This window comes from Mesorhizobium sp. M0808, from assembly GCF_040320025.1.
Classification (GTDB): Bacteria; Pseudomonadota; Alphaproteobacteria; order Rhizobiales; family Rhizobiaceae; genus Mesorhizobium.
In genome coordinates this window covers 1-56954 of record NZ_JAMYOX010000013.1, presented here as the reverse complement: position 1 = coordinate 56954, position 56954 = coordinate 1, and the positions used below count along the sequence as shown (strand labels likewise).

Below are 56954 nucleotides of genomic sequence, written 5' to 3'. Positions count from 1 at the left end.
AACAGGAAGACTTCGAAATCTGTCTCGCGCAGCTCCGAACCCGACACGTTGACCGCGATCCGGCCGAAGGCGATGCCTGCGCGGTTCCATTCGGCTGCTTCGTCGATCGCCGTGGCAATGACGATGCGGCCGATCTCGGGCATGAGACCGCATTTTTCCGCGATCGGAATGAACTCGCCCGGCGCGATCATGCCGCGCTCGGCATGTCTCCAGCGAACCAGAGCCTCGATGCCGCTGATGCCGCCGTCCGACAGCGAGACCTGCGGCTGGAAATAGACTTCGAACGCCTTCTCCGAGATGGCGGTCCTGATGTCGAGCTCGAGCTGCTTGCGATAATCGAGTTCGTGCCTCAGCTCCTCGGAGAAGAACGACAAGCTGCCGCCGCCCTGCTTCTTGGCGGAATACAGCGCCAGATCGGCATGGACGAGCAGATCCTGCGCATTGTCGGCGTCGACAGGGTAGACCGCAATCCCGGCACTTACGCCCGGATGAATTGTCGTGCCTCGAAAGACGATCGGCTTGTTGAGCTTGGTCAGGATGCGCCGGGCGACGGTATCGATGTTCTCGGTGCTGCCGGCGCCGTTGAGAATCATGACGAATTCATCGCCGCCGAGCCGCACGTTGAGATCCGACGTACGGCACGAATCACGCATGCGCTGCGCAGCCGCCACCAGCACATAATCGCCGGCGGCGTGGCCGAACGTGTCGTTGATCTGCTTGAACCGGTCGAGATCGAACTGCACCACGGCAACCCGTTCACGCCGTCGCTGCGCGGCATTGATCAGCGTATCGAAATGCTCGGTCAGGAAGGTGCGGTTGTGCAGGCCGGTCAGCCCGTCATGCACGGCGATAAAGGCCATGGAATTGCGCGCATCGACCAGCTCGCGCGTCCGGCGCAGGATGGCATTCGACATTGGCCTGAAAATGAAAAGCGCCACCAGCACGATGACGCCGATGGTCGAGTAGAACAATGTGCGGTTAAGATCGAGAAGTGTTTCGGATCGCTGGTCTGCAAAGGCGCTGATGCGCTGGCCAAGTGCGGCATAGCCCGACAAAGTTGCGTTGGCAACGGAAGCGTTCAGGTTGACGCGCTCCTCTCCGCCTTTGTAGCCACCATTGCCGGCCATGTTGAGCCGCGATTCGAATGACGAGATCAGGCGTTCGCCGTTGGCGATAAGCCCGACCGAGAAATAGTCGAGATGGTACGGCTTGGCGAAAAGCACGCTCTCGATCGATTTCGGATCGAACCTTGCCGGCGACGCCGGATCGGCGGCGGTCCGTTCGAGCAGCAGATCGTAGTTCTTCTCGAACTCCACCGTCGCTTGCTTGAGCGCGGTAACCAGGGCGCGCTGTTGATCGCGCTGGGCGCTGCCTGTCGCGCCGGCAAGGAAGACGATGCGTTGCGACAGGGCTTTCTGTGTGCTGACGATATCGAGCAGCGCCTGATTGTGCCGTTGGGTAGACATCACTTGTTGCAGCAGGATGAAGGAGGCCACGACCATGGCGGCTATGATCAGCAGAGCCAGCCAGTAGCCGGATTTGATCAGGAGTATGAGCCTGCCTGAAACGGCGTGCACCGGCTGCTGCGACATTTTCTGAGGCGGCCCTCTCGCCAACGAATTCTTGTGCGACAACCTTTGGCTTCAAAGTGTTAACAGGTTTGGGACGGCAGCAGGCCGGCGGCGGCGACCGTGGCGGGAAACCCGCGAAGTGGTTATTGCAATCTTTCGCGGCACCTCCGCATTTGAACATCGTTGCCTTGCCGTGCCATTGCCGCCACCGAAGCGGTCGTTTTTGCGATGGATTTTTCGCCCTCGCGGCGCGACAGTCCTCGTCGATCTCAACAGGGCCTGATCATGACCGAAGCATTCCTTTCCCACATCGACAGCGAGCTTGAAGGACTGAAATCGGCCGGCCTTTACAAATCCGAACGGGTGATAACCTCGACCCAATCGGCCGAGATCGAGGTCGGCGGCGAGAAGGTGCTGAATTTCTGCGCCAATAATTATCTCGGTCTCGCCGACAGCGCCGAACTGCGGGAAGCGGCCAAGCAGGCGCTTGACCGTTACGGCTATGGCATGGCGTCGGTGCGCTTCATCTGCGGCACGCAGGAAGAACACAAGCAGCTCGAGGCGACGATTTCTGGCTTCCTCGGCATGGAGGATACGATCCTCTACGGCTCCTGCTTCGACGCCAATGGCGGCCTGTTCGAGACGCTGCTCGGCGAGGAGGATGCGGTCATCTCCGATGCGTTGAACCACGCTTCGATCATCGACGGCGTGCGGTTGTCGAAGGCAAAGCGCTTCCGCTACGCCAACAACGACATCGCCGATCTGGAGGCGCGGTTGAAAGAGGCGAGCGACTGCCGGTTCCGGCTGATCGCCACCGACGGCGTGTTCTCGATGGATGGCATCATCGCCAATCTGAAGGGCGTCTGCGACCTCGCCGACAAATACGATGCGATGGTGATGGTCGACGACAGCCATGCAGTTGGTTTCGTCGGCAGGAATGGCCGCGGCTCGGCCGAACATTGCGGCGTCGAGGGCAGGGTGGACATCATCACCGGCACGCTTGGCAAGGCGTTGGGCGGCGCGTCGGGCGGCTACACTTCGGGCAGGAAGCAGGTGGTCGACTGGCTGCGCCAGCGCTCGCGGCCCTATCTGTTTTCCAACACGCTGATGCCGGCGATCGCCGGCGCCTCGATTCGGGTGTTCGAACTGGTCCGCAATGGCGATGCGTTGCGTCAGCGCCTATATGCCAACGCAGCGCGGTTTCGCTCCGAGATGGGCAGGCTCGGCTTTACACTGGCCGGCGCCGACCATCCTATCGTCCCGGTGATGCTGGGCGACGCGACGCTGGCGCAGGAGATGGCGGCGCGGATGCTGAAGCGCGGCATCTATGTCATCGGCTTCTCCTTCCCCGTGGTGCCGAAGGGCCAGGCGCGCATTCGCACGCAGATGTCAGCCGCCCATTCCAGCGCGGACATTGACCGTGCGGTTGAGGCGTTTTCGGATGTGGGAAGGGAATTGGGCGTGCTGAAATGACTGAAGGTTACCCTAAGTCGTGCTGGTTTTGCGGCGAGGTCATTGAAACGACCGATAGACAGGCCATCGAAGTTTCAGTTCGCAATCTTTGGACCACCGAAGACGATCCGCCAATGCAGTATTTCTTCCTGCATTCGGTCTGTGCCCTCGAAAAATTGCAAGGCAAAGAAGGGCCAAAATTTGAAGTGGATGTGTTCACGGACTTCCGCAGTTAGCTCAGAAATCGCTGGCTAGATCGAGGATTCAAGAATGTCAAACATGATGAAGGCCCTGGTCAAGGCCAAGGCCGAGCCGGGCATCTGGATGGAAGAAGTGCCGGTGCCCGAGATCGGCCCCAACGACGTGCTGATCAAGATCAGGAAGACCGCGATCTGCGGCACCGACGTCCACATCTACAATTGGGACCAGTGGGCGCAAAAGACCGTGCCGGTGCCGATGGTTACCGGCCACGAATTTGTCGGAACCGTCGCCGATTTCGGCACGGCGGTGACCGAATACAAGGTTGGCCAGCGTGTCTCCGGCGAAGGCCATATCGTCTGCGGCCATTGCCGCAACTGCCGGGCGGGCAGGGGGCATCTGTGCCGCAACACGCTCGGCGTCGGCGTCAACCGGCCGGGCGCCTTTGGCGAATACCTGGCGATTCCACAGCACAATGTCGTGCCGATCCCCGACGACGTGCCGGACGAGATCGCGGCGATCTTCGATCCCTTAGGCAATGCGGTTCACACCGCATTGTCCTTCGATCTCGTCGGCGAGGACGTGCTGGTCACCGGCGCCGGGCCGATCGGCATCATGGGCGCGCTGGTGGCGCAGTGCGTCGGCGCGCGAAAAGTGGTCATCACCGACATCAACCCGGTGCGCCTGGCACTGGCGAAAAAGCTCGGCGTCCAGCATGTCGTCGATGCGTCGAAGGAAAAGCTGCGCGACGTGATGCCGGCGCTCGGCATGACCGAGGGCTTTGACGTCGGCCTCGAAATGTCGGGTGCCGCGCCTGCCTTCCGCGACATGATCGACACTATGAACAATGGCGGCAAGATCGCCATTCTCGGCATCGCGCCGACCGGCTTCGAGATCGACTGGAACAAGGTCATCTTCAAGATGCTGCATCTGAAAGGCATCTACGGCCGCGAGATGTTCGAGACCTGGTACAAGATGATCGCGCTGGTGCAAGGCCCGCTCGATGTCAGCGGCCTGATCACGCATCGCATCGGCATTGACGACTATATTTCCGGCTTCGAGGCGATGAAGAGCGGCAATTCCGGCAAGGTGGTGATGGATTGGTAGCGCCACGCCCATTGCTGTCATGTAGGGACCGAGATGGCGGATAACGAGCACGGACGTATCATTGCTTTGGAAGCAAAGACCGTACTGCAGCCGGCCGGATTTCGGCGAAAGGGGCAGTCACGTGTCTGGATCGCTGATCGTGGCTTCTGGCTGAGTGTAGTCGAATTTCAGCCCAGCTCTTGGTCCAAAGGCACTTACCTGAACGTGGCTGTCCACTGGCTTTGGGGTTCGCTTCCGCAAACACTGACCTTCGATCGTTCTGAACGCGTCGGCGGGTTCGTTGAGTTCCAGAACTCCGCACAGTTTGTGCCCCTGGTCGGTCAAATGGCGAGGAAGGTACTCGAAATTGATCAGATTCATCGATCGATGTTCCCTTCCGTGCAGGCGACAGCCGCGATCCTCGTGAATGAATTGCAGCTTGGTGCGTACGGCGAATGGGCAGCTTTCCACGCCGGGGTGGCGGCCGGCTTGGCTGGTGACTTTGAAACGGCAAGGCGGCTGTTTGAAAGCGTTCGAAGACACGCAGCTTCGCAGGCACAGGCGCTCCTGGCCTACATCGATGATCCGGTAGAATTTCGAAGCCATGTCAAAGGCATCATTGAAGCCGAACGCGCCTATTACGGTTTAGGAGCGTTGCCTGCCGCGGTAGCCATCTGATTTCTGCGACGGTCGAACCTATGGAGGATTTCAACCCAGGGTGAGTTTTGCCTCCAGCGCCGCTACCCCACTGACAATCGCCGCCCGCTCTTCCGCACCAAGCCTCTCCAGCAGCTCCCGCTCGAACTCCTTCGCCAGCGGCACCATTTCGCGATAGGCGGCAAGCCCCGCTTTGGTCAGCGTCAGATGCTCGACGCGACGGTCTTTCTCGTCTGGCGTGCGGGTCAGCCAGCGCCGCCGCTCAAGCTCGGCCACCGCTCGCGACACCTTGGTCTTGTGCATGGCCGATTGCTCGCCGAGCGCCGTCGCCGTCATCGTGCCGTGCTGTCCAAGCCCGGCCAGTGTGCGCCATTCGGGCCGGGTCAGTCCGTGACGGTCCTTGTATATCCTTGAAAACTCGCGGCTGACGGCATCGGCAAGCCGATAGAGCCGGTAAGGCAGGAAGGATTCCAGTTCGAGGATTTCGATGGTTGGTCTTGATTGAGCAGGCTGGCGGCTCATGCCGAAAATCACCGTTGATGGTTACATTTTCAATGGTTACAAATGAAACCAGTCTGGTCAACTCAGAGCTTCCCTTCGGACGCTCCGGGACTATGAATTCGGGAGGATTCCATGACCTTTTCCTACATGCCGGGCTTCGGCAACGACTTTGAAACCGAAACCCTGCCCGGCTCGCTGCCGCAAGGGCGGAACTCGCCGCAACGGCCGGCCTATGGCCTCTATGCCGAGCAGCTTTCCGGCTCTCCTTTCACCGCGCCGCGCGGCACCAATGAGCGCTCCTGGCTTTATCGGATAAGGCCGAGCGTCAGGCACACCGGCCGCTTCAAAGCGGCGAATTATCCGCTTTGGAAAAGCGCGCCGAACGTCGGCGACCACCGGCTCGCGCTCGGCCAATATCGCTGGAGCCCAGTTCCGATGCCGACCGAGCCGACCGATTTCATTGCCGGCATGCGCTCGATCACCACCGCCGGCGACGTGCTCGGCCAGACCGGCATGGCGGCACATGTCTATGTCGCCAACCGTTCGATGGCCGACGATCATTTCTTCAACGCCGACGGCGAGTTGCTGGTCGTGCCGCAGGTTGGAGCCTTGCGCTTCGTCACCGAGATGGGTGTCATCGAACTCAGGCCGGGCGAGATCGCCGTGCTGCCGCGCGGCCTGGTGTTCAAGGTCGAACTGGTGGATCCGCAAGTGCGCGGCTATGTCTGCGAGAATTACGGCGCCAAGCTGACGCTGCCGGATCGCGGCCCGATCGGCGCCAATTGCCTGGCCAATCCGCGCGATTTCAAGACGCCCTGCGCCTGGTTCGAGGACAAGGACACGCCCTGTCGGCTGATCGCGAAATGGTGTGGCCAGTTCCATGTCACCGAGATCGACCATTCGCCGCTGGATGTGGTGGCGTGGCACGGCAATTATTCGCCCTATAAATATGATCTTGCGACCTTTTCGCCGGTCGGCGCGCTCCTGTTCGACCATCCCGATCCGTCGATCTTCACCGTGCTGACCGCGCCGAGCGGCGAGGAAGGCACCGCCAATATCGATTTCGTCATCTTCCCGCCGCGTTGGCTGGTCGCCGAAGATACGTTCCGCCCGCCCTGGTATCACCGCAACATCATGAGCGAGTTCATGGGCCTCATACATGGTCAGTACGATGCCAAGGAAGAGGGCTTCGTGCCCGGCGGCATCAGCCTGCACAACATGATGCTGGCTCACGGACCCGATGCACCCGGCTTCGAAAAAGCCTCGCGCGCGGAGCTGAAGCCGGTCAAGCTCGACCACACCATGGCCTTCATGTTCGAAACACGCTTTCCGCAGATGGTGACCCGCTATGGCGCCGAGCTCGAAACCCGGCAGGACAACTACATCGACTGCTGGGCCGACCTGAAGAAACGCTTCAACGGGACGCCAGAGGGCGACTGGTCTTGAGCGCCGTCGCATGACGGATCGTCTGGTGCTTCTGGGTTCGAAGGGTGGCCCGGCGCTGCGGCCGGGCGGGCCGTGGCCGAGTTCGTCACTGCTGGAGATTGGCGGCCGCACCATCGTCGTCGATTGCGGGCTGGGCGTAACGCGCGGGCTGACCGATGCCGGCATCAGCCTGAAGGCGCTCGACCTGATCTTCATCACGCATTTGCACTCCGACCATGTTCTGGAACTCGGACCTCTCATCCACACCGCCTGGACCGCCGGCCTGCCGGCGCCCGTCACTTTATTCGGCCCGCCCGGCATCGGCCATTATTGGCAGCGCTTTTGCCAGGCAATGGAATTCGACATCGAGATCCGCATCGCCGATGAAGGCAGGCCGGATATCCGCGACCTGGTCTCGATCGTCGAGTTTGGTGAAGGCCACGTGGTCGGGGAGCGCGGTCTCAAAATATCGGCGCTGCGTGTCGACCACCCGCCGGTGACGGATTGCTTTGCGCTGCGCTTCGATCATGCGGGGCAAGGCATCGTCTTTTCGTCGGATACGGCGTTCTTTCCGCCATTGGCGGATTTCGCCGAGGGCGCCGACGTCCTGGTCCACGAGGCCATGCTGGAAGAGGGTATCGAGCGGCTGGTCGCGAAGACCGGCAACGGCGCAAGGCTGAGGGAACACCTGCTTGCCAGCCACAGCTTTGCCGAGGAAGCGGGTCGCATCGCCACCGATGCAGGCGTCAACAGACTGGTCCTCAACCATCTCATTCCCGCCGACGATCCCGAGATCGGCGAGGCCGACTGGATTGCCGCCGTGAGGAAAACATGGGCCGGCGACTTGACGATCGCCCGCGACGGCCTTGTTGTGGGGCTGGAGCATGATCCCGAAAAGTGGAACCGGTTTTCGGAAGAGATCATGCGTAGAACAAAAAGCAGCGCCAAAGCTGCGCCAGGAGAGGAAACCGCATGAAGCTTGCCACATTGAAGGACGGGACGCGCGACGGAAAGCTCGTCGTCGTCTCGCGCGACCTGACGCGGTTTACCGATGCTTCGTTCCTGGTGCGGACGCTGCAGGCCGCGCTCGACGACTGGCATCGGATCGCGCCGCATCTCGCTGCGATGGCCGAATCGCTCGAGAATAATGCGGTGCCGTCTGCCCGCTTTCACGAGCATGACGCCCATTCGCCGCTGCCGCGCGCCTATCAATGGGCCGACGGCTCGGCCTATGTGAACCACGTCGAGCTGGTGCGGAAGGCGCGCGGCGCCGAGATGCCGGCAAGCTTCTGGACCGATCCGCTGATCTACCAGGGCGGCTCGGACGCTTTCCTCGCACCGCGCGACCCAATCCGCATGACCGACGAGACCCTTGGCATCGACATGGAAGGAGAGGTCGCCGTCATCGTCGACGACGTGCCGATGGGTGCAGGCCTCGACCAGGCGCGGGCGGCGATCCGGCTGGTCATGCTGGTCAACGATGTAACGCTGCGCGGCCTGACCGGACCCGAGCTCGCCAAGGGGTTCGGCTTCTACCAGTCGAAACCGTCATCGGCCTTTTCGCCGGTTGCGGTGACGCCGGACGAGCTGGGCGATGCCTGGGACGGCGGCAAGGTCAGCCTGCCGCTGCTGGTCGATCTCAACGGCAAACCGTTCGGCCGGGCGAACGCCGGCATCGACATGACCTTCGATTTTCCGGCGCTGATTGTCCATGCCGCAAAAACGCGGCCGCTGGCCGCCGGCACCATTATCGGTTCGGGCACCGTCTCCAACAAGCTCGACGGCGGGCCGGGCAAGCCTGTCTCGGCGGGCGGCGCCGGCTATTCCTGCATCGCCGAGCTGCGTATGATCGAGACCATCGAAACCGGCGAACCGAAAACGCCGTTCCTGCGCTTTGGCGATAGCGTGCGTATCGAGATGAAGGACCGGGGTGGGCATTCGATCTTCGGCGCCATCGAGCAGAAGGTCGAGAAGTACGAGGGGTAAGAGAATGACAGGCGAGACGTTCTATCTGCTGTGCGGTGCCTGGGCTCTTGCCATGCTGGCGATCTTCATCCAGGCAATCAGGCTGAGCTACCGCATCGAGGCGCGCTCGCCCGGCCTGACCAACCGCAGCGGCTTTCCGCGCAAGGCGATGATGTTTCACACCGTCACCAACACGAATGTCGCGCTGGACGAGGAAACGCAAGGCATGCGGCGGCGCATGATCGGGCTGCTGCTGATTGTTTTGGCTGGGTTTGCGCTTCTATGGGCGGGTGTGTCGCTATTCCGGGTCGCGCCGTGAAGTCATGGACCTGCTGAACCATTTCCGCCGCATGGCGCGCAACAATCTGTGGTCCAACGACCGGCTCTATCGTGCCGTGCTGCAGCTTGAGCCCGGCGAATTCGAGGCTGAAAGGATAAGCTTCTTCCCATCGATCAAGGCAACGCTCAACCACATCCTGGCGGTCGATCATCTCTATCTCGGTTTTCTCGAAGAGGGCCGTGTCGGCGCTGCCGCCTATGATGGCTTCGTGCCCTTCAATGATCCCGAGGCACTGTTTGTTGCCCAGGTCGCGGCCGACCGGCGGCTGATCGCCTTTTGCGACCGCCTGTCGGCCGACGATCTCGAGCGCCGCGTTCTCACCGACCGGCGCGAGGACGGCATGATACCGGAACGGATCGGCGATCTGCTCGCCCATCTCTTCATCCACGACATCCATCATCGCGGCCAGGTGCACGCGATGCTGTCCGGCACCTCGGTGAAGCCGCCGCAACTCGACGAGTTCTTCCTCGATTATGATCTGAAACTCAGGAAAGCCGAGGTCGAGAGGTTGGTGCTCCAAGGTCGCAATTAGTTGTAGTTACGAAAATTGTTGACTTAATTATTGTAGGTACATAAATTCTGATGAAGATCGTTTGGGACGAACCAAAACGGTTGGCCAACATTGACAAGCACGGCTTGGATTTTGCGGCGCTTGATGACGAGTTTTTTCTTGCCTCGACAGTCCGCACTGCCAAGGCCGGTCGTCTCATGGCAATTGGCCGGATCATCGATGGCATCGTTGCGGTGGTGTTTGCCCGGCTCGGTTCCGAGGGCATCTCGATAATTTCGATGCGCCCGGCAAGTCCCGCGGAAAGGAGATTGTTCAATGGCAAAGCGTAAGGTGCGCACCGAGTTCGAAGCTGGTCGCGGCTACAGCAAAGAAGACTGGGAAGCCGTTTCGGAGAATCCGGAATGGACAGAGGAGGATTTTCGAAACGCTCGTCCTTTCGCCGAAGCGTTCCCTGAACTTGCCGAAAGCATTCGCCGTTCGCGCGGCCGGCCGGCTCTCGATAATCCGAAGAAGCAGGTAACACTCCGTCTCGACAGTGACGTAGTCGCCCGCTTTCGTGCCGGCGGCCCCGGCTGGCAGAGCCGCATCAACGAGATTCTGCGCAAAGCCGCCGGCCTCGCCAAATAGACGTTTGCCTGTGACAGCGTCATTTGGCATACCTGTCCCATTCGGGACCGAGTTCGTCAAAATCGTCGGCAATCCTGATTTTGCCCTTCATGGCGCCGATACGAGGCAGGGACTCGGGCACGGCTAGCGGCACGAGGCGCGCCGCAACCTTGCCGCGACGGGTAATCACAATCTCTTCGCCAGCTTCCGCGCGGCTGACGAGTTCCGACAGTCTTGCCTTGGCCTCTGCGATAGCAATGTTCATGGCCAAAGTCTGAGCTACTACTGACCGAATCGCAAGAAGTCCGGTGCAGCCTTACTCCGCCGCCTGCACCTTCAGCACGCCGCGCTTGATCTGGTCCTGCTCGATCGATTCGAACAAAGCGCGGAAATTGCCCTCGCCAAAGCCTTCGTCGCCCTTCCTCTGGATGAACTCGAAGAAGATCGGGCCGATCACGGTTTTCGAAAAGATCTGCAGCAGGATCTTGGTCGTGCCGCCGTCGACCACGCCTTCGCCGTCGATCAGGATACCGTGCTTCTTCATGCGCTCGATCGGCTCTTCATGGCCGTTCACGCGGGCATAAGACATGTCGTAATAGGTCTCGGGCGGGCCCGGCATGAACTTCAGGCCGTTGGCGGCCAGCCTGTCGGTGGCACCGTAGATGTCGTCGGTGCCGACGGCGATGTGCTGGATGCCCTCGCCATTATACTTCTTCAGATATTCGGCGATCTGGCTGGTCTCGTCCTTGGACTCGTTGAGCGGGATGCGGATCTTGCCGCAGGGCGAGGTGATGGCGCGGCTGACCAGGCCGGTGATCTTGCCGTCGATGTCGAAGAAATGGATCTGCTTGAAGCCGAACAGGTCTCGGTAGAAATCCCACCATTTGTCCATCTGGCCGCGATAGACATTGTGGGTCAGGTGGTCGAGATAATAGAAGCCGACGCCTTCCGGCCTGGGGTCGCGCTCGCCCAGCCAGTCGAACTCGGCGTCGTAAGCCGAGCCCTTCTCGCCGTAGGTTTCGATGAAATAGAGCAGCGACCCGCCGATACCGACGATCGCCGGCACATCGAGCGTCTTGTCGTTGCCTTCATAGGGCGTCGCGCCCTTGGCCACCGCGTGATCGAAGGCATGCGTTGCATCGACCACCCGCCACGCCATCGAGGCGGCGCAAGGGCCGTGCTTGTCGACGAATTTCATGGCATGCGAGCCGGGTTCGGCATTGACGACATAGTTGATGTCGCCCTGCCGCCAGACGGTGATGTCCTTGCTGCGGTGCTTGGCCACCGGCACATAGCCCATGCGGGTGAAAAGCTCGGCGAGCTTTTCCGGCTCGGCATGCGCGAATTCGACGAACTCGAAGCCGTCGGTACCGGCGGGATTGGTTTTGCTGATCTTGGCGGGCGGTGCGTCGTGCGGGAAGGGACCCATGGCATTGCTCCGAAATCTGGAACTGGCCGCGTCGGCCATCTGAACGCAATTATAGCGCGGAGCGAGTGCAAATTGCTTGCATTCAAACGCTTGAAATGGTCTGATCATGCGCGAGTTGTGCACTGCGGACCCGAAATTCATGGATGAGGCGCGCATCGACCAGTTTGACCGCAAGATAATGGCTCTGTTGCAGGGCGATGCACGGCTGACCAACAACGATCTGTCGGAACGGGTGAACCTGTCCGCGTCGCAGTGCTCGCGTCGTCGCCAGCGGCTGGAGGAGGACGGCTATATCAAGGGCTACCGGGCGGTGCTCGACCGCGACAAGCTCGGTTTTTCCCTGGTCAATGTCATCTCGGTGACGCTCGCCACCCACAACCGCGACAATGCGCGGCGCTTCGGCGAATTGGTGGCGCGGCTGCCGCAAGTGCAGGAAGCGCACGCGCTGACCGGCGAGATGGACTATATATTGAAAGTGGTGACGCCCGACCTGAAGTCGCTGTCGGAATTCGTCAACGGCGTGTTGCTGCCGCACGAATCGGTGCAGCATGTGAAGACCGCGATTGTGCTCGAAACGCTGAAGGAAACCGGCGCGCTGCCGATTTAGCCCGGACGGCTTTTCGTTAGATTAGATATGGCGGAGGGACAGCACCCCCCTCTGGCCTGCCGGCCATCTCCCCCTCAAGTGGGGAGATTGGCAGCTTTGACCTGCTGCCCAACTCCGCAACGCTGAAAATTGGCGAAAGCCAACGCGACATCCAATCTCCCCACTTGAGGGGGAGATGTCCGGCAGGACAGAGGGGGGTGTGAAGGATCGCCACAGTGCGGAACTTGACTTCCTCCGCTCGGAATGTGAGGCCTCTCACCCCTTCGACTGCTGGATCAGCCCATAAAGATTAGTGCAGCGGGCGCCGGACCGGCAGTAAGCGAAGACCGGGCCTTCGAGTTCGTCAAGCGCCTCGGCCTGGTCCTCGACATTCTCGGCCGTGATCTGGCCGCTGATGACCGGGATGTAGCGGAAGGCGAGCCCGGCGCCCTCGACCGCCGCCTTGACGGTGTCGGCCGATGGCTGGCCGGGCTGCTCGTCGTCCGGCCGGTTGCAGATCACGCTCTTGAAGCCGGCGGCCTTGATGGTCGCGACATCTTCGGGCTGGATCTGGCCCGAGACTGAATAGTCCTCGCTTATCTGACGGTATTCCATGGCTGGGGTCCTCGCAATCTGGTTAGCGGCAGTCTTGCCACTCCCTGACCCGGTCGGCAATCCGCGCGAAAAGAAATCCATCCGCAGATAGAGATTTCGATGCCAGAAATCCAGCCGGGCTAACGCCGCATGTCGCCAGGACGCATCATGCGCCAACCCGGCTGGATGAACCGGATCGGTCGGCTCAGCTTCCTAGGATCGCGCCTTTGATCTGGGCGATGTTGTTGTGCATCAGATCGATATAGGTCGCGGCCGGGCCGTCGGGCTGCGACAACGCATCGGAATAGAGTGTGCCGCCCACCTTGATGCCGGTCTCGCTGGCGATCTGCTCGATCAGCCGCGGGTTGGTGATGTTCTCGACGAAGATCGCCGCCGCCTTGTCCTGTTTCACCTGGCTGACCAGCTTGGCGACGTCGGCAGCGGAGGGCTCCGACTCGGTCGACACGCCTTCCGGGGCAAGGAACGTCAAGCCGTAGGCCTGCTCGAAATAGCCGAAGGCGTCATGCGAGGTGATGACGACGCGCTTCTCCTGCGGGATCGACTGGATCGCCGCCTGCACTTCGCCCTCAAGCGCCTCGAGCTTCTGCGTATAGGCGGCTGCATTGGCCTTGTAGCTGTCGCAACCCGCAGCGTCGGCCGTGCAAAAGGCGTCGGCGATGTTCTTCACATAGATCTTGGCATTGGCGATCGACTGGAAGGCATGCGGATCGGTGACCGTCTTGCCGCCATCGGTTTCCGCGCCTTCGGCGACATCGGCCTCGGCGAATTCGGGTTTGAAATTGATCGGCGTGACCCCCTTGGTCAGCACGGCGACAGTCGCCTTGGTGGCGCTGGCGTCGACCAGGCGCTGCAGAAAACCTTCGAAATGCAGGCCGTTGACCAGCACGATGTCGGCCTTGGCCATCGCCACCGCATCGGCGGGGCTCGGCTCGTAGACGTGGGCGTCGCCGTCCGGCCCGACGATGGTGGTCAGATCGATGCGGTCGCCGCCGACATTCTTGGCGAAATCGGCGATGATCGTGAAGCTGGCGACCACTTTCAACGGCTCTGCGAAGGCCGAAGATGCGCCAAAGGCGGTTAATGTTATAACGCTCACGGCCAAAGCGGCGCGGATCGATTTCAGCATGGACAGGTTCTCCTTGTTGGGATCAGGCAGTTCTGTGGCGGTGATGAACGATGCGGGCACGCAGGATGCCGCGCGTGCCGAACAGGATCGAGGCGAAATAGACGACGCCGGCGGACAGGATGATGGCCGGGCCGGAGGGCAGCGACGCATGGTAGGACAACAGCAGCCCGGCAATGCAGGAGGCAAAGCCGATCACTGTGGCCAACACGCACATCGGCTCGACGCGCGAGGTCCAGAAGCGGGCCGCCGCCGCCGGCAGCATCATCAGCCCGACCGACAGCAAGGTGCCGAGCGCCTGGAAGCCGCCGACGAGATTGAGCACGACGAGGCCGAGAAAGATGAAATGCACCGGGCTGCCCATCCGGCTGACCGAGCGCAGGAACAAAGGGTCGAGGCATTCGGCGACCAGCGCCCGCCAGAAGATGGCGAGGCTGACCAGCGTCACCACGACGATGCCGCCGATCAGCGTCAGCGCCTCGTTGTTGAGCGCCAGCACGGTGCCGAAGAGCACATGCATGAGATCGACGCTGGAACCGCGGATCGATACCATGAGCACGCCGATGGCCAGCGAAATCAGATAGAAGGCCGCCATCGAGGCGTCCTCGCGCTGAATGGTGAAGCGCGAGACGGCGCCGGCGCCGAGCGCCACGATGATGCCGGCGATCAGTCCGCCGATAGTCATCGGCAGGATCTCCAGGCCATAGAACAGGAAGCCGGCGGCAGCACCGGGCAGGATGGCATGCGCCATGGCGTCGCCGGACAGGCTCATGCGCCGCAGCATCAGGAACACGCCGACCGGGCAGGCGCCGAGCGACAGCATCATCGAACCGGCGAGCGCCCGCTGCATGAAGGCGTAGTCGGCGAAAGGAGCGACGAAAAGACCGTAAAGCACGTCCATCATGCCGTCCTCGGCCCGGAGCCGTGATAATGGTCGTGGTCATGGCCGTGCTCGTGGCCACCGTGCTGGTGATCATGCTCGCCGGGCTCACACCATGGCGCGTTGTCCTCCCAGGCTTCGTGGAAGCGGCGCGCGCGCAACAGATTCTCCGGCTGCAGCGTCTCCCTGGTCTCGCCCCAGGCGATCGGCTGGCGCGCCAGCAGCAGTGTTTCGGGGAAATTCTGCCGCACCAGATCGAGATCGTGGACCACAACCATGATCGTGCGTTCCTCGCCGTGCCAGCGCTTGATCAGCGCGATCAGGTCACCGACCGTCTTGGCATCGACGGCGTTGAACGGCTCGTCGAGCAGGATGAGCTCGGCATCCTGCAACAGCACGCGGGCAAACAGCGTGCGCTGCAGCTGGCCGCCCGACAGTGTGTCGATCGGCCGCTTCTCGAAGCCGCCGAGGCCGACGGCCATCAGCGCCTTGCTGACAGAGTCGCGATCTTCCCTCGTATAACGGCCGAGCATGCCGCGCCGCGGCCACAGACCAAGCGAAACCAGGTCGACGACCCGGGCCGGAAAGGAGCGGTCGAGTTCCGATTGCTGCGGCAGATAGGCGGCGCGTACGCCGGGCGCCCGGATCACCGCGCCGGCCATCGGCTTCAGGACGCCGACAATGCCCTTCATCAGCGTTGATTTGCCGGAGCCGTTGGCGCCGACGACCGCCGTCAGCGATCCCTTGCGGATCGTACCATTGAGGTGGTGGACCGCAGGATGGCTGTTGTAGCCCAGCGTCAGGTCGCGGAAGGTCAGGCAGGTTTGGCTCATGTGACGATCCATGGGGGCGATGATCGGCGCTGCAGGGGCGGATTCGATATGTGATGTTATTACATTAGTCAACAAGCCAATCGGGCGGAATTGCGGCCGGGCCGTCTTGTTGTGTGCTTTGGCTTGGCTCAAGAAGTTCCGCTCGAGCGGCCTTGCCCCCGGCGAACCCGGCCCCTAAACAGGCACCGACAAGAGGAGAAGGAATATCCAATGAGCATTCGTCGTATCGATGTAGGCCCGCGCATGAGCCAGATCGTCATCCACGGCAACACCGTCTATCTGGCCGGTCAGGTCGGCAAGCCGGGCGGAAACGTCGGTGCCCAGACCAGGGACATTCTGGCGGCGATCGACGAATTGCTGGCCAAGGCCGGCACCGACAAAACCAAGATCCTGCAGGCGATCATCTGGCTGGCCGACATGAGCACCTTTGCCGAGATGAACGCGGAGTGGGACAAATGGGTACCGCAAGGCAACACGCCGGCCCGCGCCACCGGCGAAGCGAAGCTTGCCGGACCGGAATATCTGGTCGAGATTATTGTTACCGCGGCGATTTGAGGCGTAGCGCTTTCCCTTCTCCCCTTGCGGGAGAAGGTGGCCGAGCGAAGCTCGGTCGGATGAGGGGTGTTGGACGGATCGCTACGCCGATATTTTAAACACCAAAAATCATTCGATATTTTTAACGTCTCATTCCTTCCAGCACCCCTCATCCGTCTCGGCGCTGCGCGCCGATCCACCTTCTCCCACAAGGGGAGAAGGGGGCGTGTCACTACCCCTGCGACGGCGTGAACCGCGCCACTAGCGTGTGGCTCTCGGCCGCATAGGTGAAGCGGACATGGGTGACAGGGTGCTCGGCGCTCCATGTCCGCCGCTCGATCACCAGGCACGGTGCGCCCGTCGCGATGTCGAGTGCCGCCGCTACGTGCTTTTCGGCGGCAACCGCGCGGATGCGATGCTCGGCCGCACTCCACGGCACACGGCCGATCAGCCACGGACCGGGCGCGGTGTCGAAAAACGCCTCTTCGGCGGCCTCCGGCACGGCAGCCAGGTTGATCAGCCGCTGCTCGTGGGCGAACGGCCGCTTGCCGGCGAAATGCCGGCATTCCAGCACCAGCACCGGCCCGGCGACGTCGAGTTCCAGCAGGGCGCGGTCGTCGGCGCTGCTGCGCCTTCTGTTTCGCGCCATGCGCTCATAGCGGTAGGGCAGGCCAAGTGCCTCGACCTCGATCCGGATGTCGTGGATTTCGAGAACGGCTGCCTGCGACTGCGGCCGGCGGACATAACTGCCGGAGCGACGCCGGCGCTCGATCAGCCCGGCCTTGGCCAGTTGCGACAGCGCCTTGTTCACTGTCATGCGCGAACAATTGTATTCGGCCGTCAGTTCATGCTCGAACGGAATGCGGTGGCCGGGCGCCCAGGCACCCGACAGGATCCGTTCGCTGATGTCCGACAGGATGCGCTGGTGCAGCGAAAGAACCTCGCCGCCGTCCGCGCTTCCAGAATTCGCGCTTATTGTCCCGATCATGCTCATGCCGAAAGCGCTGTCATCACCTTGCGGAACCGCTCGGCGATGGCATCGCGCCTGGCATGCATGCCGCCGCTGACCAGTTTCTTGCCATGCACCCAGACGCAATCGACCTTGGTGCCGTTGGCAAAAATCCAGGCATCAAGGATTGCATCGCCCGTCTTGCCGGCCAGCGATGGATGCTTGCCGTCGAGCGAGACGAAATCGGCCGAGGCACCTGCTGCGATCTGCGAGAGGCCGGCGCCCAACGCGGCACTGCCACCATCGAGCGCTGCATCGAACAAAGCACGGCCGGTCGAGCCACCGGCCACCGCCAGCACGTTGCGGGCGCGGTGGGCCAGGCGCTGCGAATATTCGAGCTGCCGCAACTCGTCCGGCAGGCCGATCAGTACGTTTGAATCCGAGCCGATGCCGAAGCGGCCGCCATGCTGCATGAACAAGGACGCGGCAAAGGTGCCGTCGCCGAGATTGGCCTCGGTGATCGGGCAAAGACCGGCAACGGCGCCGCTTTTCGTCATTTGCACCGTCTCGGTCTCGGTCATGTGGGTGGCGTGGATGAGGCACCAGCGCCGGTCGACCTTGGCGTTGGCAAGCAGCCATTCGACCGGCCGCGCGCCGGACCAGGCAAGACAATCCTCGACCTCCTTCATCTGCTCGGCGATGTGGATGTGGATAGTCCCCTCCGGCGCCATCACCGTGATGTTTTCCAGTTCCTCCGGTGTCACGGCACGCAGGCTGTGCGGGGCGACGCCCACGACGCCTTGATTCAGCGCGCGAATGGATTCGCGGCATTTCTCAACAAGCCGCGAGAACTGGTTCACATCGTTGATGAACCGGCGCTGGCCTTCATTTGGCGCAGCGCCGCCGAAAGAGGAATGCGCGTAGAACACCGGCAGCAAAGTCAGCCCGATGCCTGTCTCGGACGCTGCGGCAACGATGCGCTGCGCCATCTCGGCGATGTCAGTATAGGGCCGGCCGTCGCGGTCGTGGTGTAAATAATGAAACTCGCCGACGCGCGAGAACCCGGCCTCCAGCATCTCGACATAGAGCTGGGCCGCGACCGCCTCGACCTGGTCCGGCGTCATCGACAGCGCGAAACGGTACATCACCTCGCGCCAGCTCCAGAAACTGTCGGCGGAAGGGCCGCGCAATTCGGCAAGGCCGGCCATGCCGCGCTGGAAGGCATGGCTATGCAGGTTCGGCATGCCGGACAAAAGGATGGCACGGCGCTCGTCGCCAGGCAGGGGCGAGGTATTCGCCTCGACCGTGGCGATCCTGCCGTCGGAGATGACGATCCGCACATTGCTGTGCCAGCCGTCGGGCAGAAGCGCCTGTTCCGCAAAGATTGCTGTCACGTTTTTCTCCAAATCCCGGTCTGCCGTGCGATGATAGCGCTTGCAGTGCCTTTTCATATGTATATACATAATCGTCACCTATTGAAACGGAAAAGATGATGGCTGCAGAGAGCAAAAGCCGGGCAGGAGAGCTTCGCCTCTGGCGCAATGCGCGCCTCGCGACCATGGCCGAAAGCAGCCCCGGGTCAGGCGTCGTCGAGCACGGTGCGGTCGCCGTGCGCAACGGCCGGATCGTCTATGCCGGGGCGCAAGGCGACATGCCGGCAGCACTTAGCAAAGGCGCCGAGGCGACCGACTGCGAAGGCCGCTGGATTACGCCCGGCCTGATCGACTGCCATACCCATCTGGTCCATGCCGGCAACCGTGCCAATGAATTCGAGATGCGGCTGGCGGGCGCCAGCTATGAGGAGGTTGCCAAGGCCGGCGGCGGCATCGTTTCCTCGGTCAAGGCACTGCGCGCCGCCAGCGAGGACGAACTGGTCGGCCAGTCGCTGCCGCGCCTCGACGCGCTGATCGCCGAAGGCGTCACCACCGTCGAGATTAAATCCGGCTACGGTCTCGACCTCCAAAACGAGAAGAAGTCGCTGCGCGCCGCACGACGGCTGGGCGGTGAACGGCCGGTGACGGTCAGGACCACTTTCCTCGGCGCTCATGCACTGCCGCCCGAAGCAAAAGGCGACAAGGACGCCTTTATCGATCTTGTCGCCAACGAGATTTTGCCGGCCGTCGCTGCCGAGGGCCTGGCCGATGCCGTCGACGGTTTTTGCGAAGGCATTGCCTTTTGGCCGGAGCAGATCGCCCGCGTGTTCGATGCCGCGAAGGCGGCGTGCCTGCCGGTCAAGCTCCATGCGGACCAACTGTCCAATCTGCACGGCGCCGAACTTGCGGCGCGCTATGGTGCGCTATCGGCCGACCACCTCGAATACACCGACGAGGCCGGTGCGGCGGCGATGGCGAAGGCCGGAACCTTGGCGACCATCCTGCCCGGCGCCTACTACTTCATTCGCGAGACCAAGAAGCCGCCGATCGCCTTGTTTCGCCAGCATGGCGTCAGGATGGCCGTTGCCACCGATAACAATCCCGGCACGTCGCCGCTGACCTCGCTGCTGCTGACCATGAACATGGCCGCGACATTGTTTGGCCTGACCGTCGATGAATGCCTTGCCGGCGTTACCCGCGAGGCTGCCCGCGCGCTCGGGCTGCTTGGACAGACCGGCACGCTGGAGGCCGGAAAATCGGCCGATCTGGCGATCTGGAACGTCGAGCGCCCGGCCGAACTCGTCTACCGCATGGGCTTCAACCCGCTGCATGCCCGCATCTGGAGGGGACAATGACCGAACTCAAGCTAAGGCCGGGCAATGCCACGCTGGCCGATTGGCGCGCCATCTATCGCGGCGCCGCACTGAGGCTCGACGATGCCTGCCGGCCGAAGATCAAGGCCAGCGCCGAGGCCGTCGCCAGGATCGTTGCCAAGGGCGAGCCGGTCTATGGCATCAATACCGGCTTCGGCAAGCTGGCCAGCGTCCGCATCCCCGCCGCCGATCTGGAAACGTTGCAGCGAAACATCGTGCTGTCTCATGCCGCCGGCGTCGGCGAGCCGATGCCCGTCGCAATCTGCAGGCTGATGATGGCGCTGAAGCTGGCCAGCCTGGCACAGGGCGCCTCCGGCGTGCGGCCGCGGACGATCGAACTGATCGAGGCGATGCTGGCCAACGACGTTATCCCCGTGGTGCCGGCGCAAGGCTCGGTCGGCGCTTCCGGCGACCTTGCGCCGCTGTCGCACATGACCGCCGTGATGATCGGCGTCGGCGAGTGCTTTACCCCGCATGGCCGCTTTCCCGCCAAGGTCGCCTTCGTTTCGCATGGGTTGGAGCCGGTGACACTGGGCGCCAAGGAAGGCCTGGCGCTGCTCAACGGTACCCAGTTTTCGACCGCCTATGCGCTTGCCGCTTTGTTCGAGGCGGAAGTGCTCTACCAGTCGGCACTGGTCGCCGGCGCGCTGTCGACCGATGCCGCCAAGGGCTCCGACGCTCCGTTCGATCCACGCATCCATCTGCTCAGGAAACATCGCGGCCAGATCGAGACGGCCGAGGCGTTGCGCAATTTGATGGCCGGCAGCGCCATCCGTGAATCGCACCGCGTCGGCGACGAGCGCGTGCAGGATCCGTATTGCCTGCGCTGCCAGCCGCAGGTGATGGGCGCAGCACTCGACGTGCTCCGCAAGGCCGCCGAGACGCTCGGCACCGAGGCCAACGGCGTCACCGACAATCCGCTGATCTTTGCCGAGGACGACTCCGCACTTTCGGGCGGCAATTTCCATGCCGAGCCGGTCGCCTTCGCCGCCGACATGATCGCACTCGCCGTCTGCGAGATCGGCTCGCTGTCGGAGCGGCGCATCGCCATGCTGGTCGATCCGGCGCTGTCGGGCATGCCGGCCTTTCTCACGCCCAAGCCGGGTCTGAATTCCGGTTTCATGATCCCTCAGGTCACGGCGGCAGCACTGGTTTCTGAAAACAAGCAAAAGGCCTATCCGGCCAGCGTCGATTCGATCCCGACCTCGGCCAACCAGGAAGACCACGTCTCGATGGCGGCGCATGGCGCGCGCCGCCTCATCGGCATGGTCGAGAATGCGACGGCCGTCATCGGCATCGAATTGCTGGCCGCCGCGCAAGGCTGCGATTTCCACGCACCGCTGGCCTCGAGCGCGGCCCTGGAGGCGGTGCGCCGGCTGGTCAGGGCAGAGGTGCCGCATCTCGACAACGACCGGCACTTCCACCCCGACATGGAGAAGGCCATCGCCATGATACGCAGCGGCGCGGCGGTGAAGACCGCGGGTGCGGTGAAACTGCCGGGCGTTGCGTCATGAGGCGGTGTGCCGTGACAGGTCGCGTTCTGTCGCGCCCCCCTCTGTCCTGCCGACGTCCAGCCAGAAACAAAAAACCCGCCTCAAAGGCGGGTCGTCGGGCCGAATCAGCACCATACCGAAATTAGTAGCATAGCTGCCGGCACAAAGCAAGAACAAAATGCGTCGCAGCGGGAAGAAAAATGCGAATTCCCTGCGCTGCCGCGCCTTATCGGCAAACCCGACGTCGGTACGCTAGGTCGAGTTCCTTCGCGCCCCCCTCTGCCCTGCCGGGCATCTCCCCCTCTAGTGGGGAGATTGGCAGCTGCGGCGCCTCGCTCAATCCTGCAACGTTGGAGACTGGCGGAAGCCAGTGTGACGGCCAATCTCCCCACTAGAGGGGGAGATGTCCGGCAGGACAGAGGGGGGCGCCGTAGAGCTCCAACGCGGGAAAATCTTCTATGACCTCACCCTCCTGGCTCACCGTCACCCAAGGCACAGCACCCCTGCTGGTTTCGATCCCGCATACCGGCATCGATCTCGCCGGCCTCGACAGCCGGCTGGTCTCGCCCTGGCTCGGCCGCCGTGACGCCGACTGGTGGATCGACAAGCTTTATGACTTCGCCGAGAGCCTCGGCGCGACGGTCGTGCATACGGCGATTTCGCGCACCGTTATCGACGTCAACCGCGATCCGTCCGGCGTTTCGCTCTATCCCGGCCAGACGACGACTGGGCTCTGCCCGACAGAGACCTTTGACGGCGATCAGCTCTACCGCAAGGGTGAAGAGCCGGGACCGTCGGAGATCGACGAACGCCGCGAGAAGTTCTTCGTACCCTATCATGCCGCTCTGCAGGCCGAGATCGACAGGCTGCGCGCTTTGCATGGGAAGGTCGTCGTCTATGACTGCCATTCGATCCGCTCGGTGCTGCCGCGCCTTTTCGAAGGCAAATTGCCGGTCTTCAATCTCGGCACCAATGACGGCAAGAGCGCCGATCCGACGCTGCAAGCGACGGTTGGCCGGATCCTCGCCGAAACCGGCGAGAGCTACGTCGTCAACGGCCGCTTCAAGGGCGGCTGGATCACGCGCCATTTCGGCCAGCCGCTAGCCGGCGTCCACGCGCTGCAGATGGAACTCTCCAACCGCGGCTATATGCGCGAGCCCGAAGGCAAGGGCGAACCGGCTAACTGGCCGGTGCCTTACGAGGCCGAATTCGCGGCGCCGATCCGCGTCACGCTGAAGAAGATCCTGGAAACCGCGATCGCCTGGGCCGAACGCTGACGCGCGGTGCACCTCACTCGAAAGGGACAATCATGACCGATCCTCGCCACAACATCCGTGAAGTGCGCAGCCCGCGCGGCAGCGAGCTCAACGCCCGCACCTGGCTGACGGAAGCGCCGTTGCGCATGCTGATGAACAATCTCGACCCAGACGTCGCCGAAAACCCCAACGAGTTGGTCGTCTATGGCGGCATCGGCCGGGCGGCGCGCACCTGGAACGATTTCGACCGCATCGTTGCCTCGCTGAAGACGCTTGGCGACGACGAGACGTTGTTGGTGCAATCGGGCAAGCCGGTCGGCGTGTTCCGCACTCATCCTGACGCCCCGCGCGTGCTGATCGCCAATTCCAACCTGGTGCCGCACTGGGCGACATGGGAGAAATTCAACGAGCTCGATAAAAAGGGCCTGATGATGTACGGCCAGATGACGGCCGGCTCGTGGATCTACATCGGCACGCAAGGCATCGTGCAGGGCACCTACGAGACCTTCGTCGAGGCCGGCCGCCAGCATTATGGCGGCAATCTCAGGGGCAAGTGGATCCTGACCGGCGGTCTCGGCGGCATGGGCGGTGCCCAGCCGCTCGCCGCGGTCATGGCCGGCGCCTGCTGCCTGGCCGTCGAATGCGATCCCGACCGCATCGATTTCCGGCTGCGCACCCGCTATGTCGATGAGCGCGCCGACACGCTCGACGAGGCCTTGGAAAAGATCGAGCGCTGGACCAAAGCCGGTGAGGCGAAATCGGTTGGCCTGGTCGGCAACGCCGCCGACATCCTGCCGGAACTGGTGCGGCGCGGCGTGCGCCCCGACATCGTCACCGACCAGACCTCGGCGCATGACCCGCTCAACGGCTATCTGCCCAAGGGCTGGTCGCTGGCCGAGTGGCGCGAGAAACGCACCAGCGACCCGAAGGCCGTTGAAAGAGCTGCCCGCGCGTCGATGCGCGAGCATGTCGAGGCGATGGTGGCGTTCTGGAATGCCGGCGTGCCGACGCTCGACTACGGCAACAACATCCGCCAGGTGGCGAAGGAGGAGGGGTTCGAGAATGCTTTTGCCTTCCCGGGTTTCGTGCCGGCTTATATCCGTCCGCTGTTTTGCCGCGGCATCGGCCCGTTCCGCTGGGCAGCGCTTTCCGGCGATCCCGAGGATATCTACAAGACCGACGCCAAGGTGCGCGAGCTGACCCCCGGCAACACCCATCTGCACAACTGGCTCGACATGGCGCGTGAGCGCATCGCCTTCCAGGGACTGCCGGCGCGCATCTGCTGGGTTGGGCTTGGCGATCGCCACCGGCTCGGCCTCGCCTTCAACGAGATGGTCGCCAGGGGCGAACTGAAGGCGCCGGTGGTCATCGGCCGCGATCACCTCGATTCCGGCTCGGTCGCCTCGCCGAACCGCGAGACGGAGGCGATGAAGGACGGCTCCGATGCCGTCTCCGACTGGCCGTTGCTCAATGCCTTGCTCAACACGGCGTCCGGCGCCACCTGGGTGTCGCTGCACCATGGCGGCGGCGTCGGCATGGGCTTTTCGCAGCATGCCGGCATGGTCATCGTCGCCGACGGCACGCCCGAGGCGGCCAAGCGCCTGGAAAGGGTTCTGTGGAACGATCCGGCGACCGGCGTCATGCGCCACGCCGATGCCGGCTATGACATCGCGATCGAGTGCGCCCGGGAGAACCAGCTCAACCTGCCCGGCATTTTGGGCTGAGCCGCGCCTTGCGCATCCTTCGGGCAGCCGAATACCGGCCGATGCCGTGGAAGAACGGCGGCGGGGTGACGACGGAGATTGCCGTCTCGCCGCCAGGTGCCGGGCTCGACGATTTCGACTGGCGCGTCTCGATGGCGCTGGTCGAGGGCGGCGGCCCATTTTCCGGATTTGCCGGCGTCGACCGGACCTTGGCGTTGCTGGAAGGCGAGGGCATGATCCTCGACATCGCCGGCCGGCTACCGGTCGAAATCACCAAGGCTTCCGCACCGCTTGCCTTTCCGGCCGACGTGCCGACGCAAGCCACGCTGATCGCCGGTCCGATCACCGACCTCAACGTCATGACCCGCCGCGCCCGGGCGATCCACACGGTCGAGCGCCTGCTGATTTCGGCTCCGACGGAGATCCAGGCCGAAGCCGATGAAACACTCATCCTGTGCGTCGACGGCGAACTCAGCGTGGCCGGCGCGGCGCCCATGCAACTTGGGCCGCTCGACGCGCTGTTGCTCGGGGCGCAAGCGCCGGAACTGCGCCTGGATCCGGTCCGGCCGGCCATGCTGTTCGTGATCCGCATCGACCGCATTGCCGGCAACGATTAACGTCTGTTGCCAAACATGATCGTGACGCCGGCCAAATATCGCGTAAGCTGGTCGCTGCATCACGAAAAAGCCTGAATCTTCCGCCGATCAGAAGCCGAAACGATGCTCATAGTGCCCGCCTGGAAGTTGTCGAAAGACGGCATCTTGTCGTGGTGCGGAAACAAAACTTTCGGCCAAGTGTTGCGATGCAACCAATTGCATTTGGACCGGTTTTAGGGACATTGCCGTGGCGGTGACGCCGCACTGCGTCCCCAACACGGAACCTTAGATGAATATCCAGACCAATCTCGCACAGATCGAAAAGACGAGCGCCAGCTTCCCGGCTGTCACCGACGTGCCGATACGCTCCAATTTCCTGCCGGAAGATCGGCTGCGCGCTTTGGGCGCAGCCCTTGCCAATGGCGACGCCAAGGACTTGTTCGGTCTGACGCCTTTCGATTTTCAGGCGCGCATCCGCGACAGCGCCAGGAAAATTCTCGATGTCTACCGTTCCACCAACGCTGCCCAGGCGAGGGGCGAAACGATCACGCCCGCGGCGCAGTGGCTGCTCGACAACAACTACCTGGTCGAGGAGACCATTTTTCAGGTCAAGCGCGACCTGCCGCGCCGCTTCTACCGCCAGTTGCCGACGCTGAAACTGTCGGATGGATCCAGCGTGCCGCGCGCACTGGCGGTCGCGTGGACCTATGTCGCGCATTCCGACAGTTCCGTCTCGTCGGCCATGTTCAAGGCGATCGTCGAAGGCTTCCAGTCCATCGAGCCGCTGAAGATTGGCGAATTATGGGCGCTGCCGTCGCTGCTGCGCTTCGTCCTAATCGAGAACCTTCGCCGGATCGCGGTCCGCGTCAATCGCACGCGGGAACTGCGCCAGATCGCCAACGAGGTCGCCGACCGTGTGCTGGCGACGGACGACAGCGCCGACCGGCAGGCGATACTTTCCCACTACAGCGCCCATGCGCAGGACACCACCTTCGCCACCCAGTTGCTCTACCGGCTGCGTGACGGCTCGCAAAATGCCGGCAGGGCGCTGGAATGGCTGGAGGGCGAGCTGGAAAGGACCGGCTCCGACGCCGAGGAGATCATCCTCAGCGAGCACCACACGCTGTCCAGCGGCAACGTGACCACCGGCAACATCATCCGCGGCCTGCGCCTGATCAACGACATCGACTGGACGGTGTGGTTCGAGGGCGTCAGCCGCATCGACACCTTGCTGCGCGAACGCACCGATTTCGCCGCGCTCGATTTCTTTTCGCGCGACCAATACCGGACTGCGATCGAGGAGCTGGCGCGCCGTTCCGATCTCTCCGAATTTCGCGTTGCCGAAAGGGCGATCGAGCTCGCCGGCCATGCTGCCGATGCACCGGGCTCCGAAAGCGGTCCGATCGCTCACACCGACGTCGGCTTCTTTCTGGTCGGCCCGCGCCGGCAGGAGCTCGAGCGGTCGATCGGCTACCGGCCGACCATCGGCAAGACGCTCAACCGGACCTTCCGCAAGACCGGATGGCTGGGCATCGTCGTGCCGGTGTTTGCGCTGACGGTCCTGCTTCTGGTCGTTTCCGGCAATGCGCTTGCCAATCTCGGCCTGTCGGTGCCGTCGATCGTCCTGATGCTGGCCCTGTTCGCGGTGCCGGCCAGCGAAGGCGCGCTTGCATTCTTCAACACCGTCGTCTCGCTGTTTTTGAAGCCGACGCGTCTCATCGGCTATGATTTCAGGCACGGTGTGCCGCCCGAGGCGCGCACGCTGGTGGTGGTGCCGTCGCTGATCGGCTCGCGCGACGATGTCGAGGAGAACATCCGCAACATCGAGGTGCATCACCTCGCCAACACGGCGGGCGAAGTCTATTTCGCGCTGCTTTCCGACTGGCCGGACTCGAAGACCGAGATCGATACGGCGGATGTCGAAATCCTCGAATTCGCCCGCGCCGAAATCGCCAGGCTGAACGCCCGCTATCCCTCGGAAGGGGCGCCGCGCTTTTATCTGCTGCATCGGCGCCGGCTCTACAACGCATCGCAAGGCGTCTGGATGGGCTGGGAGCGCAAGCGCGGCAAGCTGCACGAATTGAACCTTCTGCTGCGCGGCGACAGCGACACCACCTTCCTGCCGTTGGAAGTGCCATTGCCGGAGAGCGTCGTCCACGTGATGACGCTGGACGCCGACACCCGCACCACCCGCGACGCCGTCGCTGCGCTGGCCGGCAAGCTTTGCCACCCGCTCAACCGTCCGCATTTCGATGTCGCACGGCGCGAGGTTACGGCAGGTTATTCCATCCTGCAGCCGCGTATCACCGCGTCGCTGACCAGTGGCGACGAGGCATCGTTCTTTCAGCGTGTCTTTTCCGCCAATCGCGGGCTCGATCCGTACGTCTTTGCCGTGTCGGACCTCTACCAGGACATCTTCGGCGACGGTTCCTTCACCGGCAAGGGTCTTTACCATGTCGACGCCTTCGAGGCGGCGTTGAAGGGCCGCATCGAGGAAAACACCATCCTCAGCCATGATCTGCTCGAAGGCGCCCTGGCGCGCTCGGCCTTGGTCACCGACGTCGAACTGGTCGAGGACTATCCGACCCGCTATTCGGTCGACGCGTCGCGCCACCATCGCTGGGCACGCGGCGACTGGCAGCTTCTGGGCTTCATTCTTGGCCCGCGCTCAAACGTGCCGGCGCTGTCGCGCTGGAAGATGGTGGACAATCTGCGCCGCTCGGTGACGCCGATCTTCTGGGTGATGGCCGCGATCGCCGGCTGGACGCTGCTGCCCTTCACGCAGGCCGCCCAATGGCAGGCGCTGCTGATCCTCACGCTGTTCATGGCGCCCACTTTCGACATTGTCGACGCCATCCTGCCGAAGAGCGGCGACCAGACGCCGCGCGGCCATTTCTCGGCACTGGCACGCGACGTTGCCTTCGGCACCGCCCTGGTGGCGCTGAAGATCGTGCTGATGGCGCATCTTGCCTGGATGATGGGCGACGCGATCATCCGCACGCTCTACCGCCTGTTCGTCAGCCGCCAGAACCTGCTCGAATGGCGCACCGCCTCGCAGGCACACAAGGGCGGCGACAACGATCTCGGCTCCTATTACAGCATCATGTACGGCGCGGTGATCATCGGCGTCGTCGGCCTCGCTGTCCCGGTGCTGGCCGATTCCACCGGCGCCTTCGTCGCCTTCTTCTTTGCCTTGTTCTGGATCGGCTCGCCCGCCATCGCCTGCTGGATCAGCCGTTCGGCCGAAACCGAGGACCGCCTGCGCATATCGGCCGCCGACATCCACGCGCTGCGCACCGTGGCGCGACGTACATGGCACTATTTCGAGACCTTCGTGACGGCCGAGCATCACCATCTGCCGCCGGATAATTTCCAGGAAAGCCCGGCCCCCGTGGTGGCGCCCCGCACCTCGCCGACCAATATCGGCGTCTACCTGCTGTCGGTGATTTCGGCACGCGATTTCGGCTGGATCAGCCTCTCCGACGCCGTCAACCGCATCGACGCGACCATGTCGACCATCGAGAGCATGCCGCGCGACCGCGGCCATCTCTTCAACTGGTATGACACGACGACCCTGAAGCCGCTCTACCCGCTGTACATTTCGGCGGTCGACAGCGGCAATCTCGCCGGCCATCTGGTGGCCGTGGCCGCTGCCTGCGCCGAATGGGCCGAAGCGCCGTCGGTGCATGTGCAGGGCGACTTCGAAGGCATCCTCGACACCGTCACCATCCTCGACGAAAGCCTTGAGGAACTGCCCGACGACCGGCGTCAATTGCGGCCCTTGCGCCAGCGGCTCGCCGACCGTCTCGACGGCATGCGGCGGGCGGTGGAATTGATCAAGGCGCAGCCGGAGATGGCGTCGATCCGCACCATCAACCTGGCCGTCCTGGCCGGCGAGATACGCAAGCTCGCGACAGCCATCCATACCGAGGCAGCGTCGACCCAGAGCGACACCATCGCCGATTGGGCGGCCAGGCTCGAAGCCACCTGCGAGGCGCATGTGCACGACGCGCACAGCGACGAAAACGCCGTCGCGGCATTGCGGGCCAAGCTTCTGACGTTGCGCGAGCGCACGCGCCGTTTCGCCTTCGAGATGGATTTCTCGTTCCTGATGCGGCCCGAACGCAAGCTCTTGTCGATCGGTTACCGGGTCGAGGAGCATCAGCTCGACGAAAGCTGCTACGATCTTTTGGCCTCCGAGGCGCGGCTGACCAGCCTGTTCGCCATCGCCAAGGGCGATTTGCCGACCGAGCACTGGTTCCGGCTCGGCCGGCCGATCGTCGAGATCGGCTTCCAGGGCGCACTGATGTCCTGGTCCGGCTCGATGTTCGAATATCTGATGCCGCCACTGGTGATGAAGGAGCCGCAAGGCAGCATTCTCAACCAGACCAGCAAGCTCATCATCAAGCGCCAGATCCAGTATGGCCGTTCGAAGAACGTTCCCTGGGGGATTTCGGAAGCGGCCTACAACGCCCGCGACCGCGAGCTGACCTATCAGTACACCAATTTCGGCGTGCCCGGGCTCGGCCTGAAGCGCGGCCTTGGCCAAAACACGGTGATCGCGCCTTACGCGACCGTGCTGGCAGCGCAGTTCACGCCGCATGAATCCGTCCAGAACCTGGCCAAGCTCAGGCGGCTGGGCGCACTGGGCCGGCACGGTTTTTACGACGCGGTGGATTTCACGCCGCAACGCGTTCCCGAGGGCACCGACCACGCCGTCGTGCTCAACTACATGGCCCACCACTCCGGCATGTCGATTGCCGCAGTTGCCGATGCGATCTTCGAAGGGCGCCTGCGCGACCGCTTCCACAGCGATCCGGTGATCGAGTCGGCCGAATTGCTGCTGCAGGAAAGGGCGCCGCGCGACATCCCGACTGCGACCGTCAGGACCGAGGCCGACGAGCGCTCGAAGGACGAGACCGAGCTGGAAAGCCCGGATACCCGCATCGTGCTCGATCCGCTCAGGGCGCTCCGCTCGACCAGTGTCATGTCCAATGGCCGCTATTCGGTCATGGTGACCGCCACCGGCTCCGGGTACAGCCGCTGGGGCGAACTTGCCGTCACGCGCTGGCAGCCGGATCCGACCGAGGACCGCCTTGGTTCCTATATTTTCCTGCGCGACGCCAGCAACGGCGACTGGTGGTCGGCCACCGCCGAGCCGAAGCGCGCCGCCGGCGAGCGTGCGCAGACGCTGTTCTCCGACGACAAGGCGAGCTTCGTCAAATCGATTGGATCGCTGCGTTCGGAAGTCGAGTGCATCGTCATCTCGGAAGGCAATGGTGAGGGCCGACGGGTGACGCTCCACAATGATGGCCCCGCCGACCGGCATATCGAAGTAACCTCGTTTGCCGAACTGGTGCTGGGCTCCGAGCCCTCGGATAATGCCCATCCGGCTTTTTCGAAGATGTTCGTGGAAACCGAGATCGCGCCGAACAACGGCGCGATCTTCGCCACCAGGGGCAAGCGCGAAAAGGACGAACCCGACGTCACCATGGTGCATTTCGTCACCGACCCGTCTGGATCGGCGCGAGACGCCGAGGCGGAAACCGACAGGCGCGCCTTCATCGGCCGCGGCCGCACCATCACCGAAGCGGCTGCCTTTGATCCCGGCGCCAAGCTTGGCGGCCATTCCGGCTTCACCCTGGATCCGATCGCATCGCTTCGCCGGCAGGTGCGTGTGCCGGCCAACAAGAAGATTTCGCTGACGTTCTGGACCGTCGTCGGTACCCATCGCGCCGAATTGGATGCCGCCATCGCACGGCTTGACCATCCCGAAAGCTTCGCCCGCCAGGCGATGCTCGCCTGGACGCGCTCGCAGGTGCAGACCCGGCACCTTGGCCTCAGCCTGTCCGACGCCGCCAATGTGCAGAAGCTGGCGCGCTATCTGATCTATCCCGATCCGTTCCTGCGCCTTCCGGGCGAATCCATCGTCTCCGGGCTCGGCAGGCAGTCCAGCCTGTGGCCGACCAGCATATCCGGCGATTTTCCGATTTTCCTGGTCAGGATCGCCGATGTCGCCGATCTGGAGATCGTCGCCCAGGCGCTTCGCTTCCAGGAATACATGCGCGCTCGCGGCATGATGATCGATTTTGTCGTCGTCAACGAGCAGGCGTCATCCTACGTGCAGGACCTGCAGCGCGCGGTGGAGACGCTGTGCGAAAACAGCCGGTTGCGCGGCAAGGAACTCGGACCCCGCCAGCACATCTTCGCAGTGCGCCGCGATCTGATGGAGGAAATGACCTACAGGACCTTGCTCGCCGTCGCTCGGGTGGTGCTGCATACGCGCAACGGCACCATCTTCGACCAGATCGAGCGCGCCGAGGCCGCGGCACTGCAGGCGCGGGACGCCGCCCTCCAGCCGGCAGACCTTGCAGCGCTTCGCGAGCCGTCCTTGCCGGTGCCGACGTCGCAAGCATCTGCCGCCCAGGCACTAATCGAGGGCCGCGTCGACGGCAGCGGGCTCGACCAATGGAACGGTTTCGGCGGCTTCGACGGCGGCGGACGCCACTACGTCGTGCGTCTTGCCGGCCGGCGCACGACGCCGCAGCCGTGGATCAACGTCATCTCCAACCCATCGTTCGGGTTCCACATTTCGGCTGAAGGCGCTGCCTTCACCTGGAGCCGCAACAGCCGCGACTATCAGTTGACGCCATGGTCGAACGATCCGGTCACCAACCGGCCGGGCGAGGGCATCTATATCTACGATCATGCCAATGGCAGGGCGTTCTCGCCAATGGCTGCCGTGGTGCGTGATCCGACAATGACCTACGAAACCTGGCACGGGCAGGGTTTTTCGACGTTCCGCTCAAAACGCGGGCCGCTGTCGATGGACCTGACCCATGTTGTCGATCCCGTCGATCCGGTGAAGATATCGCGGCTGCGCATCCAGAATTCGGGTTCGGTGCCGATGCGGCTGCGCGTCTACGCCTATGCGGAATGGGTTCTTGGCGGCCATCGCTCGCGCACCGCTGCAAGCATCGTTCCGTCGAGGGATGCCGCAACCGGCGCATTGCTGGCGCAAAATCCCTATGGGCTCGATTTCGGCGAGCGGATCGCCTTTCTGGCCGCCGACGGTGCTGTGCATTCGGTCACCGCCGATCGCGGCGAGTTCATCGGCAGGCAAGGCACGAGCGAGTTTCCGCATGCCGTGCTGAGCGGCGCCGGCCTGTCCGGCCGTGTCGAGGCCGGCGACGATCCCTGCGCGGCCATCGCACGCGACATCGACATCGCTGCCGGCGGCGACGTCACGCTGCTCTGGCTGCTCGGCGACGCGGCCTCGCCCGAGGCGGCCAGCGCGCTGGTGCAGACCCATCGCTCAAGGGATTTCGATCAGCGGCTGGCCGACAACGAGCGCACATGGCGCGGCTTTCTCGACACAATCCAGGTCGAGACGCCGGACAAGGCACTCGACGCTATGGTCAATCACTGGCTGCCCTATCAGAGCCTGGCCTGCCGCATCCGTGCCCGCTCTGCGTTCTATCAGGCGAGCGGTGCCTTCGGCTTCCGCGATCAGTTGCAGGATACCTTGGCTTTGCTGGCGCATGACCCCAAGCTGGCGCGTGATCAGATACTCAATGCGGCGCGGCGGCAATTCCCCGAAGGCGACGTGCAGCATTGGTGGCTGCCGCGCACCGAGGCCGGCGTCCGCACCATGATCTCGGACGACGTCGTCTGGCTGGCCCACGCCACGGCCCGTTACCTGCTGGTGACCGGCGACACCGCGATCCTGAAGGAGCAACTGCCCTTCATCGAAGGGCAGGCGCTGGGCGAAGGCGAGCACGATGCTTTCTTCATCCCGGAAATCTCGAAGAAGACAGCCTCGCTCTACGACCATTGCGCGCGGGCGCTCGATCTTGCCGTCAAGCGCAGCAGCCCGGCCGGGCTGCCGCTGATCCTCGGCGGCGACTGGAACGACGGCATGAACCGCGTCGGCGAGCACGGCAAGGGCGAGAGCGTGTGGCTGGGCTGGTTCCTGCTGAAGACGCTGGGCGACTTTGCCGCTGTCGCCAAGGCGGAGCGCGATGCCAAGCGCGTGCAGGCCTGGACGAAGCACGCCGAGGTGCTGAAGCGGGCGCTGGAAAGCACCGCCTGGGATGGCGAGTGGTATCGGCGCGGCAGCTTCGACGACGGCACGCCGCTCGGCTCGCGCAAGTCGGACGAGTGCAAGATCGACTCGATCGCCCAGTCCTGGAGCGTGCTTTCGGGCGATGGCGACCCGGCGCGGTCGACCACGGCAATGGCGCAGGCGATGAAAGCGCTCGTCGACGACGACCTCAAGATCGCCAAACTGTTCACCCCGCCCTTCTCGAAGACGGAAAAGGACCCGGGCTACATCAAGAGCTATCCGCCGGGGGTCCGTGAAAACGGCGGCCAATACACGCACGCGGCAACATGGTTCGTCATTGCGCTCGCCGAGATGGGTCGCACCGACGATGCCTACCGTTGCCTTTCAATGCTCAATCCGGTCAACCATGCGCTCGACGAAGCCGCGGCAGAGCGCTACCGGGTGGAACCTTATGTCGTCGCGGCCGACGTTTATTCCGGGCAAGACAAGGGCGGCCGCGGCGGCTGGACCTGGTATACCGGGTCGGCGGGCTGGCTTTATCGCGCCGCGGTCGAGAGCATTCTCGGCATAGAGCGCCGCGGACAGCGCCTCCAGTTCACGCCGAGACTTCCTAGCCATTGGGACGGCTATTCGGCAACTCTGAAGATGCTGGGCGCCGAGATCAAGGTACGCGTCGTCCGCGACAAAAAGGCCCGGGCCATCTCACTTGAAGTGAATGGCACGAAGACCAAATCTTCGTCCTTCGAGCCAAAAGCCGGAGATAGTGCCGAGGTGGTCGTCAGAATACCGGCCTAGATTCAAGGGCTTGGAGCGTCGCTTAGCGTTCCCAGGGCACGCACGGGCGCTCCAAGTGCCGCTACCGGTTATATTTGCGGTTGACCTTGCTGAATGCCTGCACACGACTTTAGACGTCGTGCCCAGGGTCTTGCTGATTAAAATTGTGGCAGTGCTTTCCAGCTGCCATGATTTTGCCGCAACGCTGACATTTCACCTTTTATCTCAAACTGTTAGACGATCACGGCAAATTTCGAAGCGTCGTCATCTTTTGTTCGCGGAATGGGAACGGAAGAGCTAGACGAGCATTGTTTTGCGACGCGTCAACCGGTACGAGTCAAAAAATGACGCACTGCACCATAAATAATTGGCGGAGTAGCTGAAGTGTCACTTCTGCAAATCTACTGGCGAGCGCTCGGTTATCTCGCTGCCGACAGGAAACGCGTTGCGTTTATCTGCGGGGCGAATGTCACGCTTGCCATTATCGCCATCCTCGAGCCGATCATGTTCGGCCGGGTGATCGATGCCATTTCGGACCGCGGCTCGGTGTTCTCGACGCTCGCAATGTGGGCCGGCATCGGCGCTTTCAATATCGTCGCCTTCGTTCTGGTGGCGCGCGGCGCCGACCGCTTTGCCCACCAGCGGCGCAGCGAGGTTCTTTGCCAGTCGTTCGAGCGCGTCATCACCATGCCGCTTGCCTGGCATCATCAGCGCGGCACCTCCAATTCCCTGCACACGCTTCTGCGGGCGGTCGAGACCCTGTTCAGCCTCTGGCTCGAATTCATGAGGCAGCACCTGTCGACAGCGGTCGCGTTGGTTCTGCTGGTGCCCACGGCGCTCAGCATGGATATCCGCATGTCGATGGTACTGCTGGCGCTTGGCGCGCTCTATGTCGGCATCGGACGGCTGGTGATGCGGCGCACCAAGGAAGGCCAGGCGGCCGTGGAGCGTCACTACCACAAGGTGTTTGCGCATGTGACCGACTCGGTCAGCAACGTCGCCGTCCTGCAGAGCTACAACCGCATCGGCCACGAGACCGAGGCGCTGAAGCACTACGTCAAGAATCTGCTCGATGTGCAGAACCCCGTGCTCGACTGGTGGGCAATGGCCAACGCGCTGCACCGCCTGTCGTCGACGATTTCGATGATGGTGGTGCTCTTGATTGGCGCCTATCTGGTGACGCACGGCCAGTTGCGCATCGGCGACGTCATCGCCTTTACCGGCTTTGCCACGCTGCTGATTGCCCGGCTCGACCAGATGTCCGCCTTCGCCAACCAGATTTCCGAGGCGCGCGCCAAGCTCGAGGAATTCTATCATCTCGAGGACTCTGCATCCGACGCCGCCGAGCCCGATGGGCTGCGCGATCTCGTCAACGTCACGGGTCATGTGCGTTTCGAGAATGTCTGCTTCGAGTTCGGCAATTCCGGGCAGGGCGTCGACGACGCGTCGTTCGAGGTCCAGGCCGGCCAGACCGTCGCCATCGTCGGCCCGACGGGCGCCGGCAAGACCACGCTCATCAACCTTCTGCAGCGCGTCTTCACGCCGTCCGGCGGACGCATCCTGATCGACGGCATCGATACCCGCACGGTGACCCGCAAGTCGCTGCGCCATTCGATCGCCACCGTGTTCCAGGACGCTGGCCTGCTCAACCGCTCGATCGAGGACAACATCCGCGTCGGCCGTGCGGAGGCGACCTATGACGAGGTCCATGCCGCGGCCAATGCCGCCGCCGCGCAGGATTTCATCCTGTCAAAGTGCGAGGGCTACGACACGGTCGTCGGCGAACGCGGCGGACAGCTGTCCGGTGGCGAGCGCCAGCGCATCGCGATCGCCCGCGCCGTGCTGAAGGACGCGCCCATCCTGGTTCTCGACGAGGCGACCAGCGCGCTCGACGTCGAGACGGAAGACCGCGTCAAGGACGCCATCGACGAATTGCGGCGCGGCCGCACCACCTTCATCATCGCCCACCGCCTGACCACCGTTCGCGACGCCGATCTGGTCGTGTTCATGGACAAGGGCCGGGTGGTCGAGATGGGCGGGTTCACCGAACTGTCGCTGCGCAACGGTCGCTTCGCCAGCCTGCTGCGCGCCGGCGGCCTGCTCAACGACGAGGAGGTCCGCCGCCTCAGCCGGCCGGTGAACGAAGCCGCTTGAGCAGCGCGGCTTGCCTTCTCCCCTTGCGGGAGAAGGTGGCCTCGCGAAGCGAGGTCGGATGAGGGTGCTCCAGCTTGGCGCAAATCTTCATCCAAAATCCAGACTTCGGCGCACGGCGATCATTGGCGCCTCACTCCGTCCAGACCCCTCATCCGGCTCGACGCTACGCGCCGATCCACCTTCTCCCGCAAGGGGAGAAGGGAAGACGTACCGCCGCTGCGGTTGCCGCAACTCCGCCGGCGGTCTATGTAAGGCGGCATGAGCGATACGACTTCACGCCTCTCCGGCTGGATGGACCTTGCCAACCCGACGCGGTTCGTCGGGCTGGCCGACAAGGTCGTGCCGTGGCTGGCGAGCGTTGCCGCCATCATCCTCGCTGTCGGCCTCTACATGAGCTTCACGGCGCCCGAGGACTTCCAGCAGGGCATCACCGTTCGCATCATGTATATCCACGTGCCTTTCGCCTGGCTTGCCATGATGTGCTACACGCTGATGGCGGTCTCGGCACTGGGCACGCTGGTCTGGCGCCATCCGCTGGCCGACGTGGCGCTGAAATCGGCGGCACCTATCGGCGCCGTCTTCACCGCCCTTGCACTGATCACCGGTTCGATCTGGGGCAAGCCGATGTGGGGCACCTGGTGGGTGTGGGACGCGCGGCTGACCTCGGTCTTCATCCTGTTCCTGATGTATCTCGGCATCATCGCGCTGACCCGCGCGCTCGACGATGCCGGGCGCGCCGCCTGGGCCGCCGCCATCATCACCCTGGTCGGCTTCATCAACATTCCGATCATCAAATTTTCGGTCGACTGGTGGAACACGCTGCATCAGCCGGCGTCGGTGTTCCGGCTCGGCGGCCCGACCATCGATCCAAGCCTGTTGTGGCCATTGCTGGTGATGGCACTCGGCTTCACAGTGCTGTTCTTTGCGCTGCATCTGATGGCGATGCGCACCGAAATCCGCCGCCGCCGCGTCATTTCGATGCGCCGGGTTGCCGCGAGACAGGCTAGCTGATCTTCGTCGAGTTCCTTCGCGCCCCCCTCTGTCCTGCCGGACATCTCCCCCTCAAGGGGGGAGATTGAATGTCACCTATCGTTTCGCCAATCGCGAATGTTGAAAGAGAGGCGCTACCGGCGAAGGTACCGATCTCCCCCCTTGAGGGGGAGATGGCCGGCAGGCCAGAGGGGGGCGCTGTCCCTCCAGCGTTTGAAGGATTTTGTACCTGAAGCGCACGCGCTCCAGCTGGACTCATCCCATCCGTCCTCGCGCCTTGACCGGGAGCGTCTCGATCACCTTGTCGCCTTCGATCAGATGCACCTCGTCGAACAGGTTGGTGACGACGCAGCAATGGTCGGGCACGACGCGCACGCGCTCGCCGATGCGAAGCTCGGCGCCGCCTGACAGCGTGACGTTGCCGTGCTCTTCGCTGAGGCTGGTCACCCTTGCGCCTGAAATGCCCAGCAGCTCGCCGAAATCGGCGAGCCCCAGCGTATCGCTGGACAGGGCCTTGCTGCCGGCGTCGAGGATGGCGCGTGTCGGCGTTGGGTGGCTGACCACCGTCGACAGCACCGTCAGTGCGCAATCGTCGAGGCTGCCGACGCCTTTGGTGACCTGGTAGCGGTCGAGATAGATGTAGGTGCCGGGCCGGTATTCGGTAACGACGCTATGCTCGCCGGAACGCCACATATCGGGTGTGCCGCCGCTGGAGATGCGCTCGCAAGCAAGGCCGGCTGCGGCAAGTGCTTGCTGCGCATCGGCGAGCCACGCCTCGGTCTCGGCGGCGCGGCCAGCCCCCGGGTAGGTCATCAAGCCGCCGAAGACGAGCCCCCGGACCTTGTCGATCTCGCTCGCCAGCGCGACTGCCTCGCCGGCCGACTGCACACCGCAGCGGCCCATGCCGGTGTCGCATTCGACCAGCACCGGCAGGCGGTGGCCGGGATCGGTAAAGGTGGCGGCAAGTCCCATGAGCGTGTCCATGCTGTCCGTTGTCACCGACAGGGTTACGCGGCCGTGCAGCGCCTTGAGGCGCTCCAGCTTGGCCCGCCCGAGGATATTGTAGGGCAGAAAGATGTCGGTCAGTCCGGCGTCGGCCATGACCTCGGCCTCGCCGATCTTCTGGCAGGTGATGCCGACGGCGCCGGCCGCGATCTGCTTCTTTGCCCAGTAGGGCAGTTTGTGGGTCTTGATGTGCGGCCTGAGCTTCAGCCCGTGCCGGTCGGCATGGGCCTGCGCCCGCGCGATATTGGCTTCGGCGCGGCCGGCATCGATCAGGATCGCCGGCGTATCGAGGTCGTCTATGCTGCGCATGGTCTCACCATCGGAAAATTGGTTGACCTTATGGCCCTGATCGGACCGCATGTCATGGGGCCAGCGACAGCAGTTTGCATCGACACCGAATTGACGTTCGGCTATTGCGGTTAGAGCAATTCCAGGAAAAGTGTGAAACGGTTTTCCGTCCGGAATTGCGTCCAAAAAAAGATAGAGCGGTTCGGCGTTTCCGTGAAACGATGAACCGTTCTAGCGCTCGCAAAGCGACGGGAAGGAACCACGATCATGAAACGCTCCGCCATCAACGACATCATCCGCGACGCCGACGCCTTCATCCGCTCGTTCGGCTACATCATGCCGCCCTTCGCCTACTGGTCGCCGGAAGAGATGAAGGCGCGCCGGCAGGATTCCTCGGCGATCTTTTCCTCCCGGCTCGGCTGGGACATCACCGACTACGGCCAGGCGAAATTCGACGAGCTCGGCCTGTTCCTGTTCACCGTTCGCAACGGCCGCTACGAGGACATGAAGAAGGGCATGGGCATGCTCTATGCCGAAAAGATCATGATCTCGCGCAAGGACCAGCTGTCGCCGATGCACCGCCACAACATCAAGGCCGAGGACATCATCAACCGCGGCGGCGGCAAACTGGTGCTGGAGCTGTTCATGCATAATCGCGATGGCGGCATCGATCCGAAGGCCGAAGTGACCGTGCCTGTCGACGGAACCATTCACAGGCTGCCTGCGGGTGGACTGCTGAAGCTCGACCCAGGCCAGAGCGTCACTTTGCTGCCGGGCGTCTGGCACGCCTTCTGGGCTGAGGGCAAGGACGTGCTGATCGGCGAGGTCTCGACCGTCAACGACGATCTCACCGACAATGTCTTCCGCGAGCCGATCGGCCGCTTCGCGGACATCGACGAGGACACAGCACCGCTGCATCTGCTGGTGTCCGACTACGAGAAGTGGGTGGGATAGGGCAGGAGGTGGCGCTGGTTGGAAATGCCGGAACTGATAGCTAAGGAGTCCCAATTCAGCTGCTGCAAAAATGTCCGAATACCGATTGTGCTGTCACTGAATTCGCTCGTGCTGTGCAGTGAAAAAACGATATCCACCGTGGGCGGCGCTTCTATTCTCGCTATTATTAGGCGCACTCCGTCATCTAGGATCTCAACGCCCGTTTCTCGTTTCCAATTTCCTCCCACTTGCTGAAGTCGGGGGGAGGAATCGTCGAATTGCTCTCGCATCGATTCGTCGTTTGGAAAGGGAGTGTCGGTGAGGCTGCTGAATTCTTCCCAGGACCCAGAGACCGCCGCCTGAATTGCGCGATCTATCCTGGATTCCTCAGTCGCGCTAATTTTGACCTGCATCCCGTCCCCCCTTCCGGTCTACCGCGCATGCTTGTCGGCCCTGCGGTTGCCGAGCAGCAGCTTGCGTTCGAGATGCGCCCGTAGCTCGCCGTAGTAAGCCGTCAGGAACGCGCGTGCGTCATGGGCTTGGGGTGCCGCGCCGATCTTGCGTCCGATCGTTTCGGCCACCGTCCGCAGGGCGAAATAGTCGTCGCGGCGCAGCACCTCCTCCAGCTTGTGGAGTTCGGCAATCCCGTAGGCATCGAGTTGGGCGTGGCTGAACCGGAAGGCGCCGGCCGCCGGATCCTGCCGTGCCGACAGGTCTTCAAGCAAGGCGCGCTTCGGCGCCTCGACCACCCAGGTTCCCGCCAACAGGTCGCCGATCCGCATGCGGTCTCGATTGAACAGCGGGAACAAGGCAAACAGCAGCGTCCACACCAGTCCGAACACCGTCGTCAGCGTGTCGGCAAGGTCGGTCCCGCTGCGTCCAACGATGATCGACAGCGGCAGGAACACCTCGATCTCGCGCATCAGGTTGCGGGCGATCACCTGGTCGATCGACAGGCCGTCTCCGCTGCGCGACGCGACCCGGATGCCGACGATCCGCTTGCCGGGCGTAGCCGCGCGCCGGCCCGCTTCGAAGACGATGAAGTAGGCGTTGCGCAGAAAGAAGATCAGGATGATCCAGACGACGAAGAGCGGCTGAAATCCCTCGCTGCCAAGGCCTCCCACCCCGAACAGCGCGACGATCGTGATCACGATTGCCGCCACGGCGATGAACACGATGTCGAGCAGGAAGGCGGAGGCCCGCGTGCCGGCGTCGGCCAATTTTATCCGGAGATCGACGCCTTCGGGCGTGATCAGCGGCCGTATAGCCGCGAAGGCGGCGCGTTTAACGATCGCCATGCCGCACCGCCCGGAACAGGTAGAAATAACCGATCCACAGCACCAGCATGCCACCGCCAATGCCGTAGCGTGTGACGTCGCTGGTGATGGTCTGCCTGCCAATGCCCTCGAGCAGCCCGGCAAACAGCAGCATGACCGAGACCCCGACCATGGCGTTCGCGGCGATGCGTCCGGCGCGAGCCGCTGCCGCCATGCGTGTCAATTCGCCGGGAAAGGCGATGCTGGTGCCGATGCGCATGCCCGCCGCGCCGGCCAGAGAGATTGCGAACAATTCGGTGGTGCCGTGGATGGCCAGCCAGCCGCCGAGCTCCATGCCAAGCCCCTTGGACCAATAGACTTGGAACAACGCCCCGATCATGCAGCCGTTGTACAGCATCAGCAGCACCGTCGGCACCGCGAAGGCGAAGCCAAGGGCGAAGGCCAGGATTGCGACCTGGACGTTGTGCGTGAACAGATAGGCGGCAAAGCCTGAGAGAAAGCCATTGTCGCCATCATAAAGCATGTTGCGCAGCAGTTCGGCCGAGGTGTCGGGGCCGCGGCCTCCTGCCAGGCCGGGCGGGATGATCGCGTCGAACCAGCTCTTGTCGGATGCCACCAGCCAGGCGCCTGCACCAATGCCGATCACCATCAGCGCGACCGACGCCAATGTCTCGCGCCACAGGTCGCGAATGGCTTCGGGCCAGTCATGCAGGAAGAAATCGGCGAGGCGCTGCCGCAGCCCGCGGCGCGCGCCGTAGAGATAGAAATAACCGCGCAGCGACAGCGCTTCGAGATAGCCGACCAGCGCATTATCGAGCGATGTCGCGCGCGCCACCGACAGGGAAGACAGCGCCGATCGATAGAGCAGCGGCAGCGACAGCAGCTCCTCTTCGGAAAGCGTCCGCGGCGCGCGCTTCTCGACACGCGCCAGCAGCGCCTCGAATGCCTTCCAGTCGGCCTCGCGCTCGCGGCGGAAGCTGGCCAGCGACTGGCGTACCGCGTCGCCGCGCACCGCATTGCCGCGTACCGGCGCCGTCACAGCAAATCCTCCTGCTTGAACTGCAGATAGCGCTCGACCAGCGCCGGACCGAGCCGGCTGTGGTCGGCTTCGATCACATGCGCCCCGAGCAGGCGCAGCCGGCCGATGACGACCTGCCTTTCGCGCAAGAGCCCTCCGGCAACGACCGCGCGGGCAACATCCTCGCCGGAGCGTGGCGGCAGGTCGGCCAGGCCCTCCAGTTCGGTGTCCTTCATCATCATGAACAGCACGAGATGCCGCTCGGTGAGCCGGCCCACGGTGCGCAGCATCAATTCCGCACTGATCGGATCGACGAAATCGGTGAAGATGATGACCAGTGAGCGGCGGTCGAGCCGCGCCGCCAGCGTCGTCAATGCCAGCGTGAAATTGGTCTCCTCGCTGGAGTAGTCGATCTCGGCGGCCCGTTTCTGGATCATCGCAAAGCTGGCGGGGCCGCGCACCGCGCCGCTCGAAACGCGCGGCCTTGCATCGAAGCCGAACAAGCTGACCATGTCACCGCCCTTCAGCGCGATGAATGCCGACAGCAGGGCGGCCGTCACCGCCCGGTCCACCTTCGGCACCCCGTCGACCGGCTCGCACATCAGGCGTCCGCTGTCGATGGCCAGCACGATGTTGTTGTTCTCCTCGATGCGGAACTCGCGCGCCAACAGCTTGCCGTGGCGGGCGCTGCGCTTCCAGTCGATCATCCGCCGGCCCATGCCGGGCTGGTAATCCTTGAGCGCGTCGAACTCGCGGCCTTGACCGGCGCGGCGCTGCGCATGGCCTTCGGCAAGCGCCGCATGTTGCAGCAGCGTGATCGCCTCGCCGCGGGCGCTGCTGACGTCGGGCAGCACGGCAACCTTGCTTTCCACCGGCAGGACGACCTGGTTCCAGACCAGCCCGAACGGCCCGCGCCAGCGCACCCAGAGACGGTCGAAGCTGGCGACGCCGCGCCGCAGCGCCTGGAGGCGGAGGTTGAGCGACCCGCCTCCGGCGGTTGGCAGCAAGGCGCCGCCGCTGCCGTCCACCGGCGCCAGACGCGCATCGTGGCCGACCCGAGCCTCCGCGGCGCGCGGCCCCGAGTGACGGGCGGTGATTTGCACGCCGAATTCCCCACCGACACCGACCTGCTGCGGCGCATCGATGCTGGCATTCAGCGATGCCCGTCCGCGTCCGGCCGCGGCGTCCACCGCCAGGAAGGCAAGCAGCAGGCAACTCCACAGCAATCCCAGATACCAGAACGACGGCAATGCCAGCGCGACCAGGAAGGCCGGCACCGCGCCGGCCGCAGCTGCCCATACCGCTCGGCCGCTGGGATAGATCAACGTGGTGCTTCCGTCTGGTCGACCAGGTCGGAGACGATCTGCTCGACCAGCCGGCCATCGATCTGGGCGGCAGGCGAAAGGATGACGCGATGACGCAGCGCCGGCACCGCCAGCGCCTTGACGTCGTCGGGGATCACATAGGCGCGTCCGTCCAGCGCCGCCCGCGCCCGCGCCGCCCGCGCCAGCATGGCGCCGGCGCGCGGACTGGCCCCGACTTCCAGATCGGCATTTTCACGCGTAGCCCGTACCAGCGCCGCTATATAGCCGACGACATCGTCGACAAGGGTGACGGAGCCGACCGTAGCGAGTGCCTCCTGCAGCGTCTCGCGGTCCGTCTGCGCCTCGATGCCATATTGCGCGATGTCGTGCGAGGCGGAGCCGCCGCCGTGATGGACGATGATGGCTCGTTCTTCCTCGGGGCCCGGATAGCTGACGCGGTGCTTGAACAGGAAGCGGTCGAGCTGCGCCTCCGGCAGCGGATAGACGCCCTGGTGCTCGATCGGATTCTGGGTCGCGACGACCATGAAATTGCGGCCGAGCGAATGCGTGGTGCCGTCGAAGGTGACCGCATGTTCCTGCATCGCCTCGAGCAGTGCGGCCTGCGTCTTGGGCGGCGTGCGGTTGATTTCGTCGGCAAGCAGGAGATCGCAGAAGATCGGGCCGCGCGTCAGCGTGAACTGCCCGGTCTGGAAGTTGTAGATGTTCGACCCGACGATATCGCCGGGCATCAGGTCCGGCGTGAACTGGATCCGCCCGTAGGCGATCCCAAGCGCCTGGGCGAAGCAGCGCGCCGTCATTGTCTTGGCCGTGCCCGGAGGACCTTCCAGCAGGATATGCCCGCCCGCAAACAAGGCGGTCAGCATCAGGTCGACCGTATCGTGCTGCCCGGTGATCGCCTTGGCCACTTCTTCCCTGATCCGTGTCGCCAGGGCCTTCACATCATCGACGTTCACCGAGCCTCCTTGCCGTCCAGTCATGCAGCCGTTCTGCTGCCTGTTGCATCTGCGTCAGATTCTTCGCCTCGCCGGCCGCTTGCGAGCGCGTCGTGAAGCCGCCGGCTTGCTCCTTATCGCGAGAGTCGAGCCAGTGGTCGAGCGCTTTGCCTTGCAACCCTTGCGGTGCGCCGAGCAGCGCGCCGGCGCGCACCCGCATCAAGGCCGCATAGCGGCCTCCCAGGTCGTCCAGCCGGCCGGCACGCCGCATGAGCATCGCCGTCGTATCGACCAGCGCACGCTTGCCGAAGGCGATCGCGCGCTGGTCGATACGCGGCGGGCCGAACCGGCCAAGGCCATGCAGGAACGCCAGCGCCGCAGCGATCAGGATCGTCAGTGTCAGCGCCAGGAACGGCGGCTCGACCAGAAGCTTGGCCAGATCATACTTCCGCCCCGCGCCGTGCAGCGTCAGATCGAACATCACCAGGCCGTCGTCGGGCTGGAGCAAGGCAATCAGCCCGAGCGCGGCTGCCGCCTTTTCGGGATCCTTGAGGGCGGCGTTGTTGATCAGGTCGGGGTCAGTCAGGATATAGAACGGCTTGTCGTTCAGTTCGGTAAGCACAGCCTTGTCATTGCCGGCTGCGATGAGAGGGTACTTGTCGGCCACCCACTGCAATTCTTCGGGTGCGGCAACCATGTTGCCTTCGATGTCGAGTTGCTTTGCCGTGCTCTGGCCGGCACCGATCTTCGCATCGGCGATGCGGCCAAGCCATTCGTTGACCACCGAACCGGGCAATCGCCCGAATTTCATGTTCCAGCCTTCATGCCCCTGCAGCGGCAGGATCTGCCATTTGGGCAGCACGAAAAGCGTGTTCTGATCCTGGCGAAGATTGAGGATGTGGTCGAGCGCCTCCGGATCGCTATCGGGCGAGATGGTGACGATCAGCAGTATATCTCTGGCAAGATCGTCTTCGGTCCGCGCCATCAAGGGCGCTTCGCCGGTGAGCCGCAGCCATTCCGCCAGGCCGGCGTAGCCGACGCCGCTTTTCGATAGCGGCGTGGCGCCGCCATTGCCGGGTTGCCGGAAATCGGGAGCATAGGTGGACAGCAGGAAAAAACCGGCCGCCGCAAGGAGGCTGGCGAAAATCCCCCAAAACAGTGTCTTTCGATTGAACGGCTCCTGTGCCTCGACCGTCGGTGCACTCACGTCCAGGCATCCCGGAAGGCGAAACGTTCATAGGCGCCGCGCGCCTGCCGCCAGCCTTCCGCGCCGACCGGCCGGCGCGCGAACAGCGCCGCCTCGACAATGCGGGCGATCTCGGTAAACGCATGGCGTGCCCTTCCCGGCAGGGAAGGGGCATTGGCGATGTCGCGCGCGGTGAGCGACGGGCGCAGGAAGTCCGGCAGCCGGCCGGCGATATCGGCGACGCTGCGCCGAAGCAAAAGGTGAACCGCCTCGTCATAGTCGCCGCGTGCGGCCAGCGCATCCGCTTGCGACAACAGGATCTGCGCGGCGCCGGCGTCTGGGCGCCAGGTTTCTTCGTCTTCGACTTCCGGCCGCGCGCGCTGCCACGGCAGCCGCCAGGCGATGCCTTTCACCTCAAGGAAGACCAGAAGCAGGATGATTGCGACGCCCGATATCACCGCCCCCCAGAACAGATAGATCATGTAGGGACCGAGCCACGACAAAAAATCCTGCAGCGGTTTCAGCCACTCGGGCGGCTTCGGCGGCACATAGGCCGGCAGGTCGAACTGGATCGATTCGTCGGCGATCAGCTGCTTGTGCAGATTGGTCAGCCGTTCGGCTTCCGCTGTGCCTGGCTGTGCCACCGCCACCCGCTCCCCTGCAACCTGTGGTTCCCAGCCGACACTGACAATGCAGCGGAACAATTGCAAGTGGGCTGGACGGCGACCACCAATCTTGGCAGATTTACCACCGGGGCCGCCAGCCATGCGGCGGTGAGGCAGGGGGAAGCATCATGACATCAGTGACATTGGAACGGCCGAACAAATTTCGCATCGGCAGGGTTTTCAACGACAGCTTCGCTGTCATCAGCCGCAATCCAGTGCTTTGCCTTGGATTGGCCATGCTGTTCTCAGGCTTGCCTACGCTTCTTTACCAGCTTTGGATTTGGAAATGGGCGACCAACGTCGAGGCTGGCGTTCCGGAGTTCTCAGTCCAACGAATCACTGCCACGATCGTTGGCGTGTTGGTTTCCATGACACTGTCGGCAATCCTGCAGGCGGCGCTGGTGCGTGCCGCGATCGAGGATCTGAACGGCAAGCGACCATTGATTGGCGATTGCCTCAAGACGGCAATCTCTCTCCTGCTGCCGGTGATAGGCATCGCGGTGCTGGTGAGCCTCGGCGCCGCCGCCGGCGCGATGCTTCTGCTCGTTCCCGGCATCATATTGTGGCTTCGTTGGTCTGTCGCTGTGCCTGTTTTGGTTCAGGAAAGACTGGGGGTCTTCGGCAGCATGAAGCGCAGCCGGGAACTTACCAAAGGAAGCCGCTGGGCTCTGTTCGGATTCTGGATTGTCCTGTTCATAGCTGTGGTGCTGATCCAGGCCGTGCTCAGCCGTGCGATCATGGTCTTTGGCCTAACCACCGGCATATTTCTTGGCGCCCTGGTGACAGCGATCGTATCCATTGTGACGTCGATCGCCCCGGCAGTCAGCTATGTCGAGCTGCGGCAAGTCAAGGAAGGCACCAGCGTCGAAGACTTGGCGGAAATCTTCTCGTAGCGGCAAGGGATTTGCTGCCTTCATCGCGTCAGGATCGGTCTGGACTGGATAGGTAATATCGTGGCGTCAATAACGCTGGACCAGCCCAACACATTTCGTATCGGCAGGGTTTTCGGCGCCAGCTTTGCGGTCATCGGCCGCAATCTCGCGCTCTGCCTCGGGCTTGCCCTGATTTTCTACACCTTGCCCAGATTCGTGTTTGCGCTCTGGTTCTGGAAATCCGTTACGAATATCGAGCATGGCGTTGCGGAATTCTCGGTTCAACGGCTCGTGCTCACGGTCGTTGGCGCGATCGGCTATGTGGTCCTTATGGCTTTCCTGGAGGCGGTGCTGACGCGCGCTGCGATCGAGGATTTGAGCGGCAAGCGGCCGTCGATGCGAGATTGTATGGGGACAGCCTTGGCGCTCCTGCTGCCGGCAATCGGCATTTCGCTGATTGTCAACATCGGCTTCACAGTCGGCCTCGTGCTGCTCATCGTTCCGGGATTGTTGTGGTTGGTTCTCTGGGTTGTAGCGATACCGGTTCTGATACAGGAACGTTTGGGAGTATTCGCGAGTTTGGGCCGCAGCCGCGACCTTTCCAAGGGGAGCCGCTGGCGTCTGCTCGGTCTCTGGTTTCCCCTATTCGTGGCTTCGGTCGCAATCAATTTTGCGTCGGACCGCGTCCTATCTTCCTTAGGCATTACGCTCGGGTTCTTCCTGGACGCCTTGCGGGGCGCAGCCGAGCAAGTCGTATTGTCGATCGCCGCAGCGGTCAGCTATGTCGAATTGCGGCAAGTCAAGGAAGGCACCAGCGTCGAAGACTTGGCGGAAATCTTCTCCTGAGGACGCGTGGAGGCTTTTCACCGACGGCTCGGGGCTCTCGCGTTGCGCTACTGAGCCGAGCTTGTTCACAAAGCCTGTGTCTGCGCCGGCAACGCCGCCGCCAGCCGCTTCGCCCATTGCTCGATGCCGGAGCGGCTCGCCAGCAGGTCCTGCCTGATCTCGATAAGGACCGCGGGAATGCCGCGATCGTCGCCATGGACCGGTATGGCGTAGTCGCCGTCGCGGCTGATCACGTAGGGCTCGTTTGCCGCGGCGTTGAGTGCACTGTCGGCGCGCAGGCCGGCAAGCACTGCCTGGCCGAAATCGACTGCCCGATCGTAAAGCACGCCGGCGTGCCAGGGCCGTGCAATGCCGAGGAAGACCGGCGTGAAGGAGTGGATCGTCGCGATCCGCGTCGGTCTGCCCTGCTTCGCCCGGCCATCGAGGTGGGCGGCCACGCGGTCATGGAACGGCGCGAACATGACTTCGGCACGCCGGCTTCGTTCCTCCGGATCGAGGCCGACATTGCCGGGGATGTCAGTGCCTTCCGATAGCACCGGAATGCTGCCGCTGGAACCAAGCGGCCGGTTGAGATCGATCAAAAGCCGCGAATAGGAGCTGAGGAAAGCCGGAGCGTCGAGCAGTCTTGACAGAACACGAGTCACTTCGGCGGCGCCGATGTCCCAGGCGATATGGCGCTGCAAATGGCTGCTGTCGAGACCGAGCCGGGCATACTCTGCCGGAATATGATTGGAAGCGTGCTCGCATATCAAAACGATATCGGAACGCCCCGTTTCGTTGATTGCTTCGACCGCTGGAAGCCAACCTTCCGGTAGGATGGCGTTAGCAAGCGGCTCAGCCATCAATACAGCGTCCGGTAGAGATCGCAGACCGCCACTGGGTCGAGACCAGCGAGGCGCTCGGTCTCATGCCGCTTGAGGCCGACAAAGGTCTCGACGAACACCGGCGCGAACCATCCGGTGACGGTCTTGTCGGCAACGAGCGCGTCGAGTGCCGCAGGCAGCGTTTCCGGCAGCCGCACGAGGCCAAGCTTCTTGCGCTCGGAACCGCTCATCTGCGTCGGGTCGCCCGAGACAAGCGGCGGCGCCGGCAGCTTGGCCTTCAGCCCCTCCAGCCCGGCGCGCACGATCGCCGCCAGCGATAGATATGGATTGCCCGTGGCGTCGGCTGCCCGGTATTCGATGTTGTACTGCCGCGCCGGATCGCGCCCGCCGATCGTCACCGTCGGGCAGATGCGCAGGCTCGCCTCGCGGTCGCGATCGGCAAGCCAGGTGTAGGACGAGCTCCAGCTATGCGGCTTCAGCCGGTAGTAGGACGACACACTCGCCGCCGTCATGGCGGTGATCGCGGGCAGGTGGCGCAGCACGCCGGCACAGAACGAAGCGGCACGGCTGGAAAGGCCGCCAGGCTGGGCCGGATCGTAGGTCGCCGGCTTGCCGGCCTCGTCGACGAAACTGAAATGGATGTGGACGCCGTTGCCGACGGCATCGGGCGCGGTTTTGGGCGCGAAGCTCGCCCGCCAGCCGGCACATCGCGCGACTTCGCGCGTGATCTCGCGGATGGCGACGGCGCGATCGGCCGCGGCGAGCGCATCGGCCGGCTCGCATGTCACCTCGAACTGGTCGGTGCCGAATTCGGCGATCACCACTTCGGGCGCGACGCCGGCTTCCGCCAGCGCCGCCATCAGATTGGCGGCGAACGGGTCGGCGCGGCGCAGTGCTGCCAACGACATCGAATGAGCCGGGCCGAAGTCGCCCTCGATATGGAATTCATGCTCGAAGGCGGCGATGACGGAAAGCCCGGCCGCTGCCTTCAACTCAGTAAGCGCATCCTTGAGCATGGTCCGCGTACAGCCGACCCACGGGCTGCCGTCGAGTTCGACGATGTTGGCGGCGACCATGTCGAAGGGCGTCGCCGATCCGGTCAGCGCCGTGCGGAACCGCGCGTTGAGATCGGGAACGAGCCGCACATCGCCGGACGAACCCCAGGGATTGGGATCGACGATCGAGTTGAACGGCGTCAGCGACAGATTGGCCTGCAGCCAGCCGACGCCGGTCGCGGCGATCTTCTGCAGCCTGCTTTCGACGACGGAGCGGCCGCGCGTGATCGCCGAAAGATCGGTGGTGACGACGGCAACCAGCGGTTCGACGGTCATGCAGCTTTTCCCAAGGCTTCGAAACGGGCAGTAACGATGGCGGTATCTGCGACCCAGCAATAGCCGCCGAAAGCCTCGAGCGCGCCATCATGGCGCTCCCGCGTGGCGGCGGCGCAGGCATCCGATACGCAGGTGACGAGATAGCCGCGATCGGCGGCATCGCGCACCGCCATGTCGACGCACTGGTCGGTCATGATGCCGGCGACGACCAGGTAACGCACGCCGAGGTTTTTCAGGACATAATCGATGTTGGTCGAGTTGAAGACACCCGACGATGTCTTCGGCAGCATGATCTCGTCGCCGACCGGCGCCAGCGACGGCACCGGCAGGCCCTCGGGCCGGCTCGGCGCGATGTGGATCGGCGTCAGCTTGTGGTCGAGCGAGCGGTCGCGGCCGTCCTCGGTCAGGCTTTGGATGATGGTGTGGACCACCTCGACGCCGTTGGTCCGCGCCGCCGCCAGCAGGCGCTCCTGGTTGGGGATCGTTTGCGACGCCGTCTGCCGGTAGAAATAGTGATCGGGCCCACGCTCCGGATGCGCTGGATCGGCGCCGGGCTCCAGCCAGACCCGTTGCATGTCGACCAGCAGCAGCGCGGTTTCGCCGGCCCGGAACGGCTCGTTTCGTTTTGGCAGTGCTGGCGTCATGCTTGGGGGTCCTGTGTTGCTGATCACAATCCGGCTGATTTAGCTGATTTTGGTCCACACGTCCTGCGTGGCCGGCGCGCTTATTGGGATATTCGAAGTTGCTAAATTGAGGTATACCTGCTTTCCGGCGTGGAGACGGGGGGTCTTCTGTCATGATCGATTGAGCCGACCGCCTACGGCAAAGCGAAGGGCGGATGAAGCGCCTGATAGAGTTCTCTTTTTAGTCATGGGGCGATGTTAAGATGTTAGCCTCCGACCTGACGAAATTTATCGAGCAGGATCATCTGGCTCTGGATGCCTTCGTAAAGGGCGATCCTGAGCCCTTGAAAAACCTCTACTCGCGACAGGACGACGTCATTATTGCCAATCCCTTTGGCCCGCCGGCGAAGGGATGGAGAAAGGCCGCTGAGACGATGGAACGGGCCGCCACCAATTACCGGCACGGCAAGGCCATCGGCTTTGAGCGCATCTCGGAGTATGCGACAGCCGACTTGGGATACATCATCGAGGTCGAGCGGTTCCAATCCAAGGTCGGTGGTGGCAACAAACTGGTGCCGATTGCGCTTCGAGTCACCACCATATTCCGGCGCGAGGACGGCGCGTGGAGGATCGTCCTTCGTCATGCCGATCCGATAACCTCGGCACGCCCGCCGACGTCCATTGTCGGGGAGTAGAAGGTTGCCGGAGAGGTTGGAATTACGGTGACAGTGCACTAATTTCTTTTCGCCGCCTGCCTCGTTTTCCGGGTTTCGCGGCTTTGCCGATTTGCCCGGCGATGCTCTCGGCCCACAGGTGCATCGAAACCCGCGACATCGGCGACGCGGCAATACTCGATGAGTTCAGTCTTGCGGGACACATAGTCTTCGGACGTGAAAACACTTTGGCTCGCCGGCACGGTGTTGGGGATGCGGCGGCGGACTGGGAGGGCAAGGTGCACGTGCGGCGAGGCCGACACGGCAAAAGTGCACTGTCACCGTATTTCTACTCATGATCTCGGCCCACTCATCGGGTCGCGTCTCGGACAGGATGACGACGGCGTTTTTGTAGCTGAAGAACTCGTATTTCTGGTGAAGGTCGGCGGGAATCCCGTCGTCGACTGTCTTCTGCGGGGCCGCGAACCTAGTCGACAGCGACGCATCCGGCAGCGCCTGTTCTAGCTCCTCGCCGTCGATGTCGTCGTCGTCGCCAACCATGATATTCTTCCAAGTCTAGGATAACTGATTCTACAATCGGGCGCGACTAAACCAGCCTTAGCTGATTGGAACGGGGGGCGAGCAAATATCAATGGTAAGGGTGGTTCCTTGGGGTAAGGCGGCACGCCGGATCGGATCACTATCCTTGTCCGTGGATCAGCTGCTCAACATCATTGACGCAACGAATATCAAAGACGTGAGCGCCACACAGAATTATTGGAAGAGGACGATTCAGTTCGATTCAGTAGCCGATATAAAGCAGAACAAGGCGCGGTTGGCGGGAAACCCAACGCTATACATGGACGGAGTCCAATTAGAGTTTATTCATGCTAGCGCCAAGCTGAGTGTGTGGGCCAGGGAAAAACCTAACAAAGAAGAATTATTGAGTGCGCTATATTCGGAGCTGGTTGCCCATAAGTCAAGCATCGACAAGATCATAGATTTTTGCACTTACCTTTTTATTCCGGCCGCGGTAGTTTTGATTTTTTCGACATACTCCCAAGAGAGCCTTGCAAAATACCTGAAAATGGACGCTCGCACGATCGGAATATTGCTTGTCGTTCCTTGCGCTGCTGTCGTAATGATCAGTTGCTCCAGAGTGCTACGAAAGGGAATTACCTATACCCCTGTGCCCGGTTTTTGGTCGCGACACGGATCAAGCATCGCTGCCAGTATACTCGGAACACTTATTCTTGGCTGGCTCGGAATAATCTGGAAAATCGTCATGAGCGGCCCTAAGTCCTGATCTTAAGCCGCAACGCAAAACGAAACACGAGTGATTTGATATGCAGTGGCGCGCTTATTTGGCTCATGCGCAGATAGCAGTTGGTAGCGAGTTCCGTATGCCGGTGTTGAATCGCGGGGATAGGCTATCGCCCAACGATACCATTTTTTCGACTTGCCTTCAGGCGGACGAGACGGTGCAACCGTCATCGAAACGGATGGGCAGAGCCAAGCTGACGATGAAGAACCAGCGTCAGAATCGAAGGCCACGAGTGGCGGTTCGAGAGTCTGGGGGAATGAGGGTCCGAATTAAACGGGCTGCTGCTCTGGGCCACACAAGAGCAATCCATTACGCTGTAACACTTCGCGCTTTCTAATGTTCGCTAGGTGCTCCAAAAAAACAATAAAAGAAGTGTGGCTGGGGAACCTGGATTCGAACCAGGACTAACGGAGTCAGAGTCCGTGGGTCTACCGTTAACCTATTCCCCAGCAGGCGCGGCTGTTGAAACCACGCAGGGTGGGCCGCCAGGCAGCCGCGCGGCCCTTGTAGCCGCCGCCGGAAAATAGTCAACCCTGTGTCTGGGTTCAATCGTCGGCTTCCGGCGCTTCAATTCTCGCTGCGGCTGAATTGCGAGCGCTCGAAATAGAGCACCACGCCGAGTGCGATCAGCAGCGGTATGATCAGGTAGAACAGCCGGAACACCAGCAGCGCCGCCAGCACGCCGACCTGGTCCATATGCGACAAGCCGGCGAGGAACACCACCTCGAAGACGCCGAGCCCGCCCGGCGCATGCGAGATCTGCGCGATCGAGAACGACACCAGGAAGACGCCGAGCACGATGAAATAGCCGGGATTGCCGGCGGCGGGCAGGGCAAAGAAGATGATCGCCGCCGCCGCCAGGAGCTCGATCGGGCCGACCAGCAATTGCCGCGCCACGATCGGCAGCGCCGGATAGTGAAGCTGAAAGCTGCCGATCCTGAGTGGTCTCAGATGCAGCCAGCTGCCGAAGACATAGGCCGCCACCACGAGCAGCATGGCGAACCCAGCTGCTTGCGCCAGTCGGTGATGCGGTATGCCGGAAAACCGGTCGATCACCTCGGGCTCGAGCAGCAGGACGATGCTTGAGACGAACAGCGTCGACAGCACGAAGGTGATCCAGCAGATCGCCACCAGAATGCCGACGTCCTGGCCGGTCAGGCCCCTGGTGCCGTAGGCGCGGTAGCGGATCACCGCACCGGAAAACACCGACCCGCCGATATTGTGCGACAGCGCGTAGGTGGTGAACGAGCAGAAGGTGACGAACAGCCACGATACTTTCTTGCCGATGTGCAGCAGCGCGATGTGGTCGTAGCCGGCGAGCGAGGCATAGGCGATGACCGAACTCAGCGCCGCCAGCACCCAGCCGCGCGCCGGGATGGCGATTATGCCGGCCCAGACATCGTCGAGCGAGATGCCGCGCAATTCGTGCAGCAGCAGCCACAGCGAGAACACCACCGCGGCGATGCCGACCACGGGCCAGAAATAGCGGCTCCAGTTCATGGCCTGACGATCATGCGTTGCAGCCCGTACCCGTTTTCCGGTTCGCAGCAGGCAAACCGCCCGCGCTCCCGAATGGTTTACCCCTCCATTTCAGAAATGCCTCATTGAAGCCGGCTATTCAACCGGGAAGGCGGGTTGTGGAGAGAAGGAAAGCGTGGCGTTCCTTCGCGCCCCCCTCTGTCCTGCCGGACGGCGAAGGATCGTGGCTTTATTCCAGCTTGGGTTCCTCGCCCCACGAAGTGGGGAGAGGTGGCTCGGCGAAGCCGAGACGGAGAGGGGAAACCGCGCCCTACGAAGGCCCCCTCTCCGGCCGCTTTGCCGCCACCTCTCCCCCGCTTGGCGGGGCGAGGAACCCACATCTTGAGAGGCCGGCATCAAAGGCTCTCATCGGGTCGAGCACAGGGCGAGACAATGCCGCCGGCAAAATTCGCCGCGAGCACTCTTGGTGATCCGGCCCGGCGCTGATAGTCTGGCCGCAACTTGAACATGTAAAAGCGCCTGCTGCGTCCGGTCTCCGGTTCGCGCGGCGCCGGAAGGAACGACAGTGGAAGACCACGAAGCCGGCGCTGGTGCGCCGGAAGTGGGCGTGTCCAGGGGTTCGCCGCCGCCATCCGGCCAGGCAAACCCATCCGCCGGACGCTACGGCCGTCAGGTGCAGCCCCGGTCCGGCAATGGACAGGCTGGCGACACGTCCCACGATCACAAGGGTCAGAACGGCCCGCATCAGAACGGCAAACCCAAGAAGCGGCGCAAGCGGCGGCGCGGGCGCAAGGTTTTCGCACGCGACGAGGCTCGTCCGGTGATAACAGGCACTTCGGTGCCCGCCGCCGGCGGGGCCCCGGCCGCTCGCCAGCCCCAGCCAGCGGCTTCGATCGCGCCCCAGTCCTCGATCGCGCAATCGGCTTCAATCGCGCAATTGCCTCCTGCCTTGCCAAGGCCAGGGCAAGGTGCCCGCACGCCGCCACCGCTGCAGGAATTGCCGGTGTTTGCCGCGCTCGACCTCGGCACCAACAATTGCCGCCTTCTGGTCGCGGTGCCGACGCGTCATGGCCAGTTCCGCGTCATCGATGCGTTCTCGCGCATTGTCAGGCTGGGCGAGGGCCTTACCGCCAATGGCCGGCTCGGCGACGCCGCAATGGACCGCGCGGTCGAGGCGCTGAAGATCTGCGGCGACAAATTGCGCAACCGCAAGGTCAGGAAGGCCAGGCTGATCGCCACCGAGGCCTGCCGAACCGCCGCCAACGGCGTCGAGTTCCTCGAGCGCGTCGAGCGCGAGGCCGGCCTGAAGCTCGAGATCATCGACCGCCAGACCGAGGCGCGGCTCGCGGTGTCGGGCTGCGGCTCGCTGGTCGAGCGCGACACGCAAGGTGTCGTGCTGTTCGACATCGGCGGCGGCTCGTCCGAAATCGCGCTGATCGACCTCACCGGCCAGCGCTCGCCAAGGCTCGCCAACCATATCGTTTCATGGACTTCGCTGCCGGTTGGCGTCGTCTCGCTGGCCGAGCGTTTTGGCGGCCGCACGGTGACACGCGAGATCTTTGGCGCCATGGTCGAGGATGTCGCAATGCGGCTGCGCGCCTTCGACGGGCGTGACCGGCTGAGCCACCTCCTGGCCAGCCCGAAATTCCATTTGCTCGGCACATCGGGCACTGTGACGACACTGGCCGGCGTTCATCTCGACCTCGAACGCTATGACCGCCGCCGCGTCGACGGGCTGTGGATGGATCGCGACAGCGTCGACCGCATGGTCGAAAAACTGGTCGGCTGGGATTTCCAGCAACGCGTCGCCAACCCTTGCATCGGCGCCGACCGCGCCGACCTGGTTCTGGCCGGCTGCGCCATACTGGAGGCGATCCGCGCCGTCTGGCCGTCCGAACGGCTGCGTGTCGCCGACCGCGGCCTGCGCGAGGGCATATTGAGCGAATTGATGGCCGATGACGGCGTCTGGCGGCGAGGCAGAGCATGATCCCGAAAAGTGGCTGCCGGTTTTCGGACAAGATCATGCTCAAACAAGCAATCAAGCAATGACCAAGAAACCGGAAAGACCGAGCTCCGCCGGCATTCGCGTGCTGAAGACGAAGATCAAGAAGAAAAGCGGCTTGAAGGAATCGTCGCGCCGCTGGTTGCAGCGCCACATCAACGATCCCTATGTCCAGCGCTCGAAGGCCGACGGCTATCGCTCGCGCGCGGCCTACAAGCTGATCGAGATCGACGACAAGCACCATCTGCTCAAGCCTGGCATGAAGGTGATAGACCTTGGCGCGGCACCCGGCGGCTGGTGCCAGGTCGCCGCCGCGCGTACCAAGTCGACCGCGGAACACCCTAACGTCGTCGGCATCGACTATCTCGAGATGGACGCCGTGCCGGGCGCGCCGGTGCTGCTGATGGATTTCCTCGATCCGCAGGCACCCGAAAAGCTGGCCGAGACGCTGGGCGGCCAGCCGGACATCGTGCTCTCCGACATGGCCGCACCGACCACCGGCCACAAGCGGACCGACCACATCCGCACCATGCATCTTTGCGAGGTGGCGGCCGATTTTGCGCTGTCGGTATTGAAGCCGGGCGGACATTTCCTCGCCAAGACGTTTCAGGGCGGCGCCGAGAACGAATTGCTGGCGAGACTCAAGCGGAATTTCCGCTCGGTCCATCACGTCAAGCCGCCGGCCTCACGCGACGAGTCGGTGGAGCTGTATTTGCTGGCGAAGGATTTTAAGGGGTAGCGCCCTTTCCTTCTCCCCTTTGTTTGGACTGGGGACATCGCGAACAGATGTGCGAGGACATCGCGAACAGTTTTGCGCTTTTGCGCGAGGGGGTTCGGGATGCCATTCGAGGACAGAAGCGTGATGAAGCAGAAGCTGGAGTTTGTAAGGCTGGCGTCGGCGAAAGGCGCGAATGTAAGCGTGCTGTGCCAGCGCTTCGGTATCGGCCGGACCTGTGGCCACAAGCTGCTTTCGCGCTATCGGATCGAGGGGGAGGCTGGGCTGGTCGAACAGTCGCGGCGGCCACGATCGAGCCCGGCGCGCAGCGCGCCGGAGGTGGAAGCGGCGGCCCTTGCTGTGCGTATGGCGCATCCGGCTTGGGGTGGACGCAAGATCGCGCGTGTGCTTGTCCGCGAGGGCATCGGCACGCCGGCGGCCTCGACGGTAACCGGCATCCTGCGTCGCAACGGCATTGAGTTGGGAACGTCGGGCGGTGGAGCGCAGCCCTTCATCCGCTTCGAGCATGCCGCCCCCAACGATCTGTGGCAGATGGACTTCAAGGGTCACGTCGCCTTGCGTTGCGGCCGCCTGCATCCGCTCACCGTGCTTGATGAC

52 protein-coding genes and 1 tRNA gene (1 of these 53 running past the window's edge) are annotated in these 56954 nt (G+C 63.2%); 29 read left to right on the top strand and 24 right to left on the bottom strand.

Features of this window, described 5'->3' with window-relative positions:
- On the bottom strand, positions 1-1592 hold the 5' portion of the coding sequence (locus tag NKI25_RS16945; protein WP_352593121.1) for a putative bifunctional diguanylate cyclase/phosphodiesterase. It extends 481 nt beyond the left edge of the window; only the first 1592 of its 2073 coding nucleotides appear in the window; the start codon lies at positions 1590-1592; the stop codon falls past the left edge of the window.
- 264 nt (positions 1593-1856) lie between these two features.
- On the opposite strand from NKI25_RS16945, the gene NKI25_RS16940 reads away from it, so the two are divergent.
- From NKI25_RS16940 to NKI25_RS16925, 4 genes are read left to right on the top strand one after another with little or no spacing between them, the layout of a single operon-like run.
- Positions 1857-3044 (top strand): glycine C-acetyltransferase, encoded by a 1188-nt coding sequence (locus NKI25_RS16940; RefSeq protein ID WP_352593124.1) that lies wholly within the window; start codon positions 1857-1859, stop codon positions 3042-3044.
- A complete protein-coding gene (locus tag NKI25_RS16935; protein WP_352593127.1) occupies positions 3041-3259 on the top strand; it encodes a hypothetical protein in 219 nt (72 codons plus the stop codon). The genes NKI25_RS16940 and NKI25_RS16935 overlap by 4 nt, the downstream gene beginning before the upstream one ends.
- Before the next feature lie 34 nt (positions 3260-3293).
- Positions 3294-4328 carry an L-threonine 3-dehydrogenase gene (tdh, locus tag NKI25_RS16930; RefSeq protein ID WP_352593130.1) on the top strand — a complete coding sequence of 345 codons (1035 nt, stop codon included), beginning with the start codon at positions 3294-3296 and terminating at the stop codon, positions 4326-4328.
- Positions 4329-4361: 33 nt separating this feature from the next.
- Positions 4362-4985 (top strand): DUF4304 domain-containing protein, encoded by a 624-nt coding sequence (locus NKI25_RS16925; RefSeq protein WP_352593133.1) that lies wholly within the window; start codon positions 4362-4364, stop codon positions 4983-4985.
- Positions 4986-5015: 30 nt separating this feature from the next.
- Here the strand turns inward: NKI25_RS16925 and NKI25_RS16920 are convergent, their stop codons facing one another.
- A complete protein-coding gene (locus NKI25_RS16920) occupies positions 5016-5453 on the bottom strand; it encodes a MarR family winged helix-turn-helix transcriptional regulator (protein ID WP_352452268.1) in 438 nt (145 codons plus the stop codon).
- A gap of 144 nt (positions 5454-5597) precedes the next feature.
- Here NKI25_RS16920 and hmgA point away from each other — a divergent pair, with 144 nt between their 5' ends.
- Genes hmgA through NKI25_RS16885 form a run of 7 tightly spaced genes read left to right on the top strand, consistent with a single transcriptional unit; the run spans position 5598 to position 10333 of the window.
- Positions 5598-6911, top strand: coding sequence for a homogentisate 1,2-dioxygenase (hmgA, locus tag NKI25_RS16915; protein ID WP_352998792.1), 1314 nt, complete (start codon positions 5598-5600; stop codon positions 6909-6911).
- Positions 6912-6921: 10 nt separating this feature from the next.
- Complete coding sequence (locus NKI25_RS16910; RefSeq protein WP_352998791.1) at positions 6922-7866, top strand: MBL fold metallo-hydrolase; 945 nt, start codon at positions 6922-6924, stop codon at positions 7864-7866.
- Positions 7863-8876, top strand: a complete 1014-nt coding sequence (locus tag NKI25_RS16905; protein ID WP_352593142.1) for a fumarylacetoacetate hydrolase family protein — start codon at positions 7863-7865, stop codon at positions 8874-8876. Before NKI25_RS16910 ends, NKI25_RS16905 begins: the two co-directional genes overlap by 4 nt.
- Before the next feature lie 4 nt (positions 8877-8880).
- Entirely contained in the window at positions 8881-9174 is a 294-nt protein-coding gene (locus NKI25_RS16900; RefSeq protein ID WP_352593145.1) for a hypothetical protein, read from the top strand.
- Between the two features lie 4 nt (positions 9175-9178).
- The gene (locus NKI25_RS16895) at positions 9179-9727 is read left to right on the top strand and encodes a DinB family protein (RefSeq protein ID WP_352593148.1); all 549 of its coding nucleotides are present in this window, start codon (positions 9179-9181) and stop codon (positions 9725-9727) included.
- A 50-nt stretch (positions 9728-9777) separates the two neighbouring features.
- Entirely contained in the window at positions 9778-10035 is a 258-nt protein-coding gene (locus tag NKI25_RS16890; protein WP_352593151.1) for a BrnT family toxin, read from the top strand.
- Positions 10022-10333, top strand: a complete 312-nt coding sequence (locus tag NKI25_RS16885) for a BrnA antitoxin family protein (RefSeq protein WP_352457131.1) — start codon at positions 10022-10024, stop codon at positions 10331-10333. The genes NKI25_RS16890 and NKI25_RS16885 overlap by 14 nt, the downstream gene beginning before the upstream one ends.
- Positions 10334-10352: 19 nt before the next feature.
- Here NKI25_RS16885 and NKI25_RS16880 read toward each other — a convergent pair whose 3' ends face one another.
- Both NKI25_RS16880 and hppD read right to left on the bottom strand, forming a co-directional pair.
- A complete protein-coding gene (locus NKI25_RS16880; protein ID WP_352593154.1) occupies positions 10353-10577 on the bottom strand; it encodes a type II toxin-antitoxin system Phd/YefM family antitoxin in 225 nt (74 codons plus the stop codon).
- Positions 10578-10628: 51 nt separating this feature from the next.
- Complete coding sequence (gene hppD / locus NKI25_RS16875) at positions 10629-11741, bottom strand: 4-hydroxyphenylpyruvate dioxygenase (protein ID WP_352593157.1); 1113 nt, start codon at positions 11739-11741, stop codon at positions 10629-10631.
- Positions 11742-11880: 139 nt separating this feature from the next.
- Between hppD and NKI25_RS16870 the strand changes: the two genes are divergently transcribed.
- A complete protein-coding gene (locus NKI25_RS16870; protein WP_023674409.1) occupies positions 11881-12348 on the top strand; it encodes an Lrp/AsnC family transcriptional regulator in 468 nt (155 codons plus the stop codon).
- 255 nt (positions 12349-12603) lie between these two features.
- Here the strand turns inward: NKI25_RS16870 and NKI25_RS16865 are convergent, their stop codons facing one another.
- From NKI25_RS16865 to aztA, 4 genes are all read right to left on the bottom strand, one after another.
- Positions 12604-12942 (bottom strand): protein tyrosine phosphatase family protein, encoded by a 339-nt coding sequence (locus NKI25_RS16865; protein WP_023674411.1) that lies wholly within the window; start codon positions 12940-12942, stop codon positions 12604-12606.
- 184 nt (positions 12943-13126) lie between these two features.
- Positions 13127-14068, bottom strand: a complete 942-nt coding sequence (gene aztC / locus NKI25_RS16860) for a zinc ABC transporter substrate-binding protein AztC (RefSeq protein WP_023674412.1) — start codon at positions 14066-14068, stop codon at positions 13127-13129.
- Between the two features lie 22 nt (positions 14069-14090).
- Positions 14091-14966 carry a zinc ABC transporter permease AztB gene (aztB, locus tag NKI25_RS16855; RefSeq protein WP_023674413.1) on the bottom strand — a complete coding sequence of 292 codons (876 nt, stop codon included), beginning with the start codon at positions 14964-14966 and terminating at the stop codon, positions 14091-14093.
- A complete protein-coding gene (gene aztA, locus NKI25_RS16850) occupies positions 14966-15778 on the bottom strand; it encodes a zinc ABC transporter ATP-binding protein AztA (protein WP_023674414.1) in 813 nt (270 codons plus the stop codon). The genes aztB and aztA overlap by 1 nt, the downstream gene beginning before the upstream one ends.
- A gap of 210 nt (positions 15779-15988) precedes the next feature.
- Here aztA and NKI25_RS16845 point away from each other — a divergent pair, with 210 nt between their 5' ends.
- Positions 15989-16333, top strand: coding sequence for a RidA family protein (locus NKI25_RS16845; RefSeq protein ID WP_023674415.1), 345 nt, complete (start codon positions 15989-15991; stop codon positions 16331-16333).
- A 211-nt stretch (positions 16334-16544) separates the two neighbouring features.
- On the opposite strand, the gene hutC is transcribed toward NKI25_RS16845, so the two are convergent.
- Both hutC and NKI25_RS16835 read right to left on the bottom strand, forming a co-directional pair.
- Positions 16545-17306 (bottom strand): histidine utilization transcriptional repressor HutC, encoded by a 762-nt coding sequence (hutC, locus tag NKI25_RS16840; protein ID WP_352998788.1) that lies wholly within the window; start codon positions 17304-17306, stop codon positions 16545-16547.
- A complete protein-coding gene (locus NKI25_RS16835) occupies positions 17303-18655 on the bottom strand; it encodes a formimidoylglutamate deiminase (protein ID WP_352593163.1) in 1353 nt (450 codons plus the stop codon). The genes hutC and NKI25_RS16835 overlap by 4 nt, the downstream gene beginning before the upstream one ends.
- A gap of 98 nt (positions 18656-18753) precedes the next feature.
- Here NKI25_RS16835 and hutI point away from each other — a divergent pair, with 98 nt between their 5' ends.
- The 8 genes from hutI (at position 18754) to NKI25_RS16795 (ending at position 37059) form a co-directional block, all read left to right on the top strand.
- Positions 18754-19989 carry an imidazolonepropionase gene (hutI, locus tag NKI25_RS16830; protein ID WP_352593166.1) on the top strand — a complete coding sequence of 412 codons (1236 nt, stop codon included), beginning with the start codon at positions 18754-18756 and terminating at the stop codon, positions 19987-19989.
- Entirely contained in the window at positions 19986-21521 is a 1536-nt protein-coding gene (hutH, locus tag NKI25_RS16825; protein ID WP_023674419.1) for a histidine ammonia-lyase, read from the top strand. Before hutI ends, hutH begins: the two co-directional genes overlap by 4 nt.
- Positions 21522-21958: 437 nt before the next feature.
- Positions 21959-22777 (top strand): N-formylglutamate deformylase, encoded by an 819-nt coding sequence (gene hutG, locus NKI25_RS16820; RefSeq protein WP_023674420.1) that lies wholly within the window; start codon positions 21959-21961, stop codon positions 22775-22777.
- Positions 22778-22809: 32 nt separating this feature from the next.
- Positions 22810-24480, top strand: coding sequence for a urocanate hydratase (gene hutU, locus NKI25_RS16815; RefSeq protein WP_352593169.1), 1671 nt, complete (start codon positions 22810-22812; stop codon positions 24478-24480).
- Between the two features lie 8 nt (positions 24481-24488).
- Positions 24489-25076, top strand: a complete 588-nt coding sequence (locus NKI25_RS16810) for a HutD/Ves family protein (protein ID WP_023674422.1) — start codon at positions 24489-24491, stop codon at positions 25074-25076.
- A gap of 268 nt (positions 25077-25344) precedes the next feature.
- Positions 25345-33915: a glycoside hydrolase family 94 protein gene (locus NKI25_RS16805; RefSeq protein ID WP_352998786.1), complete on the top strand. Its 8571-nt coding sequence runs from the start codon at positions 25345-25347 to the stop codon at positions 33913-33915.
- A gap of 363 nt (positions 33916-34278) precedes the next feature.
- Entirely contained in the window at positions 34279-36048 is a 1770-nt protein-coding gene (locus NKI25_RS16800) for a glucan ABC transporter ATP-binding protein/ permease (RefSeq protein ID WP_352465475.1), read from the top strand.
- A 258-nt stretch (positions 36049-36306) separates the two neighbouring features.
- On the top strand, positions 36307-37059 hold the full coding sequence (locus NKI25_RS16795) for a heme ABC transporter permease (protein WP_352465476.1): 753 nt from the start codon (positions 36307-36309) through the stop codon (positions 37057-37059).
- Between the two features lie 234 nt (positions 37060-37293).
- Here the strand turns inward: NKI25_RS16795 and NKI25_RS16790 are convergent, their stop codons facing one another.
- A complete protein-coding gene (locus NKI25_RS16790) occupies positions 37294-38352 on the bottom strand; it encodes a D-TA family PLP-dependent enzyme (RefSeq protein WP_352998783.1) in 1059 nt (352 codons plus the stop codon).
- Between the two features lie 246 nt (positions 38353-38598).
- On the opposite strand from NKI25_RS16790, the gene NKI25_RS16785 reads away from it, so the two are divergent.
- Positions 38599-39285, top strand: coding sequence for a D-lyxose/D-mannose family sugar isomerase (locus tag NKI25_RS16785; RefSeq protein ID WP_352998781.1), 687 nt, complete (start codon positions 38599-38601; stop codon positions 39283-39285).
- On the opposite strand, the gene NKI25_RS16780 is transcribed toward NKI25_RS16785, so the two are convergent.
- The 7 genes from NKI25_RS16780 to NKI25_RS16750 are packed head-to-tail and all read right to left on the bottom strand — an operon-like array spanning position 39264 to position 45646.
- A complete protein-coding gene (locus tag NKI25_RS16780; protein WP_352998779.1) occupies positions 39264-39677 on the bottom strand; it encodes a hypothetical protein in 414 nt (137 codons plus the stop codon). The two genes, NKI25_RS16785 and NKI25_RS16780, sit on opposite strands and share 22 nt — an antisense overlap.
- Positions 39678-39695: 18 nt before the next feature.
- Complete coding sequence (locus tag NKI25_RS16775) at positions 39696-40562, bottom strand: RDD family protein (RefSeq protein WP_352593187.1); 867 nt, start codon at positions 40560-40562, stop codon at positions 39696-39698.
- Positions 40549-41580: a stage II sporulation protein M gene (locus NKI25_RS16770; RefSeq protein WP_352593190.1), complete on the bottom strand. Its 1032-nt coding sequence runs from the start codon at positions 41578-41580 to the stop codon at positions 40549-40551. Before NKI25_RS16770 ends, NKI25_RS16775 begins: the two co-directional genes overlap by 14 nt.
- Positions 41577-42836, bottom strand: a complete 1260-nt coding sequence (locus NKI25_RS16765; protein ID WP_352593193.1) for a DUF58 domain-containing protein — start codon at positions 42834-42836, stop codon at positions 41577-41579. Before NKI25_RS16765 ends, NKI25_RS16770 begins: the two co-directional genes overlap by 4 nt.
- Before the next feature lie 44 nt (positions 42837-42880).
- Complete coding sequence (locus tag NKI25_RS16760; RefSeq protein ID WP_292661489.1) at positions 42881-43837, bottom strand: AAA family ATPase; 957 nt, start codon at positions 43835-43837, stop codon at positions 42881-42883.
- A complete protein-coding gene (locus tag NKI25_RS16755; RefSeq protein ID WP_352998776.1) occupies positions 43824-45023 on the bottom strand; it encodes a DUF4350 domain-containing protein in 1200 nt (399 codons plus the stop codon). Before NKI25_RS16755 ends, NKI25_RS16760 begins: the two co-directional genes overlap by 14 nt.
- On the bottom strand, positions 45020-45646 hold the full coding sequence (locus NKI25_RS16750) for a DUF4129 domain-containing protein (protein WP_352590445.1): 627 nt from the start codon (positions 45644-45646) through the stop codon (positions 45020-45022). Before NKI25_RS16750 ends, NKI25_RS16755 begins: the two co-directional genes overlap by 4 nt.
- Before the next feature lie 257 nt (positions 45647-45903).
- On the opposite strand from NKI25_RS16750, the gene NKI25_RS16745 reads away from it, so the two are divergent.
- Entirely contained in the window at positions 45904-46560 is a 657-nt protein-coding gene (locus tag NKI25_RS16745; RefSeq protein ID WP_245274617.1) for a hypothetical protein, read from the top strand.
- 195 nt (positions 46561-46755) lie between these two features.
- Positions 46756-47385 (top strand): hypothetical protein, encoded by a 630-nt coding sequence (locus NKI25_RS16740; protein ID WP_156937262.1) that lies wholly within the window; start codon positions 46756-46758, stop codon positions 47383-47385.
- 65 nt (positions 47386-47450) lie between these two features.
- Here NKI25_RS16740 and NKI25_RS16735 read toward each other — a convergent pair whose 3' ends face one another.
- Genes NKI25_RS16735 through NKI25_RS16725 form a run of 3 tightly spaced genes read right to left on the bottom strand, consistent with a single transcriptional unit; the run spans position 47451 to position 50184 of the window.
- On the bottom strand, positions 47451-48227 hold the full coding sequence (locus NKI25_RS16735) for an N-formylglutamate amidohydrolase (protein WP_031211164.1): 777 nt from the start codon (positions 48225-48227) through the stop codon (positions 47451-47453).
- Positions 48227-49540 carry a type I glutamate--ammonia ligase gene (locus NKI25_RS16730; RefSeq protein WP_352571497.1) on the bottom strand — a complete coding sequence of 438 codons (1314 nt, stop codon included), beginning with the start codon at positions 49538-49540 and terminating at the stop codon, positions 48227-48229. Before NKI25_RS16730 ends, NKI25_RS16735 begins: the two co-directional genes overlap by 1 nt.
- Positions 49537-50184, bottom strand: a complete 648-nt coding sequence (locus NKI25_RS16725; RefSeq protein WP_352998774.1) for a cysteine hydrolase family protein — start codon at positions 50182-50184, stop codon at positions 49537-49539. The genes NKI25_RS16730 and NKI25_RS16725 overlap by 4 nt, the downstream gene beginning before the upstream one ends.
- Before the next feature lie 242 nt (positions 50185-50426).
- On the opposite strand from NKI25_RS16725, the gene NKI25_RS16720 reads away from it, so the two are divergent.
- Positions 50427-50858, top strand: coding sequence for a YybH family protein (locus NKI25_RS16720; RefSeq protein ID WP_352998773.1), 432 nt, complete (start codon positions 50427-50429; stop codon positions 50856-50858).
- A gap of 165 nt (positions 50859-51023) precedes the next feature.
- On the opposite strand, the gene NKI25_RS16715 is transcribed toward NKI25_RS16720, so the two are convergent.
- On the bottom strand, positions 51024-51377 hold the full coding sequence (locus tag NKI25_RS16715; RefSeq protein ID WP_352998771.1) for a hypothetical protein: 354 nt from the start codon (positions 51375-51377) through the stop codon (positions 51024-51026).
- A 145-nt stretch (positions 51378-51522) separates the two neighbouring features.
- Here NKI25_RS16715 and NKI25_RS16710 point away from each other — a divergent pair, with 145 nt between their 5' ends.
- The gene (locus NKI25_RS16710; protein ID WP_352998769.1) at positions 51523-52122 is read left to right on the top strand and encodes a hypothetical protein; all 600 of its coding nucleotides are present in this window, start codon (positions 51523-51525) and stop codon (positions 52120-52122) included.
- 393 nt (positions 52123-52515) lie between these two features.
- Here NKI25_RS16710 and NKI25_RS16705 read toward each other — a convergent pair.
- Together NKI25_RS16705 and NKI25_RS16700 are read right to left on the bottom strand one after the other, a co-directional pair.
- Positions 52516-52589 (bottom strand) — tRNA-Gln (locus tag NKI25_RS16705).
- A gap of 118 nt (positions 52590-52707) precedes the next feature.
- On the bottom strand, positions 52708-53640 hold the full coding sequence (locus NKI25_RS16700; protein ID WP_352998768.1) for a lysylphosphatidylglycerol synthase domain-containing protein: 933 nt from the start codon (positions 53638-53640) through the stop codon (positions 52708-52710).
- Positions 53641-54184: 544 nt separating this feature from the next.
- On the opposite strand from NKI25_RS16700, the gene NKI25_RS16695 reads away from it, so the two are divergent.
- The 3 genes from NKI25_RS16695 to NKI25_RS16685 all read left to right on the top strand — a co-directional run.
- Positions 54185-55606, top strand: a complete 1422-nt coding sequence (locus NKI25_RS16695; RefSeq protein ID WP_352590480.1) for a Ppx/GppA phosphatase family protein — start codon at positions 54185-54187, stop codon at positions 55604-55606.
- Between the two features lie 58 nt (positions 55607-55664).
- Positions 55665-56360, top strand: a complete 696-nt coding sequence (locus NKI25_RS16690) for an RlmE family RNA methyltransferase (protein WP_023674449.1) — start codon at positions 55665-55667, stop codon at positions 56358-56360.
- A gap of 123 nt (positions 56361-56483) precedes the next feature.
- On the top strand, positions 56484-56954 hold a 471-nt coding region (locus NKI25_RS16685; RefSeq protein ID WP_352998766.1), incomplete at its 3' end, for a helix-turn-helix domain-containing protein.

Excerpts from the sequence above, each read along its gene's own strand:
- NKI25_RS16940 (WP_352593124.1), top strand. The coding sequence starts at position 1,857 with ATGACCGAAGCATTCCTTTCCCACATCGACAGCGAGCTTGAAGGACTG.
- NKI25_RS16935 (WP_352593127.1), top strand. The coding sequence starts at position 3,041 with ATGACTGAAGGTTACCCTAAGTCGTGCTGGTTTTGCGGCGAGGTCATT.
- tdh (WP_352593130.1), top strand. The coding sequence starts at position 3,294 with ATGTCAAACATGATGAAGGCCCTGGTCAAGGCCAAGGCCGAGCCGGGC.
- NKI25_RS16925 (WP_352593133.1), top strand. The coding sequence starts at position 4,362 with ATGGCGGATAACGAGCACGGACGTATCATTGCTTTGGAAGCAAAGACC.
- hmgA (WP_352998792.1), top strand. The coding sequence starts at position 5,598 with ATGACCTTTTCCTACATGCCGGGCTTCGGCAACGACTTTGAAACCGAA.
- NKI25_RS16910 (WP_352998791.1), top strand. The coding sequence starts at position 6,922 with ATGACGGATCGTCTGGTGCTTCTGGGTTCGAAGGGTGGCCCGGCGCTG.
- NKI25_RS16905 (WP_352593142.1), top strand. The coding sequence starts at position 7,863 with ATGAAGCTTGCCACATTGAAGGACGGGACGCGCGACGGAAAGCTCGTC.
- NKI25_RS16900 (WP_352593145.1), top strand. The coding sequence starts at position 8,881 with ATGACAGGCGAGACGTTCTATCTGCTGTGCGGTGCCTGGGCTCTTGCC.
- NKI25_RS16895 (WP_352593148.1), top strand. The coding sequence starts at position 9,179 with ATGGACCTGCTGAACCATTTCCGCCGCATGGCGCGCAACAATCTGTGG.
- NKI25_RS16890 (WP_352593151.1), top strand. The coding sequence starts at position 9,778 with ATGAAGATCGTTTGGGACGAACCAAAACGGTTGGCCAACATTGACAAG.
- NKI25_RS16885 (WP_352457131.1), top strand. The coding sequence starts at position 10,022 with ATGGCAAAGCGTAAGGTGCGCACCGAGTTCGAAGCTGGTCGCGGCTAC.
- NKI25_RS16880 (WP_352593154.1), bottom strand. The coding sequence starts at position 10,577 with ATGAACATTGCTATCGCAGAGGCCAAGGCAAGACTGTCGGAACTCGTC.
- hppD (WP_352593157.1), bottom strand. The coding sequence starts at position 11,741 with ATGGGTCCCTTCCCGCACGACGCACCGCCCGCCAAGATCAGCAAAACC.
- NKI25_RS16870 (WP_023674409.1), top strand. The coding sequence starts at position 11,881 with ATGGATGAGGCGCGCATCGACCAGTTTGACCGCAAGATAATGGCTCTG.
- NKI25_RS16865 (WP_023674411.1), bottom strand. The coding sequence starts at position 12,942 with ATGGAATACCGTCAGATAAGCGAGGACTATTCAGTCTCGGGCCAGATC.
- aztC (WP_023674412.1), bottom strand. The coding sequence starts at position 14,068 with ATGCTGAAATCGATCCGCGCCGCTTTGGCCGTGAGCGTTATAACATTA.
- aztB (WP_023674413.1), bottom strand. The coding sequence starts at position 14,966 with ATGGACGTGCTTTACGGTCTTTTCGTCGCTCCTTTCGCCGACTACGCC.
- aztA (WP_023674414.1), bottom strand. The coding sequence starts at position 15,778 with ATGAGCCAAACCTGCCTGACCTTCCGCGACCTGACGCTGGGCTACAAC.
- NKI25_RS16845 (WP_023674415.1), top strand. The coding sequence starts at position 15,989 with ATGAGCATTCGTCGTATCGATGTAGGCCCGCGCATGAGCCAGATCGTC.
- hutC (WP_352998788.1), bottom strand. The coding sequence starts at position 17,306 with ATGAGCATGATCGGGACAATAAGCGCGAATTCTGGAAGCGCGGACGGC.
- hutI (WP_352593166.1), top strand. The coding sequence starts at position 18,754 with ATGGCTGCAGAGAGCAAAAGCCGGGCAGGAGAGCTTCGCCTCTGGCGC.
- hutH (WP_023674419.1), top strand. The coding sequence starts at position 19,986 with ATGACCGAACTCAAGCTAAGGCCGGGCAATGCCACGCTGGCCGATTGG.
- hutG (WP_023674420.1), top strand. The coding sequence starts at position 21,959 with ATGACCTCACCCTCCTGGCTCACCGTCACCCAAGGCACAGCACCCCTG.
- hutU (WP_352593169.1), top strand. The coding sequence starts at position 22,810 with ATGACCGATCCTCGCCACAACATCCGTGAAGTGCGCAGCCCGCGCGGC.
- NKI25_RS16805 (WP_352998786.1), top strand. The coding sequence starts at position 25,345 with ATGAATATCCAGACCAATCTCGCACAGATCGAAAAGACGAGCGCCAGC.
- NKI25_RS16795 (WP_352465476.1), top strand. The coding sequence starts at position 36,307 with ATGAGCGATACGACTTCACGCCTCTCCGGCTGGATGGACCTTGCCAAC.
- NKI25_RS16790 (WP_352998783.1), bottom strand. The coding sequence starts at position 38,352 with ATGCGCAGCATAGACGACCTCGATACGCCGGCGATCCTGATCGATGCC.
- NKI25_RS16785 (WP_352998781.1), top strand. The coding sequence starts at position 38,599 with ATGAAACGCTCCGCCATCAACGACATCATCCGCGACGCCGACGCCTTC.
- NKI25_RS16780 (WP_352998779.1), bottom strand. The coding sequence starts at position 39,677 with ATGCAGGTCAAAATTAGCGCGACTGAGGAATCCAGGATAGATCGCGCA.
- NKI25_RS16775 (WP_352593187.1), bottom strand. The coding sequence starts at position 40,562 with ATGGCGATCGTTAAACGCGCCGCCTTCGCGGCTATACGGCCGCTGATC.
- NKI25_RS16745 (WP_245274617.1), top strand. The coding sequence starts at position 45,904 with ATGCTGTTCTCAGGCTTGCCTACGCTTCTTTACCAGCTTTGGATTTGG.
- NKI25_RS16735 (WP_031211164.1), bottom strand. The coding sequence starts at position 48,227 with ATGGCTGAGCCGCTTGCTAACGCCATCCTACCGGAAGGTTGGCTTCCA.
- NKI25_RS16730 (WP_352571497.1), bottom strand. The coding sequence starts at position 49,540 with ATGACCGTCGAACCGCTGGTTGCCGTCGTCACCACCGATCTTTCGGCG.
- NKI25_RS16725 (WP_352998774.1), bottom strand. The coding sequence starts at position 50,184 with ATGACGCCAGCACTGCCAAAACGAAACGAGCCGTTCCGGGCCGGCGAA.
- NKI25_RS16720 (WP_352998773.1), top strand. The coding sequence starts at position 50,427 with ATGTTAGCCTCCGACCTGACGAAATTTATCGAGCAGGATCATCTGGCT.
- NKI25_RS16715 (WP_352998771.1), bottom strand. The coding sequence starts at position 51,377 with ATGGTTGGCGACGACGACGACATCGACGGCGAGGAGCTAGAACAGGCG.
- NKI25_RS16700 (WP_352998768.1), bottom strand. The coding sequence starts at position 53,640 with ATGAACTGGAGCCGCTATTTCTGGCCCGTGGTCGGCATCGCCGCGGTG.
- NKI25_RS16690 (WP_023674449.1), top strand. The coding sequence starts at position 55,665 with ATGACCAAGAAACCGGAAAGACCGAGCTCCGCCGGCATTCGCGTGCTG.